The organism is Paracoccus aurantiacus, from assembly GCF_007993065.1.
GTDB classification, from domain to species: Bacteria; Pseudomonadota; Alphaproteobacteria; order Rhodobacterales; family Rhodobacteraceae; genus Paracoccus; species Paracoccus aurantiacus.
This window is the reverse complement of the sequence record NZ_VOPL01000002.1, coordinates 452,024-507,020: the sequence shown is the minus strand read 5'-3', so window position 1 is coordinate 507,020 and position 54,997 is coordinate 452,024. Positions and strand designations below refer to the sequence as shown.

Sequence of the window (54,997 nt, the reverse complement as noted above, 5' to 3'; positions counted from 1 at the left end):
AGCATGTGACCCTTGGCCATCCAGTCGATCGACTGAAGATGCGCAAAGCCGGGCGCGCGCAGCTTGGCACGGTAAGGTTTGTTCGTCCCGTCGCTGACCAGATAGACGCCGAATTCACCTTTCGGTGCCTCGACCGCGGCATAGACCTCGCCGGCGGGCAGCTTGAAGCCCTCGGTATACAGCTTGAAGTGGTGGATCAGGCTTTCCATGTCGGTCTTCATCGCCAGACGCTTGGGCGGCGCGATCTTGCCGCGTGCCAGCACGTCGCCGGGCGTGTTCCGAAGCTTTTCAATGGCCTGCTTCATGATCTTGCAGGATTCCCGCATCTCGGCCATGCGGACCAGATAGCGGTCGTAGCAGTCACCATTCTTGCCGACGGGAATCTGGAAATCATATTCTTCATAGCCGTCATAAGGCTGCGACTTGCGCAGATCCCATGCCATGCCCGACCCGCGCACCATGACGCCGGTATAACCCCAGTCGAGCGCGTCTTCCGGGCTGACGATGCCGATGTCGACAAGGCGCTGCTTCACGATGCGGTTTTCGGTCAGAAGCGTGTTGAGGTCATCGACAAGCGCCGGGAAGGTTTCGCACCAGGCTTCGATATCGTCGATCAGGTCAGGCGGCAGGTCTTCGTGCACGCCGCCCGGCCGGTAATAGGCCATGTGCAGACGCGCGCCAGATGCGCGTTCGCAGAACACCATCAGTTCTTCCCGCGCCTTGAAGCCCCAAAGCGGCGGGGTCAGCGCGCCGATATCCAGCGCCCCGGTGGTGATGCCCAGAAGGTGGTTCAGGATGCGGCCGATTTCGTCGAACAGCACGCGGATGATCTTGGCGCGCGGCGGCGGCTCCACCCCGGCCAGCTTTTCAATCGCCAGACACCAGGCATGTTCCTGATTCTGCGGCGAGGAATAATCCAGCCGGTCGAAATAGGGCAGGTTCTGAAGGTAGGTGCGGCTTTCCATCAACTTCTCGGTGCCACGATGCAACAACCCGATATGCGGGTCGGCACGCTCTACCACTTCCCCGTCAAGTTCCAGAACGAGGCGAAGAACACCATGCGCAGCCGGGTGTTGCGGGCCAAAGTTGATGTTGAAATTGCGGATGTCCTGTTCGCCCGTATGGGCGTCAACAGAACCGTCGTCATACGTATTGACGCGAATATCGCCGTCCATGACTTACCCCCTTGCAGCCGCGCGCCGGGGCGCGTGGCACGGAATTGCAGAACTGCGCAGATGATAGCAGATGCGCGTCATTTGCCCGCCTCCTTCGCCTTCTCGTCGCCGGGCAGCACGTATTTCGCGCCCTCCCACGGGGACAGGAAGTCGAACTGACGATATTCCTGCGTCAGCCTCACCGGCTCGTACACGACACGCTTGAGGGCGTCGTCATAGCGGACCTCGACATAGCCGGTTGTCGGAAAATCCTTGCGCAGCGGGAAGCCGCGAAAGCCGTAATCGGTCAGGATGCGGCGCAGGTCCGGGTGGCCCGAGAACATGATGCCGAACAGATCGAACACCTCACGCTCATACCAGTTGGCACCGGGGAACAGCCCAGTGATCGACGGCACGATCTCATCCTCCCGCACGGCGAACTTGACCCGGATGCGCTGGTTCCTGAACATCGACAGCATTTGATAGACGACATCGAAACGCGCCGGCCGTTCGGGGTGATCGACGGCGGTAATGTCGGTCAGCGTCGAGAACCGGCAATTCGTGTCGGACTGCAGAAACTCGATCAGACGCAGCAGCCCCGAAAGCGAGGCGGTGACGTTCAGTTCATCGAAGGCGATTTCGGTCGCCAGGACATCATCGCCAAAACGAAGCTGAATCAGCTCGGCCAGATCGGCCAGCGAGTCGGTATCGGGATAGACAGCCATGACTTACCTCACCAGCGTGCCGGTGCGGCGGATGCGCCGCTGCAATTGCAGGATGCCGTAAAGAAGCGCCTCGGCCGTGGGCGGACAGCCGGGAACATAGATGTCCACGGGCACGATCCGGTCGCAACCGCGCACGACGGCATATGAATAGTGATAGTAGCCGCCCCCATTTGCGCAGCTTCCCATGCTGATGACATAGCGCGGTTCTGGCATCTGGTCATAGACCTTGCGCAGCGCCGGGGCCATCTTGTTGGTCAAAGTGCCGGCAACGATCATCAGGTCCGACTGGCGCGGAGAGGCGCGCGGCGCCGTGCCGAAACGTTCGATGTCATAGCGCGGCATGGACGCCTGCATCATCTCGATCGCGCAGCAGGCCAGACCGAAGGTCATCCAGTGCAGCGATCCGTTGCGCGCCCAGTTGATGATGTCCTCGGTCGTGGTCAGCAGAAAGCCCTTGTCCTGCAGTTCGTCCGAAAGCTCGCGAACCTGCACGTCACGATCCGGCCCGGCTGTCGTGGCCATCGCCGGAACCGATGCGCCGGGACCAGAGACGTTCGGCCCGACCATCGTGCCATCCGGCTGCAGAACCGACGATTTCGGCTGGATCAGGCCGGACTTCGATTCGTTCGTCACGCCCATTCCAGTGCCCCTTTCTTCCATTCATATGCAAAGCCGACCGTCAGCACGCCCAAGAAGATCATCATGCCCCAGAAGGCCAGATCCGACAGGTTGTGAAAGCTGACCGCCCACGGAAACAGGAAGGCCACTTCAAGATCGAAGATGATGAAAAGAATCGAAACGAGGTAGAATCGCACGTCGAACTTGGCGCGCGCGTCGTCGAACGGCGCGAAGCCGCATTCGTAAGCCGACACTTTTTCCGGGTCGGGATTTCGTATCGCCACCACGGCCGCAGCCGCAATCAGGATCAGGGCGAGCGCCGAGGCCATGGCAATGAACACCAGGATCGGCAGATATTCGGACAGAAGATAGTCCACAGATGAGGCTCCCTTATGCCGCAACCGGGCCCGGTTGCGTTTGGGTTGGGCTACTGCCCCGTTTATCCCCGCCACCAGAGAGGGTCAACTGAGGCTCGTGCAATTCCGGCCGGGCTTTTCGGTTCCACGCGCGCCAGCAGCCTGTCCGGGGGAAGCGGCGCGACAGATAAATATCTGAAAACCCCTGCACAAGTGGAACCAGACTTCACCAGATCGCGTTCAATGCACGTCATCACCGCCCGGAATGCACTGTGATTGCCGGTCGGAAAAGCAAAACTGAAGGGGACTTCCATGGGTCTAATCGTTGCGATTATCGTCGGTGCAATCGCTGGCTGGCTTGCAGGCCAGATTGTCAAAGGTCACGGCCAGGGCGTCCTGGTCAACATCGTTGTCGGGATCGTCGGGGCGCTGATCGCCTCGTTCCTGTTCCCGGCGCTTGGCATGGGTGCCGGTGAAGGCACGAATGTCATCGGCTCGATCATCTACGCCACCATCGGTGCCGTTATCCTGCTGGTGCTGCTGCGCCTGATCAACCGCGCGACCTGATACGGCTGGACCCGACGCCGCCCGGCCTGAAGGCTGCGCGGTCGGCGGGACGGAAATAGCACCAGACCCCTCGCAAGCCGCTTGCGGGGGGTCGTTTTTTTGGACATCCTGACGCCGATGCCCTCGTCCGTTTCAACCTTCGCCCCTTTTCGCCATCCGGCCTTTCGCACGCTGTGGACAGCTACGCTGGTCTCGAATTTCGGGGGATTGGTGCAGGCGGTCAGCGCGGCCTGGCTGATGACGCAGCTGACAACGAACGCGACACTCATCGCGCTCGTTCAGGCGTCGAACACCCTTCCGATCATGCTGTTTGCGCTGGTGTCAGGGGCGCTGTCCGACATCTTCGACCGCCGCCAGATCATGATGGCGGCGATCAGCTTCATGGCTGCGATGTCAGCGCTGCTGGCCTTTGTCGCCTGGACCGGCTCGATCACGCCGTGGTTGCTGCTGGCCTTCACCTTCCTGATCGGGCTTGGACAGGCGCTTTACAATCCGCCGTGGCAGGCCTCGATGGGCGATCTTGTCCCGCGCGACGACCTGCCGCAAGCGGTGACGCTGAACTCTGTCGGGTTCAATCTGATGCGGTCGGTCGGCCCGGCGGCTGGCGGTCTGATCGTGGCGGCCTGGGGCGCTGCGATGGGGTTCATCGTCAATGCCTTCAGCTATGTCCCACTGCTGATCGCCATGTCGCGCTGGAAGCCGGGCTATCCGCCCCGCACCACCGCCCGAGAACCGTTCGTGTCTGCCGTTGGTGCCGGTCTGCGCTATGTCGCGCTGTCGCCGAATCTGGTGCGCGTGCTGACCCGTGCCTGCGCCTTCGGCCTTGCCGCAGCAACGCTGATGGCACTGCTGCCGCTGGTGGCCAAGTCGCATCCGGGCGGCGGATCGCTGCTGTTCGGCATCCTGCTTGGCTGCTTTGGCGCGGGTGCGATCATCGGTGCGCTGACCAATACGCGCATCCGCGCCCGTTTCAGCAACGAGTGGATCGTTCGGCTGGGCATGATTCTGTTTGCCGCGGCAATGACGATCCTCGGGCTCAGCAGCAATGTATGGGTGCAGGCGCTGGCGATCTTTCCCGCCGGCATGGCCTGGGTGATCGTGCTGTCGCTGTTCAACGTGTCCGTCCAGCTGTCCACGCCGCGTTGGGTCGTGGCGCGGGCGCTGGCGCTGTATCAGACCGTCACTTTCGGCGGCATGGCGGCAGGGGCATGGCTGTGGGGATCGGTTGCGCAGGCCTATGGGTTCGAGATGGCGCTGCTTGGCGCCGCCTGTGCGCTGCTGTTCGCCGCCGCGATCGGTTTCTTCCTTCCGATGCCCGAATTCAGCCAGTCCGACCTGTCACCCGCAAATCGCTTCCGCGAGCCGGTGCTGGGTCTGGATCTGCGCGGTCGCTCGGGGCCGATCATGATTATGGTGGATTACCACATCGCCCCCGAGGATACCGAGGAATTCCTGTCGCTGATGGTCAAGCGTCGCGATATCCGCCGCCGCGACGGTGCGCGTTCATGGGTGCTGCTGCGCGATCTGGAAAAGCCCGATCACTGGTCGGAAAGCTATCACATCGCGACCTGGGACGATTACATCCGCCATAACACCCGGCGCACGGTCACCGATTCCTCCGTGACCGAAGCGCTGCACAGGCTGCACCTTGACGACGGCGGCCCGCATGTTCACCGACTGATCGAACGTCATAACGTCGCCTCGCATGCGGATGTGCCGCTGCGCGGAAAGATCGACGTGATGTGAAGCTGCGGCCGCTATTTCGACTGATCGAAAAGCCAGTCCCGCAGACCCTCGATACCATAGGCGATGCGCCATGTATTGACGTGACCCGCCGCCCCTTCGCTGCTTTCGCCTTCCGGGATCACCGTGCCTTTCGCAAACGAGACGAAAAGCACATTGCTGTCTGCGCCAGCTTCCCGCAGCGCTGCCACGTCGGCCGCGAATTCCTGTGGGCTCGCACGTCCGTCCCACTCGGCACGGGTGATGCTGGCACCGTTGTCAGCAAGGACATCCATGATTGCGGTCATCCCCGGATAGGCCTTCGCATCATCCTGAGAGACGATTGCGAAAATATTGTCATCTGCCAGCGGTGCCACGACCGAAGTATCCCATTGCCCCGCAACCAGAAGCGAGGCTGCAAACAGGTCGGGATATTTAATGTTCATCGCAATAGACGTCATGCAGCCACCGGATTGCCCGGTCGTATAAAGCCGGTCCGCGTCAAGGCTGTAGTCGCGCTGCAAGGCCTCGATCAGCCGAACCGTCACATCCGCATAGACAGAGGTCTGTGACGCATCATTGGCCAGAGCGACGGGATATTGCGGGGCAAGCACGAACGAGGGATGTTTTTCCTGATCCTCGGGGCTTGCGAACGCCACGGCGCCCAGGCCCTGTTCCAGCGTGCGCATGGGGTTCGTGCCAGTCACACCTGCGTCATGCATGAACAGCACCAGCGGATAGCGCTGCGCGGGGTCATAATCGGCCGGGATGAACAGGTTATAGTTCAGGATCAGCCCGGTTTCGGGATCAGTGAAGCGGAATTGGCGGAAATCGTCGACGATCAGATTGGTTTGCCGCGTATTGATCAGCGCGGTCTCTGTCGGCGCGATACTGTCGCCGGCAACTGTTGTGACAGGCTGCACCTGCGACACCACGGCCTGCGCCGGCTCGTCGACCCCAGGCGCATAGACGACTGCCGCCGGATCATCGGGCTCAAGCTCCAGCACGACGAACGACCCGTCAGCCCCCTGATCGGCTTTTTCTGCGCGATCATTGGCATAGACCCTTAATATCGTGCGGTCGGCGACAGTGTATAGCGCCGGATCAAGCGCATCATTCGCAACCGGGACGTCGTATTCAAGTATCGCTGCCGTAAGCCGCTGGCTGCGACCGAATACCTCGGTCACAGAGGTCAGCGACGTGATGTGCTCTGTCGAAAAGACGGTCGAATTGACCGCGGGACCGCCCCCTGCGGCGGCACCCGGCGCTTGCGTCTGGGCGAGTGCGGGCTGGGATGCGGCCAGGAGAGCCAGCAGAATGGCTGTTGAGACACTGTTCTTCATCAAAATTCTTCCAATGCTAATCGCGTGAATACCGGATCGCTGGCACGGGCTGGCGCGTATCAGCAGATATTGCGCACGCCGGGAACTCAAGCCCCTGAATTCGCGTATGCCGATCAGTCTGCCGAGCGCAGCTTTCTGCCGCGCCACAGAATGAACAGCCCCGAACAGACAATAAGTGCCGATCCGATCATCATCCCGCCACTGAGCTTTTCGCCGAACAGGAACACGCCGAAGGCGATGCCGAACAGCAGGCGGGAATAGCGGAAAGGCGTGACGGCGGATACTTCGCCCGTGCGCATCGCCTTCATCAGGCAGGCATAGGCGCTGACACCGGCACAGACGGCGCAAACAAGTACCAGCACGGTCCGCGCCTGGGGCAAGACGAATTCTGGGCGATCCCAAAGCGCATAGATGACACCGGCCAGAACGATGCCCAGGAAGCCGTAAAATCCCAGGATTGCGGTCCCAAGCCCCGCGGGTGCCGCCCGGCTGGCAAGGTCGCGCCCCGCAAAGCCGAGCATGCCCAGCACGGCAAGGATCGACAGCGCAGAAAAGCCGTTCGTGCCGGGCTTCAGGATAATCATCACGCCCGCAAGCCCGATCAGGATGGCAAGCCAGCGCCGGATGCCCACCTTCTCGCCAAAAACCAGCGCAGCACCCGCGACGACCACAAGCGGCGTCGCCTGAAGGATCACGGTTGTCGCGGATAACGGTGTCAGTGCAATCGACAGGGTATAGAAAAGCCGGCCGATGATTTCAAAGACCATGCGCACCTGCATCGGGCGCGACAAGACTTCAGGAGACATGAGGCGCTGACCGCTGATGGCTGCCACCAGCGCGAATACGATGGCACCGCCGATGCCGAACAGCAGCAAAACCTCTGCCGTGGGCAAGGCCTGAGCGGCGGATTTGATGAACACATCCTCGACCGCGAATGCGGCCATCGAGGCGACCATCCACAGCCCCCCGATCAGGTTCGCACGCTCGGCCGTGGTGGCGGCGGAGGCGGCGAGCGGACGCGCGTTATCAGGCACCCTCGAACTCGCACAGAATGTGAACCGGCATCCCCATCGCAGCCAGCCGTTTGCCGCCGCCAAGCTCTGGCAGGTCGATGACGAAGGCGCAGCCGATCACTTCTGCCCCCAGCCGTCGGCACAGCTTGATCCCGGCCTCTGCCGTGCCGCCGGTCGCAAGCAGGTCGTCAACAATCAGCACCCGCTCGCCCGGCTGCAGCGAATCGTCATGGATCTCCATCACGGCCTCGCCATATTCAAGTTCGTAGGCTTCCGAGATCACGGTGCCCGGCAATTTCCCCTTCTTGCGGATCGGAACGAAGCCCGTCGAAAGCTGATGTGCGACCGCGCCACCCAGAATGAAGCCCCGCGCTTCCAGCCCCACGACCTTGTCGATGCGCTCGCCCGCATAAGGCGTCAGAAGCTGGTCAATCGCCATCCGGAAGCCGCGCGCATCGGCGAACAGCGTCGTGACATCGCGGAAAATGATTCCCTCATGAGGGAAGTCATAGATGCTGCGGATATAGTCCTTGACGGTCTTTTGCGTCATTCCGGGCGCTCCAGTTCGAAGATGTCGTGAACGGCCGCATAGTCGCGATAGCCCATGCGCGCCAGCCACCCGTCCTTCTGCAGGTCGAACCTTCCGTCCTGAATGCAGTCGTCGCGCAGGTGAACGCCGGTCACAGTCCCGATGACCAGCCAGTTCGCATCGCCCGGCAGTCGCTGCACGCGGGTGGCGCGGCATTCGAGAGATGCGGGAGAGGCGGCGACCCGAGGGCAGTCGATTGTGGTGCAGTCGGCTGCGTCGATTCCCGCGACCTCGAATTCGCTGACGCCGGCGGGCAGCGCCGCGCTCGAGGCGTTCATCTGGTCGATCAGCGCCGCCGAGGCGATGTTGACGCAAAACACCCCGGTTTCCGCGATATGCGCAAGCGTGTCCTTCATGCCGGGTCGGTCAGATTTCGCGGTGGTCGATGCGAACATGACCTGCGGCGGGACATAGGCAATCGCATTGAAGAAGCTGTAAGGGGCAAGGTTGTCGCCGTCCGACCCACGGGTCGAAATCCAGCCCACGGGGCGCGGTGCGATGATCGCATTGAACGGATTATGGGGCAGGCCGTGGCCTGTCTCGGGTCGGTAGAACATCACATCTCCTGTCTGCCGGGCGCATCCTGCCTTTGCCCCGGTCTAGCGTCCACCGGATTCTTGCAACTGCCGGCTGACGTGTTAGCAATCGCGCCGTTGTTGCGCGATGCGGCGGGGAAAAGCGGTGGAACTCTGCGAGGAACGGCCCGAGGACTGGCACGAGGTCGAAACGCTTATGGATCTGTGCTTCGCGCCGGGGCGCACGGCGCTGTCGTCCTATCGCCTGCGCGACGGGGTCGATCCGGTGCGCGAATTGTGCCTGCTGCTGCGTCAGGACGGCGCAATCCGCGCCGCGATCCGGTTCTGGCCGGTGCGCGTCGCAGGCCACGCGGTGCTTCTGCTTGGCCCGATCGCCGTCCACCCGACCGCACAGGGCGAAGGGCTGGGCGCCTGGCTGATGCAGGAAAGTCTGGGAAGGGCGCGCGATCTCGGCTGGGCGCGGGTCATGCTTGTCGGCGACGCGCCCTATTATTCGCGTTTCGGGTTCGAAAAACTGGACGCTGTCGAAATGCCGCCACCGACCAACCCCGACCGGGTGCTGGGGCTGGAACTTCGACCCGGCGCATGGGTTGATATCTCGGGTCCGGTCATGCGCGAAAACGACCTTGAAACCGAGCATGTGCGTGACGAGATCCCGAAGACCGGCAATTGCCGGGAGATCGTGCTGCGAAAGGATGAACCGCATGGCTGAAGCCAAGCAGGTCGTACTGCCCCCGATCACGGACGAATCCGTGCTGAAGGAAATTGACCGCCTCGCCCGTCGCTATGTGGATGCGCGGGGCCTGGGCATGGACATCCTTGACCGCGTCGGCGGGGGTGGCGAGCAGCTGATCCAGCATCTGCCCGACTTTCTGCGCAAGCGCATCGACCGTGCTGTCGCCTCGGCGCTGAACCGGACGTTCCGCATCGCATCGGCATCGCGCGGGGTGATGCGCGACAGGGGGGATTGGTTCAACAGGCTGGGCACCACGGCAGCGGGCGCGATTGGCGGTGCGGCCGGGATCACCGGCGCGCTGATCGAACTTCCGGTTACGGTCACGATCCTGTTGCGCGCCATTCTGGAAATCGCAGACGAACACGGTCTGGATACGCGCGACGACGCGATCCGGGCCGAGGCGCTGCGCATTTTCGCGACGGGCGGCCCTCTGGACGAAGATGACGCAACCGACACCGCGCTTCTGGCTGCCCGTCTGGCAATCAGCGGGCGTACGCTGCAGTCGCTGGTGACGCGCTTTGCGCCCCAGATCGCGGCGCGGCTGCTCACGAAAGTCGGCGCGCAGGCAGTGCCGGTGCTGGGCGCGGTTGCCGGCGCGGGCATCAACTATACGTTCGCGCGCTATTATCAGGAACTCGCGCGCGTCCAGTTCGGCCTGATGCGGCTGTCAAACGAAACGGGCATCCCGCGAGAGGCGCTTGTCGAGCGGCTGCAAACCAGAATCAAGTCGCTGGAACAGGGCAGCGTCCCGGACGCGCGTCCGCGCGCCTGAACAGGGCCGCTCAGCCCGCTGCTTCCTGACCTGCCTCGTCCTCTGTCGCGCGCAATTCAAGCGGCGCGACGGGCATTTCCAGATCGTCCACCCCAAGCGGCCCGGCCGGGCGCGCAAGCCGCGCGCGTGTCACCCAGTGAAGCCGTTCCTGCGCGCGGGTGATCGCAACATAGGTCAGCCGCTTCCACAGCGGAATTCCGGCCTCGCTGCGACCTGACCATGCCGCCGCGGAAATATCGGGCGCGAAGACCTGAACATCGGGCCATTGCGAGCCCTGCGCCTTGTGGATCGTGACCGCGGCACCATGCAGGAAGCTTGCACCCATGCGCGCGGCGAAGGGGATAAAAGGCTCTTCCTCGTCCGGAGTCTCGATCTTCACGATCGACGCGGCCGACAGCCGTGGCTCCTCGGCGCCGATCACATGCAGGCGCGAGAAGCCGGGTTTCTTCCCCGGCCCCAGATAGACCACCTGCGCCCCCTTGATAAGTCCGCGCGCCTCCAGATCTATGCGTTTGTTGCGGTGCTTCAGCGGCAGTTCAAGACCGTCGCAGATCAGCGGCTCGCCCGGCAGAAGCTGATCGCCGGGCGCGCCATATGCGGCGCGGAATGCGGTGATCAGGCGGATGCGGGTGGCATTGCGCCAGACCAGCACAGGGCTGCGCGACATCAGGTCAGATTCGACACGTTCGGCCCAGATCACCCGGTCATCGCGGGCGGCGGCATCGCGGACCATGCGCTCGAACCCGTTGAAATCCAGGCTGTCATCCGCCAGCGCATGGGCCAGATCAAGGATTGGGCTGTCGCCCGCCTGCCGGTGAATACGGCTTAGCATCAGCCGCTGCGGGGCAGCCAGCTTGTCGAACACCATCTCGCCCGATTGCCCGACAGGCGCAAGCTGCGCCGGATCGCCGAACAGGATCAGCACCGGAAAGATCTCTCGAAGGTCGTCGAACTGGCGTTCGTCCAGCATCGAGGATTCGTCAATCAGCCCGATATCCAGCGCGTCCTCGCGCCGCTTCCAACCCTGAATGAAATCAGACCCGCGCAAGCCTGCAGCAGCAAGCGCACCGGGGATCGAGGCATGGATGTCGTAGAACGTCTTCGCCCGGTCAAGGGCCACATCGCCAAGCCCTTCGATCACCGGACGGTCGCCTGCACCGGTCAGCCAGTCCGCGATTTTTTCGTATTCCGGGTCATAGACGGGCGTGTAGAGAATGCGATGGATTGTCGTCGCGGGCACGCCGCGCATGCGCAGCACGAAAGCCGCCTTGTTTGTCGGCGCAAGCACCGCAACCGTCCTGCGATCCTTGCGCTTCTTTCCTTCGTAGTCGCCGCTGATGACATCCACGCCGGCGTCGCGCAGGGCCTTGGTCAACGCAGCGAGGATCATCGTCTTGCCCGACCCGGCCTTTCCGATCACGGCCATTACCCGTCCCTTGCCGGGCTGGGGCGGCATGATTTCTTCTGCCGTCAGATCGACACCTGCGGATTCCAGAACCTCGGACAGGCTGTCCCAGGCTTCGGCCTGATCTGGGGAAAGGACGGGAAGGTTCATGCGCTGTGCCTAGCGCGGGGCGCGCGGGAAGGAAAGGCGCGACGGGCTAGCGGTCGACAAGGCCGATCCGAGCCAGCACGCCATAATGGTCAGAGCCGAGTCGAGGCCGGCGTTCAAGCAGCACCTTCGCGTCGTTGGGGGCAAGCACATGGTCGATCGGCAGCGGATAGCCCTTCACGAACAGCGTCGGACGGATCGGCCCCGCGATCCTGGTATCCGTCGCGCGTGCGATACGGCCCGGCGCGCCCGCCCAAGGCACCATGTTGAAGTCACCGCCCAGGATCAGCGGCCGCGCCATCCCGGCCAGTTCGCCCATCGCGCCGTTCACCTGTGTCTCCTGACCGAAGGGATAGGGCCAGTGCAGATGTATCGCGACCGCCGTAAATGCCCCCGCCGGGTGCTGGACCCGCGCTGCGGTGAAGCCCGCACCTTCGGCGCAATATTCATCCGACAACGGATAGGCCGACAGGATCGCCACCCTGCCGACGCTATGGGCTGGGCAAAGGATCTGATAGGGGTGGCTGTCCCGCATGGCCTCGGCAATCGGAAGGTTCGCGGTGCTGAGTTCCTCCAGCAGGATTACATCCGCACCCGATGCACGGAAATCTGCAATCAGCGCGGTCGGGTCGCCGCGATTGAACAGCAGGTTCTTCTGATAGACGGTGACGACCGCATCGACCGCGGCGGCCGGACGCATCATCCACAGGATCGGCACCAGCGTCACCAGCGCGACGGCCAGCAGCCCCGCCCGCCACCAGCGCCGGAAGGCAAAAGCCAGCATCAGAAGCGCCAGCGCCATCGCCGGGCGGAACACCGCAAGCGAATCACCAAGCGGATGGAAGCGCCCAAGATAGCTGCCCACGAGCGGGGCGAGCATGACGAGGGCCAGAATCTGCAAAATGACGCGCATCTTCATTCTTGGATGGACGACCCGCTTATCCGTGCCACGCAGCCACGGTTTTCAGGGTCGAGAAGCCGTAAAGCGCCTCAAACCCCTTTTCGCGGCCATGACCGGATTTGCCGATCCCGCCAAAGGGCAGTTCGACCCCGCCGCCTGCGCCGTAATTGTTCAGGAACACCTGCCCTGCACTCAGCTTGCGCGACAGGCGCAGCCCGCGCGGGCCGTCCTGCGTCCACGCAGCGGCGACAAGCCCGTATTCGGTGCCATTGGCGATTGCCACGGCGTGATCCTCGTCATCGAAGGGAATGACGACCTGAACCGGCCCGAATATCTCCTCCTGCGCAAGGCGATGATCGCCTGTCGCGCCGGTCAGCAGATGCGGGGCAACATAATGGCCGCCTTCGGGCAGATTCGCGGCAAGCTGACCGGTCGCGGCAATGTCCAGGCCGTCAGACTGCGCCAGATAGCCCTCGACGATCTGTTTCTGCCTGGCAGAGATCAGCGGGCCGACCTCCAGATCGTCAAGCGCCGGACCAACCCGCAGGGCGCGATATGCCCGTGCCATACGCTCGACCACTTCGTCATGTCGGGACCGTTCAACCAAGATGCGTGATGCGGCCGAACATGTCTGCCCCGCATTCTGCACGCCGGCATTGACCAGAAACGGCAAGGCGCGCTCCAGATCGGCATCCGCAAAGACAAGCTGGGGCGACTTACCGCCCAGTTCCAGCGTCACCGGCACGGCATTCGCCGCCGCCGCCTGCTGGATCAGCGCCCCCACCCCGACCGAGCCGGTAAAGCTGACATGGTGAACGCCCGGATGGCGCGAAAGGGCGGCGCCCGCCTCCTCGCCCAGTCCGGTGACGAGGTTCAACGCCCCTTCGGGCAGTCCCGCTTCGGTCGCGATCCGCGCGAAGGCCAGCGCGGTAAGGCTCGCCTCCTCGGCAGGCTTCAGGACGGCTGCATTGCCCATCGCCAGCGCCGCCCCGACCGACCGACCGATAATCTGCATCGGGTAATTCCACGGCACGATATGTCCGGTCACGCCGTGGGGTTCGCGCAGCGTCCAGACGGTGTAGCCGTCCAGATAGGGGATCGTATCGCCCATGATCTTGTCGGCAGCACCGCCGTAAAATTCCAGATAGCGCGCCAGCGCCAGCGCATCCGCGCGCGCCTGCTTCAGCGGCTTGCCGACATCGAGGCTTTCCAGCCGGGCCAGTTCCTCGGCCCGGTCGGCCACCGCCTGACCGATCCGAGAGAGGATGCGCCCCCGCTCTGCCGCTGTCATGCGGCCCCATTCGCCGGCGCGTGCCGACGCGGCCGCCGCCACGGCGGCGTCGATATCGGCCGCAGTTCCGCGCGCGATTTCGGCGATTTCTGCGCCGTCCGAGGGATTTTCCACCGCAAGCGAATCTCGGCAGCGTTGCCACCGTCCGCCGATCAGAATTTCACCCGGCTCGAACCAGAGATCTTTCACGACATCCTCCATTCTTCGGGAATTTCCGGCATCGCCGCCATCAGCCGCTGGGTCGTCGGGTGCTGGGGCTTGTCCATGACGGACATTGTCGGGCCTTCTTCGACAATGCTACCCTTGTCCATGACCAGCACCCGGTCCGTGACGCCGCGAACGACGCCCAGATCGTGGCTAATGAACAGATAAGCCATGCCATGCGTCCGGCGCAGTTCGGCCAGCAGGTCAAGCACCTGCGCACGGACACGGACATCCAGCGCGCTGACGGCCTCGTCCAGCACGATCAGGCGCGGGCGGATAATCAGCGCGCGGGCGATCGCCAGTCGCTGACGCTGGCCACCGGAAAATTCGTGGACATACCGCCCTGCGGCGGATGGCTCGATCCCGACCTCTGCCAGCGCCTGTGCGATGCGCTGACGCCAGTCGCGCGGCCGCCCGGTCAGATGAAAGGGTTCCGCAATCAGCCGGTCAACACGCCAGCGCGGATCGAAGCTGCCGAACGGGTCCTGAAAGACGACCTGCACCTTGGCGCGCAGGTCGGCAGGCATCGCAGCGCCTGCTGTCACCGCCTGACCGTCCAGCCGGATCTCGCCGCCCTGAAGCGGATCAAGGCCCAGTATCGCGCGGGTGAGTGTCGATTTGCCACACCCGCTTTCGCCAACAAGGCCGACAGATTCGCCGTCCTGAATGTCAAGGCTGACCCCGTCGACCGCGCGCAGTACCGGATGCGGCGCGAAGGCAGAGGGGCGCGGCAGGACATATTCGCGCACCGCCTCGCGAACCGACAGGATCGGTGTGTCATCCGCCGCGACCGGCACCCGCGCAGGCGCGTGGCGCGACGCCGCAAACAGCGCCCGCGTGTAAGGATGGCTCTGGGTGCGAAACAGGGTTTCTGTCGCGCCTTCCTCGACCACCTCACCATCTTTCATCACCGCAACATGGTCGGCGATGCCGGCGACCACGGCAAGATCGTGGGTAATCAGCAACAGCGACATGCCTTCGCTGGCGACCAGATCGCGCAGCAGATCAAGGATCTGCGCCTGCGTTGTCACATCCAGCGCGGTCGTCGGCTCATCCGCGATCAGCAGATCGGGGGCTTCGGCAATGGCAAGCGCAATGGCCACCCGCTGACGCTGCCCGCCAGACAGTTCGTGCGGATAGAGGCTGAGCGGAAAACGGGGCTCTGGCAGCCCCACACGATCAAGTCGCTCTCGCGCGCGGATCAGCGCTTGATCCTTCGACATGTCGTGATGAATCCTCAGCACCTCGGCAACCTGATCGCCGATATTCATCAGCGGGTTCAGCGCGGTCATGGGTTCCTGGAAAATCATCCCGATGCGGTTGCCACGGATGCGGCACATGGCGGCTTCCGGCAGATCCAGCAGGTTCTGGCCGTCAAGCAGCACCTGCCCACCCGGCACCGCGCCATGCGGCAAAAGCCCCATGATCGCAAGCGCGGTCATCGACTTGCCCGATCCGCTTTCACCGACCAGCCCGGTGATCCGCGCCGGCTCAAGCCGCAGATCGACGTCGCGCAGCACCGCGCGACCGTTGATCGTCACGGAAAGATCGCGCGTTTCGATCATGTGCGCATCACTTTCAGCCGGGGGTCGAGCGCGTCGCGCAAGCCGTCGCCCAGCAGGTTAAGCCCCAGCACCGTCAGGAAGATGCAAAGCCCGGGGATGACAGCCACATGCGGGGCGAGCGTCACGAATGTCTGCGCCTCGGCCAGCATCCGGCCCCAGCTTGGGGTCGGCGACTGCGCACCAAGTCCGACATAGCTGAGCCCTGCCTCAGCCAGAATGCCAAGGCTGAACTGGATGGTGCCCTGCACGATCAGAAGGTTCGCGATATGCGGCAGGACATGCTCGACACTGATCCGGGCGCGGTTCTTGCCCGCGACCCGCGCGGCGCGGATGTAATCAAGCGTCCATATCGGCATCGCGCCCCCGCGCGTCACGCGGGCGAAAACGGGGATATTGAAAATGCCGATGGCGATGATCGCGTTAACCGCGCTCGGCCCGAAAGCGGCGGTAATCAGGATCGCGATAACCAGCGAGGGGAAGGCGAAGATCAGGTCATTGCCGCGCATGATGACCTCGTCCACCCAACCGCCCCGGTTAGCGGCAGCAATCAGGCCAAGCGGCACGCCGAACCCCATCCCGATGCCGACGGCGACAAGCGCCACCGCGATTGAGGTGCGCGCGCCGACCATCACCAGCGACAGGATATCGCGGCCATATTGATCGGTGCCGAACCAATGCCCGGCGGAAGGTGGCTGTAGCTTGTTGGGCACATCCGTCCCCAGGATGTCATAAGGAATCCACACGAACGAGACAGCCGCCGCCACTATCGCAAGCCCTGCAAGAATCGCGCCAAGAATGAGCGTCCATTTCATCTTGCGCGCAGCCTCGGGTCCACGGCAGCATAGGCCAGATCGACAATGAAGGTCACAAGGATCACTGCCGCGACCAGCACCAGCACCGCCGATTGCACGACGATCAGGTCGCGCTGCGTGATCGCCTGAAAGATCAGCCGCCCGAGGCCCGGCAGGTAAAATACGTTCTCGATAATGATCGCGCCGGCCAGCAGGAACGAAAACTGCATGCCCATGATGGTCAGAACCGGGATCAGCGCGTTGCGCAACGCGTGGCGGCGCAGGGTCTGGCCTCTGGTCAGGCCCTTGGCGCGGGCGGTCCGGATATAGTCCTGATCCAGCGTGTCGATCAGCGCGGATCGCAGGACGCGTGACAGGATCGCCGCTTGTGGAAGCGCCAGCGCTACGGCGGGCAGAAGCAGCGAACGCAGCGCCGCGACAGGCTGGTCCCACCCCGCAAAGCCGCCGGCAGGCAGCCAGCGCAGGTTGACCGCGAACAGCAGGACCAGCAGCATCGCGAACCAGAAATTCGGCAGCGCGATCCCGATCTGCGTCATGCCCATCACTGTGGTATCGGCCACCCTGCCCCGGCGCGACGCGGCAAACAATCCCACGGGAAACGCAATCAGAACCGCCAGCGCAAGCGCCATGACCGCAAGCGGCAACGAGACCTGCATCCGATCCAGGATCATGCCTGTCACCGGCGTTTTATAGGTGAAGCTGTTGCCAAGATCACCGCTCAGCACAGCGCCCAGCCAATGCGCATAGCGGATGGGCAGCGGCTGATCCAACCCGAGCTGCGCGCGCAATGCGGCCAGAGTGTCGGGCTGTGCTCCGGTCCCCAGCATGAACGTCGCGGGATCACCGGGCACCATCTCGACCAGAAGGAAAATCACCACCGATGCCACAGCAAGGCTGAGCACGAGCGAGGCGATCCGGCGGGCGATATAGCGCAGCATGGCCGGAGGCTAGGGCCGCCAGCAGGTGCGGGCAAGCCCCATCACGCCAATACCGCGCCGGGGTTCATGATCCCCAGGGGGTCAAGCGCCGCCTTGATCGCGCGCATCGCCTGAAGGCGTGCCGGATCGCCCCAGCGTTCCAGATCGGCGACCTTCAGACGCCCGACGCCATGTTCCGCAGAGAACGACCCCCCGCGCGCCACGACCATTTCATGCACGGACGCCTGTATGCGCTTGCGGATATCGTCATACTCTGCGCGATCACGGCCTTTGGCCGGGAACACGTTGTAATGAAGATTGCCGTCACCCAGATGGCCAAAACAGTTGATCCGCATGTTTCCCATGTCGGCCAGCATGGCGCCCGCATCCTCGATGAAGCCGGGAACCTCTGAAAGCGGCAGCGAAATGTCGTGGCTGGAAATCGCGCCGATCAGGCGGTTGGCTTCCGGAATTTCCTCTCGCAGTCGCCAGAAGTCCGCAGCCTGCTGACCCGATTGCGCGATCAGGCCATCAAGCGCCAGCCCGGCCTCGGCGGCCGCTTCGAACAGGGCCTCCAGTGCGGTATCGGGTTCCAGCCCACGGGGCAGCCCGATCTCGATCAGCACCATCCAGTCGGGTGCGCTGTCGAATGGCTGGCGCAGGTCGGGCATCTTTTCCATCTGAAAGCGCGGGCCCTGCCCCGAGATCAGCTCGAACGCCGTGACACAATCGCCAAGCTGCCGTCCCGCCAGCGACAGCAGATCCAGCGCAGCCGCGGGGTCCGGCACGACGATCAGCGCCACACCATTCGCCGCAGGCGGCGGCACAAGACGCAGGCTGGCCGCCGTGATGATCCCAAGGCTGCCTTCCGCGCCGATCAGCAGGTCGCGAAGATCATAGCCGGTATTGTCCTTCCGAAGCCGCTTCAGGTCATGCATGATGCTGCCATCGGGCAAAACCGCCTCGATGCCCAGACACAGGGCGCGCGCGGTTCCATAGCGCAGCGCGTTCACCCCACCGGCATTGGTCGAAAGCACGCCGCCGATCTGCGCGCTGCCCTGCGAGGCGAGCGAAAGCGGGAACAGCCGATCTGAATCTTTCGCCGCATCCCGCGCGCTTTGCAGGGTCACGCCGGCCTCGGCAATCATGACATTTTCCTGCGGATAAACATCGCGCACGGCATGCATCCGTTCCAGCGACAGAAGGAGCGGCAGGGGGCCGTCCTGCATGATCTGCCCGCCGACCAGTCCGGTGCCGCCGCCAAGGGGAACGATGCCTATCCGCGCCGCCGCGCAGGCACGGACCACGGCGGCGACCTCCTCGACATTGTGGGGGGCGGCCAGCAGCCCGGCATGGCCATGATAACGGCCACGGGGTTCTTCCAGATGGCGCGGCTCGATTTCGCGCAGCACGCCCGGCGGCATGGCCTCTGCCAGATCCGGACCAGCGGGGTTCAGTGCCATGCCATCTGTCATCTGCCTATCCCGCATCCGTTCTGCCGCGCCTGTCATGGCGCAGGTTGGCATAGAGCACATGCGTGCGCCACCGTCCGTTGATCTGCAGATAGCTTTGGGCCACGCCCTCATACTTGAAGCCCGCGCGTTCCAGCACACCGCGCGAGGCAGCGTTATCGGGCAGGCAGGCGGCTTCGATCCGCGACAGGTCCAGCGTCGTGAAGGCGTGCCGCGTGACCGCGCCAATCGCCTCTGTCATATAGCCCTGACGAGCATAGGGCGCGCCGATCCAGTAACCGATTGTGGCCATTTGCGCCGGGCCGCGCCGGATATTGTCGATGGTAATCGCGCCAAGCAAAAGCCCGTCCACGTTTCGTTCCAGAAACAGCGGGACAGCACTGGTATTGCGACTTGCACGATGCGCCCAATAGACGCGGTTCGTGAATGCCTTGCGCGAAAGGTGGTCGGCGGCCCAAGTCGGCTCCCACGGGGTCAGGAACTCGCGGCTGTCGCGGCGCAGAGAGGTCCAGGCATTGAAATCCGAATGCTCCGGCAGGCGCAGCACCATCCGTTCGCTTTCCAGCCGGATCGGACGGCGCCGCCCGAACATCAGGCGGCAAGCCTTTCGCTGAGCCTCTCCAGCTCTGGTGCGCCGCCGACCGGACCATAAAGCGCCATGGCCGGATGCCGCGCAATCAGCCGCGCGGCGTAGTCGGCAATATCGCGTCGCGTTACTGCGTCGATCCGCGCCGCACTTTCAGCCGGATCGGGCACGCGGCCCCAGATTGCAAGCGAGCGTGCAATCCGTTCCGCCTGACCGGAACTGCTTTCAAGCCCCATCAGCAGACCCGCCTTGAGCTGTGCTTTCGCACGCGCGATCTCGGCATCTGTCATGCCATCAACCGAGCGCTTCAGCTCATCCACGGTAAGTGTCGCAAGTTCGGCAATGTCTTCGGCGGCGGTTCCGGCATAAATCGTCATCATGCCGGTATCGTCGTGGAAACCCGATTGCGCGAAGATGGTATAGCAAAGGCCCCGCTCCTCGCGGATCTTCTGGAACAGGCGCGAGGACATGCCGCCGCCCATCGCAGTGGTCCAGATCTGCGCGGCGTGATATTCCGGCGACATATAACCCGGCCCCTCGAAGGCGAGCGTAAAATGCGCCTGTTCGAGGTCTTTGACACGCCGCACCTCGGCCCCATGCCAGCGCGCGGCATCGCGAGCCGGTGCGTGGCGATTGGTCAGGTGGCCAAATATGCCTTCTGCCTGCCGCACGATAGCGTCGTGATCGACAGCCCCGGCAGCGGCGAGAATGATCTGCCCCGGTCCGTAATGTTCGGTGACAAAACCCGACAGGTCGCCCCGCCCGAAAATCGACACCTTTTCGGCCGGGCCAAGGATTGTGCGCCCGAAGGGCTGGTCAGGATAAGCGGCCTCTTGCAGCCAGTCGAATATGATGTCGTCGGGCGTATCCAGCGATTGACCGATTTCCTGCAAAATCACACCGCGTTCGACCTCGATCTCGCGCTGATCGAAGGCCGGATTCAGCACGATGTCAGAGATTACATCAAGCGCCAGTGCGGTGTCGGCTTCCAGAACGCGCGCGTAATAGGCAGTCGTATCGCGCGAGGTATAGGCGTTGATATAGCCGCCGACATCCTCGATCTCCTCGGCGATTTGCAGGGCCGACCGGCGCGCGGTGCCCTTGAAGGCCATATGTTCCAGGAAATGGGCAATGCCGTTCTGTTCGGCACGCTCGTCCCGGCCGCCGGCGCTGACCCACAGGCCAAGCGTCGCGGAATGAAGTCCCGGCATCCGCCGCGTAACGATGCGCAGCCCGTTCGGCAGCGCGGTGATATTCAGATCGCTCAAGCCATTCTCCGTTCAAGGATCAGCGATTTAAGCGCCTCGACATCGTTTTCAACCCGCGTCTGGCGTTCGGCTTTGTCGAAAAGGCCCTGCATATGCGGGGGAAGGTCGGGGCGGATGCCTATGGCGGTTTCCACCGCATCCGGGAATTTCGCCGGATGCGCGGTCGCCAGCGTGATCATCGGCACGCCGTCGCGGAGCTTTTCCCGCGCGACCTTCACACCGACGGCGGAATGCGGGCACAGGATTTCGCCGGTTTCGTCACGAATGGTGCGGATCATGTCCAGCGTTTCGGTTTCCGACGCGCGACCTGACATGAAATCTTCCTGCAACGCCTGCAATGCCCCCTGAGAGATGCTGAACCCGCCCGCCTTCAGTTCAGCCATGATCTGGCGGATCGCTGCCGGGTCGCTGTCATAGGCCCAGAAAAGCGCACGTTCGAAATTGCTGCTGACCTGAATATCCATCGAGGGAGAAATCGACGGCTCGACCTCTCCGACCCGGTATTCGCCGCTTGTCAGTGCACGGTGCAGAATGTCGTTCTGGTTCGTTGCGACGACAAGCTGACCGATCGGCAGGCCCATGCGCTTGGCCACGAGGCCTGCGAGAATATCGCCGAAATTCCCTGTCGGCACGGTGAAATCCACCACCCGCCCCGGCGCGCCAAGACTGACGGCGGCGGTGAAATAATAGACGACCTGCGCCAGCACCCGCGCCCAGTTGATGCTGTTGACGCCCGCAAGCCCGACCTGATCGCGAAAGTCGTGGTCGTTGAACAGATCCTTCAGCCGCGCCTGACAATCGTCAAAATGACCATCGAGCGCCAGCGCATGAACGTTCGCATCGTCAGGCGTCGTCATCTGGCGGCGCTGAACTTCGCTGACGCGGCCATGCGGGAACAGGATGAAGACATCGACATTATCGAGCCCGCGAAACGCCTCGATCGCGGCGGAACCGGTGTCACCCGATGTCGCACCGACAATCGTAATCCGCTGCCCCGATCGTTTCAGCGCGATCTGGAACAGCTGACCGATCAGCTGCATCGCAAAGTCCTTGAAGGCGAGTGTCGGGCCGTGAAACAGCTCCAGCAGGTGATGACCCGGCGCAAGCTGGCGCAGCGGTGCGCGGGCGACATGTCCGAAATCGGCATATGCCGCATCCAGTGCTTTCGTCAGTTCGTCGTCGGAAAAGCTCTCGCCCAGAAACGGCTTGATGATACGCAATGCTGCCTCGCCATAGGGCAGGCTTTCCAGCGCCGCGATCTCGCCGGTGCTGAATTGCGGGATAGTCTCGGGCAGATACAGGCCGCCGTCACGGGCCAGTCCGGTCAGCATCGCCTGTTCGAAGTTCAGCACCGGGGCTTCGCCCCGCGTCGAGATATACCGCATCGCCTGTCCCTAATATGTCCGGCGCCTGATACGCCAGATGAACCACGCTGTCATCCCTGCGCAAGTGGCCGCGAACAAGAACCATTGCACGGCATAGGACAAGTGGCTGTTCGGTATCCCCTCAATGGTAACGGGAATGGGGTCCACGCCCTGCGCATCGCCCTGAACCTCTGCCGCGACGACCAGCACAGGCTCGGTCCCCAGCGACTTTGCCATTGCTGGCACATCGCGGGCGAACCAGATCCCGGCCTTCAGGTCGGGTTCCGGTGTCGCGCTGCCCTTGTCCTGCGGCCAGTGCAGGTTGCCCGCGACGGTCAGGTCAGTCGGTGGGCGGGCACTGCGGCGATAATCCTGTTCGATGAAACCGCGGTCCAGCAAAATGCGGCGGCCGTCATCTGTCGCGAAACCGGATATGACATTATAGCCGCCGCCGCGTTCCTTGGTGCCCGAGAGAACAAGGATTTCCTGCCCAGTGGTGCGCCCCGAAAGGATGACCGGAAGATATTTCATCGACGGATCGATCTGATCCGGCAGAGGCACGGGTGCCGCGTCGATGCCTGCCTGTATCTCGGCCAGTTGCGCCTCTTTCCAGTCAAGCCGGCGCAATTGCCACATGCCAAGGCTGACGAGAATCGCGGTCGTGACGATCCCGAAGATCAGCGGCGGTATGATGGATCGGCGGGCGGTCATGGCAATTCCGTTTTCGTTCGCGCCTTGCGATAGCGCGGCGCGTCGCCGGCTCCAAGGGGCGCGCGATCATTTGCCTATCATCGCCACCAAAAGAAAACGGCGCAGCATTGCCGCGCCGTCGCTTCTTTTCCGGGCAAGGGCAGTGATCAGCGACCCCAGATGTAGATGGCGAAGAACAGGAACAGCCACACGACGTCAACGAAGTGCCAGTACCAGGCAGCGGCCTCGAACCCGATATGCTGCTTGTCGTCCATCTGGCCGCGCATCAAGCGCACCATGCAGACGAACAGGAAGATCGTGCCGATGATGACATGGAAGCCGTGAAAGCCGGTCGCCATGAAGAACACACCGCCATAGACGGTGTCGGACAGCCCGAACGCGGCGTGGCTGTATTCATAGGCCTGAAGGATCGTGAAGCAGACGCCCAGAACAACCGCGACGGCAAGGCCGTTGATCGTGGTCTTGCGGTCATTTTCGTGGACAAGCGCGTGGTGCGCCCATGTCACCGCGACACCCGACAGAAGCAGGATCAGCGTGTTGATAAGCGGCAGGTGCCACGGATCGAAGGTCTGAATGCCCTCGGGCGGCCAGACACCATCCTTGATCGGGCTGTCCGGTCCCATCGGGTAAAGCGCGTTCTTGAAGAAAGCCCAGAACCAGGCGACGAAGAACATAACTTCGGACATGATGAACAGGATCACGCCATAGCGCAGCCCGATCTGCACGACCTTGGTGTGATCGCCGGTTTCACCTTCATGGACGACATCGGCCCACCAGCCGAACATGCAATACAGCACCCCGACCAGACCGATCAGGTTCATCCAGGGTCCGCCGCCTTTCATCCACATGACCGCGCCGCTCAGCATCACGAAGACCGAGATCGCCGTCAGTAGCGGCCAGAGCGAGGGCGGCAGGATGTGGTAGTCGTGATTCTTTGCATGCGCCATTGGCTGTCCCCGCATTCTTGTCAGTTCATTCTGATCTCGCCCGTTTGCGGCGTCAACGCAGACTGGCTGTCCGCGGCCGATGCCGTTTCGGGCGTATCATATTGGTGAAAGGTATAGCTCAGCGTGATGTCGCGCACCTTGTAAGCGTCGCGGTCTGTCACGATGTCCGGGTCGACTTCGAAGGTGACAGGCATCTCGACCCGCTCACCGGGTTGAAGCGTCTGTTCCGTGAAGCAGAAGCAGTCGATCTTGTAAAAGAAAGAGCCTGCGATCTCTGGCGCGACATTATAGCTCGCGCGGCCGGTGATGACGTGATCGGAGTTGTTGATGGCCTCGTAATACGCCATGCCGGTCTGCCCGATCTTCATCTTCATCTCGCGCTGCATCGGACGGAAGGTCCAGGGCAGGTTGCTGTCGGTGTTCGAATCGAAGCGGATGGTGATTTCCTCATCCAGCACCCGCTGTCCTGCGGCGTCCTTAGCAGTGGTCACCTGCGTCGTCCCGCCATAGCCGGTGACCGCGCAGAACCAGTTATAGAATGGCACCGCGGCCCATGCGAGCGCGCCCATGACCAGAACCACCCCGACCAGAGAGACGAGGACGCGCTGGTTCCTGTCCTTCGGCAGCAGGCTCATGGTTCGGTCCTCGCGCCCTGTTCGGCGGCAGGCGTGCCCGGTGCTGCAACAGGATCGCGGCTTGGACTGATCTCGACGCCCTCTTCGCGCGGCAGAAGTGCCGGGCGCGCCTGATGGTCAAAACCTTCCAGCGCGGCGCCTTCGCCGTTCTGAACCTTCACGACCGTCAGGCCGAAAATCAGCGCGACAAAGGCCAGCAGCACAACCAGCAGCCCGACATTGCGCGACCGGCGGCGTCCGTGAAGTTCGTGTTCTGTGCGAAGCGCCATCATACGCCCACCCAGTGCTGGATCAGCAGCGCCGCGAAATGCGCGAACAGATAGTAAAGCGACAGCTTGAAGAAGCTTTTCTCGGCCTTGTGGCCATCGCCATAGCTCTGTTCGTCGGTGCGGCGCATGACCTGCCATCCGCGCCAGATGAACAGCGCGTTCAGGACCACCGCGGCGGTCAGGTAAATCGGCCCCCCGACCGAGGTCAGGCCCAGCCAGATCGCGAAGGGCGCGAGGACAAGCGTATAGGCGAAGATATGGCGCCGCGTGACCTGACGACCATGCGTCACCGTCAGCATCGGCACCCCGGCATTGTGATAATCTTCCTTCATGAACAGCGCCAGCGCCCAGAAATGGGGCGGGGTCCAGAAGAAGATCAGTGCGAACATCAGAAGCGACTCGATCGAGATACCGCCGGTCGCGCAGGCCCAGCCGATCATGGGCGGAAACGCCCCGGCCGCGCCGCCGATCACGATATTCTGCGGTGTCGAGCGCTTCAGCCACATCGTGTAGATGACAGCATAGAAGAAGATCGTGAATGCCAGAAAGCCGGCCGCGAACCAATTTGCCGACAGCCCCAGCATCATGACCGAGATGCCCGAAAGCGCCAGGCCAAGGCCAAGCGCTTCGCCCCCGGTCACGCGTCCCGACGGGATTGGCCGGCCCTTGGTGCGCCGCATAACCGCGTCGATATCTGCGTCATACCACATGTTCAGCGCCCCGGACGCCCCGCCGCCAATGGCGATGAACAGGACCGAGCAAAACGCGACCAGCGGGTGCAGATGCACCGGCGCGACGATCAGGCCGACAAAGGCGGTAAACACCACCAGCGACATGACGCGCGGCTTCAGCAGGGCGACATAATCGCCAAACTGCGCCTCGCCGGGGGTTTCATATGTGGTTGTATCGGCCACGGGCGGTTACTTTGCTGCCATCTGGATGGGCTTGGCGTTTTCCAGATCGGCCGCAGCGAATTCGACCTTCGCGCCTTCCAGCCATGCGGCATATCTCTCGGGCGAGACGGCCTTCACGACAATCGGCATATAGGCGTGATTGATCCCGCAAAGTTCCGAGCACTGGCCGAAATACACGCCTTCCTGCGTGGCGGTGAAGGCAAGCTGCGCAATGCGGCCAGGTACGGCGTCCTGCTTCACCGCGAAGGCCGGAATGGTCCAGGAATGGATCACGTCGGTTGCCGTGAACTGCATCAGCACTTCCTGCCCGACCGGCACCACGACCGGGTTGTCGGCGGCCAGCAGATATTCGTCAGGGGTATAGCCGTTGGCCTCCAGATCTTCCTTCGCCAGCATCAGCGCATCGAAGGCGAGCCCTTCATTCGGATATTCATAGGACCAGTACCACTGATGCCCGATTGCTTTGATGACCACGGCAGGGTTCTGCGGAATGGCAAGCTGGCGGAACAGAATCGGCAGCGAAAAGACGCCGATTGCGATCAGGATCAGGATCGGGACTAGCGTCCAGGTGATCTCGATCGGGGTATTGTGGCTGAACCGGGCCGGTGTCGGGTTGGCGCGGCGGTTATAGCGCAGGATGCACCACAGCAGCAGACCGCAGACGAAAATCGTTACAACGGTGATGATGACAAGCACATAGTGATCCAGCCATTGCTGATCCACCGCCTCGGGGCTGGAAGCAGGCTGGAAGCTGATGCCGCGCGGATGCGGCTTTCCGATGACAGGCAAATCGCCCAGCACATCGCCGGCTGCCTCCTGCGCGCGGGCTACGCCTGCCGACAGCAGCAGCGCCGCCCCCATCCCTGCCGCAAACATGCGGCGCATCATCGCTGGAGCCACCATCCGAGTATCCCTTGCCTATGTCGGCAGCAGACCGCGCCGAAGCCGCGCACCGCTGCCACCCTTCCGAGTCAAACTTTTTCTGTTTACAACCATAAAACCCGTCTTGCGACAAGTCACCACGGTATCGGGTGGCACGCCTGAACATTGAAGCAACAGCATAGTCCCGGACCGCCCATGACAAACGACCCCTTTCGCCCTTTCGAAACCAGTCTGGACAAGGACGCCGCACTGGCCGTCCTGCGCGATGCCACGAACGGCGCCGATGACGGAGAGATTTTCGCCGAGCGCTCGCATGCCGAAACCCTTGTGTTCGACGATAACCGCCTTCGCGGCTCCAGCTATACGGCGAGTCAGGGTTTCGGGCTGCGCGCTGTCGCGGGCGAGGTAACGGGATATGCCCATTCGACCGAACTGACACTTACATCACTGCGTCGTGCGGCCGAGACTGTGCGCCTCGCGCTTGGCAATGGCGGGCGAGAGCTGGCCTTGCCGCCAACGGGTCCGGTCACGCAGCTTTACGCGCCCGTCGATCCGGCGGAAGGCATCGGCATCGCGCAGCGCATCGACCTTCTGCGCGAAATCGACGCCTATGCGCGCGCGAAGGACCCGCGCGTCGTTCAGGTCAGCGCCTCGATGTCGACCAGCCTGCAAGAGGTCGCGATTCTGCGTCCCGAAGGCGGGCTGGTAACCGATATCCGGCCCATGGCGCGGCTGAATGTCGCGGTCATCGTCGAAGATAACGCCCGGCGCGAAAGCGGCGGCGCAGGCGGCGGCGGGCGCATTCCGCTTGTCAGCCTTATCGAGCCCGCGCATTGGAAGGCGCAGGTCGATGAGGCGTTGCGCATCGCGCTGGTGAACCTTCGCGCCGAACCTGCGCCCGCGGGTGTCATGGACATCGTGCTCGGCCCCGGCTGGCCCGGAATTCTGCTGCACGAGGCCGTCGGTCACGGGCTGGAGGGGGATTTCAACCGAAAGGGCCACTCGGCATTTGCCGGCCTGATGGGTCAGCGCGTCGCTGCACCCGGCGTCACGGTAATCGACGACGGCACGATACCCGATCGTCGCGGCTCGATCAGCGTGGACGACGAAGGAACGCCGCCGGGCCGCAATGTGCTGATCGACGACGGGATTCTGGTCGGCTACCTTCAGGACCGTCAGAACGCGCGCCTGATGGGGGTGGAACCGACCGGAAACGGCCGCCGGGAAAGCTATGCCCATGCCCCGATGCCGCGCATGACGAATACCTTCATGCTGGGTGGGGATGTCGCACCCGACGCGATGGTCGCGGATCTGAAGGACGGTATCTATGCCGTCGGCTTCGGCGGCGGGCAGGTCGATATCACCAACGGAAAGTTCGTTTTTTCCTGCACGGAAGCCTACCGGGTCAGGAACGGCGTCATTCAGACGCCGATTCGCGGCGCGACCCTGATCGGCGACGGCGCGACCGCGCTTCAACAGATCAGGGCCATCGGCAACGACATGGCGCTTGATCCGGGCATGGGCACCTGTGGCAAGCAGGGGCAATGGGTTCCGGTGGGTGTCGGGTTGCCGACGCTGATGATCGGGGGCCTGACGGTCGGCGGCTCTGCCTCGCGCTGAGGCCTGCGCCCCGATCCTGGGACACGCAGATGACGGCGCATGAGTCAATCGCGCAGAAGTTGCAGGGCTCGCCGAAAAATCTCTTGCCCGCCGTTTCCGCTAACCAATTCTTAACCATTCCTCAGCGATAACAGCTTCGAATGAGGCGGAGAGGTCGATGAGGTTGCTGTCGTTCAACACCCCCCACACCCCACTCACCGCGAAGGATGACGATCTCAGCTTTCTCCGCCTCATTCGCTCTCGCCGGGTCGGACATGCGACATTTCATCGCATGATCGCCGAACATGGCGGTGTCGCTGCCGCACTGGACGCGCTTCCCGAAATCGCGCGACAGGCCGGCGTGAAGGATTACACAACCTGCACGGAAGCCGCGGCCTTTGCCGAACTGAAAGCGGGCCGCAAGGCGAATGCGCGTCTCGTTCGATGCGACCAGCACGAATACCCGGCATTGCTGAGACAGATTTCCGACGCGCCGCCCGTCATCTGGGTCAAGGGCAACCTGTCGGCGCTGAACCGGCCCATGATTGCGGTCATCGGGGCGCGCAACGCGTCCTCGCTGGGGTTGCGCATGGCACGCGGCATGGCAGGTGCGCTTTCCGAGATGGGGATTGGCATCGTCGCGGGCCTTGCACGGGGCATCGACACCGCAGCGCATGAGGCCAGCCTGAAGGCCGGAACCGTCGCGGTCATGGCGGGCGGCATAGACCAGATCTATCCGGCAGAGAACAGCGCACTGGCGGCAATGCTATGCGATCGTGGCTGCCTGCTGTCCGAACAGCCGCCGGGCCTTTCACCCGTGGCGCGCCATTTTCCGCTACGCAACCGCATCATTTCTGGCCTGTCGCATGGCGTCGTCGTGGTCGAGGCAGCGGTCAAATCCGGCAGCCTGATCACCGCGCGCGACGCGCTCGATCAGGGTCGAGAGGTGATGGCCGTGCCCGGCCACCCCGTCGATGGCCGCGCCGGTGGCTGCAACCAGCTTCTGCGCGACGGTGCGACGCTGGTGCGCAATGCAGAAGACGTGCTGCTGGCCCTGCCGCAGCTTCAGCAGGCTGTCGCAACGGGGGAAGGAACCCTCAGGAATTTTGCAGATGATGCGTTTCCGGCTGTCGCCCCCGGCAGGCCAAGCGCGAATATCACGGCGGCTGCGCAGGGCGATCTGCCCCTGCCGCATCGCGGGGCGAGCGTCGCGCAGGTCGATGCGCAGGTTCTTTCGCACCTGTCCCCTTCCCCAACCGAGGAAAATGCGCTTATCCGCGATACCGGGCTAAGCGCCGCAAATCTCGCCCCGGTGCTTTTGCGGCTTGAACTGTCGGGAAAACTGACGCGTCTGGCCGGCGGGCGTATCGCGCTTCTGTAACAGCCGCCTTCCCTGCCCCCTATTCGCGTGACGGCCGGTGACGCTTCGTCCCTTTTTCAGGGGATGCCTTTGCACAGCAACTAAAGCCGCCCGTTGACACGCCCGCCAACCGCCCCCATGTTCCCGGCCCTGATACGCCATGAGGTCCCGCATGCCAGTCGTCGTTGTCGAATCGCCGGCCAAAGCCAAGACGATCAACAAATATCTGGGCGACGATTACACCGTTCTCGCATCTTTCGGGCATGTCCGCGACCTGCCCCCGAAGGACGGATCGGTCGATCCCGACGCCGATTTCGACATGAAATGGGAAGTCGCGAGCGATTCGCGAAAGCACCTGAAGGCGATCCGCGATGCCTTGGCCAGCGATGACGCGCTGATCCTTGCGACCGACCCCGACCGCGAGGGCGAAGCGATTTCGTGGCACCTGCTGGAAGCCTTGGCCCCGGCGCTGAAGAAGGGCAAGCCGGTCAGCCGCGTCACCTTCAACGCGATCACCAAGAACGCCGTGACCGAGGCGATGGCCAACCCGCGAGAGATCGACCGCGATCTGGTCGACGCCTATCTTGCGCGGCGTGCGCTGGATTATCTGGTCGGCTTCAACCTGTCGCCGGTTCTGTGGCGCAAGCTGCCCGGCGCGAAATCGGCGGGCCGGGTGCAATCGGTGACGCTGCGCCTGATCGTCGAACGCGAGATGGAGATCGAGGCCTTCAAGCCACGCGAATACTGGTCGGTCCATGCGCGACTGGCCACACCATCGGGCGATGAATATGACGCCACGCTGGTCAGCCTTGCCGGCGACAAGCTGGAACGCTTCGACATCCCGACCGCCGAAAAGGCGCGGCTGGCGCTTTCGGCCATTGATGCGCGCGATCTGACGGTCAGCAGCGTCACCTCGAAGCCCGCAAGCCGCAATCCGTGGCCCCCTTTCATGACCTCGACCCTGCAGCAGGAGGCCAGCCGCAAGCTGGGCCTCGGCGCGCGGGCCTGCATGTCAACGGCGCAGCGCCTGTATGAAGCCGGGCTGATCACCTATATGCGGACCGACGGAATCGACATGGCGCCCGAGGCTGTGATGTCCGCGCGCGATGCGATCAAGGCGAAATTCGGCGCGAACTACCTGCCGAAATCGCCCCGCATGTACAAGAACAAGGCCAAGAACGCACAAGAAGCGCATGAATGTATCCGCCCCACGGATATGTCCTTGTCGCCCGACAAGCTGCGGATTTCGGAAAAGGATCAGCGCGCGCTTTACGACCTGATCTGGAAACGCACCATCGCCAGCCAGATGGAAGCCGCCCGGATGGAGCGCACGACAGTCGAAATCGGCAGCCAGGATGGGCAGGTCGGTTTGCGCGCGACCGGGCAGGTCATGGTCTTTGACGGCTTTCTGGCGGTCTACGATCAGGGCCGTGACGATGACGAGGATGAGGACGGAAACCGCCTGCCCGTGATCCGGGAAGGCGAGCCCGCGAAGAAGATCGCCGCCTTCGCCGCCGAGGACGGCGTGCTGGTCGACGACCACAGGACAGCGGCCGCGCGCCAGCATTTCACCCAGCCTCCGCCCCGCTATACCGAGGCGACTCTGGTCAAGCGCATGGAGGAATTGGGCATTGGCCGGCCGTCGACCTATGCCAGTATCGTGACGACCATTCAGGATCGCGATTATGTCAGGAAGGACAAGAACCGCCTGATTCCAGAAGACAAGGGGCGGCTCGTCACGGCGTTCCTGGTCAAATATTTCCCGCGCTATGTCTCGTATGATTTCACCGCGAATATGGAGACAGAACTGGACGACATCAGTTCCGGCAATCGCGCATACCGCGAGGTTCTGCGGCGTTTCTGGCGCGACTTTACCGAGGCGCTCAGCGGGACCTCCGACCTTCGCATCGGCGAGGTGCTGGAAGCCATCGACGACGCGCTTGCGCCGCACCTTTACCCTCCGCGCGAGGATGGTGGCGATCCGCGTGAATGCCCGCTGTGTCATCAGGGCCGCCTGAACCTGAAAACCGCCCGGTCCGGCGGCGCCTTTATCGGATGTTCGCGGTATCCGGAATGCCGTTTCACCCGCCCGCTTTCCGCCCCCGATGGCGATGAGGCGGTGGGCGACCGCGTGCTGGGCGACGACGACGGACAGGCGATCAGCCTGAAAAACGGCCGCTTCGGACCTTATGTCCAGCGGGGCGAGGCAACCGACGATATACCGAAACCGCCCCGCGCCAGCATCCCGAAGGGCTGGGACGCGAATTCTGTCGATCTTGAGCAGGCACTTAAACTGCTGGCCCTTCCGCGCGCGATCGGCAACCACCCCGAGGATGGCGAACTGGTCGAGGCCGGGATTGGCCGCTATGGCCCCTACGTCAAGCATGGCAAGAAATACGCCAACCTGCCCGATGTGGACGAGGTTTTCACCATCGGCATGAACCGCGCGGTGGAGGTTCTGGCTGCGAAACCGACACGCGGACGTGCCGCCGCGGCCGCGCCCCTGAAAGAGCTGGGCGACCACCCGGATGGCGGCGCGATCTCTGTGATGAATGGCCGTTATGGGCCTTACGTCAAATGGGAAAAGGTCAATGCGACGCTGCCGCGTGATCTGGAACCTGCCGACGTGACGCTTGAAAAGGCGCTGGAACTGATCGCAGCGAAAGCCGCCAAATCCCCGAAGAAGGGTGCGAAAAAGGCTGCCGCGAAACCTGCTGCGAAAAAGGCGAGTGCCAAGAAAGCGACCGCGAAGAAGCCTGCTGCGAAAAAGACCACCGCCAAAAAGACCGCGAAAAAGGACACGCCGGAATAGGACAGGCGACGCAGTTGCGCCATAACCTCTCTGCGCAAGCTGAGCTTTTCGCGTCTTCGGGCGCGGGCTATTATGGCGGTGTCTGCTTATCGGGGTCCGAATGATCCGCGTCCGCGTCACGAAAACCGTCGGCTCTACCCCGCGCGAGGTGGGGGCAGAGATGATCGTGACGACCGGCACCACCACCGGCACGATTGGCGGCGGCAGGCTGGAACTCGACGCGATCGCGAAGGCACGTGAGATGATCGCCTCGGGCGCGGAGCGGGCCGAGATGCTGGTCACGCTCGGTCCCGAAAGCGGGCAGTGCTGTGGCGGACGGGTTCAGCTTGCGCTTGACCGCCTGCCCGCATCCGACACGCCCGAACAGCCGCAGGTGATGATCTTCGGGGCTGGTCATGTCGGGCGGGCGCTGGCGCAAATCCTGTCTGCCCTGCCCTTCGACGTGATCCTGATCGACAGCCGACCAGAAGAACTGAACCGATCAACCCTGACAGAAAACCGTCTGACGCCGCTTCCCGAAACCGAAATTCGCGCCGCACGGCCCGGCGCGGCCTTCGTCATCCTGACCCATGACCACGGGCTTGATTTTCTGCTCGCCGCCGAAGCTCTGAAACGCGGCGACGCTGCCTATGTCGGTTTGATTGGCAGCGCCACCAAACGTGCCCGCTTCCTGCGCGAGGCGCGCGCGGCAGGTATCGACGCCTCAGCCCTGACCTGCCCCATCGGCGCGGGCTTTTCTGCCGACAAGCGGCCAGAGATCATTGCTGCCTTTACCGCAGCAGAGATCGCCGGAAAGCTGACTGCTACCGCTACCGCCGATTGACACGGCGTCACCCCCTTGCGACAAAACCGCAACCATTCCGGAGGAAGTGATGAAGAAAGTCTATCCCGACGCGGATGCGGCGCTTGACGGCCTGCTGTTTGACGGCATGCATATCGCCGCAGGTGGCTTCGGCCTGTGCGGCATTCCCGAACTGCTGATCGACGCGCTTGTGAAAAGCGGCGTGAAGGACCTGACCATCGCCAGCAACAACTGCGGCGTTGACGGGTTCGGGCTTGGCAAGCTGCTGGACACCAAGCAGATCAAGAAGATGCAGTCGTCCTATGTCGGCGAGAATGCCGAATTCATGCGCCAGTATCTGAGCGGAGAGCTGGAGCTGGAATTCAACCCGCAGGGCACGCTGGCCGAACGCATGCGCGCGGGCGGTGCGGGCATCCCCGGCTTCTATACCAAGACCGGCGTCGGCACCGTGATTGCGGACGGCAAGGAAGTGAAGCAATTCAATGGCGAGGATTATATCCTTGAAGAAGGCATCTTCGCCGACCTGTCCATCGTCAAGGCGTGGAAGGCCGACGACACCGGCAACCTGATCTTCCGCAAGACCGCCCGCAACTTCAACCCGCCCGCCGCCATGTGCGGCAAGGTCTGCGTGGCCGAGGTCGAGGAGATCGTCCCGCGCGGCAGCATCGACCCCGACCTGATCCACCTGCCGGGTATCTATGTCCACCGGGTCATTCAGGGCGAACACGAAAAGCGCATCGAACAGCGCACCACCCGCAAGCGTGAGGAGGCCTGAGATGCCCTGGGACCGCAATCAAATGGCCGCCCGCGCGGCGCAGGAACTTGAAGACGGCATGTATGTGAACCTCGGCATCGGAATCCCGACGCTGGTGGCGAACTATGTCGGCGACAAGGACATCACGCTGCAATCGGAAAACGGGATGCTGGGCATGGGCCCCTTCCCGTTCGAGGGCGAGGAAGACCCTGACCTGATCAATGCCGGCAAGCAGACGATCACCGAACTGTCGCGCACGTCCTATTTCGACAGCGCCACCAGCTTCGGCATGATCCGCGGCGGCAAGATCGCGGCGGCGATCCTTGGTGCGATGGAGGTGGCCGAAAACGGCGATCTGGCGAACTGGATGATCCCGGGCAAGCTGGTCAAGGGTATGGGCGGCGCGATGGATCTGGTCGCAGGCGTGGGCCGTGTGGTCGTGGTCATGGACCACACCAACAAGCACGGCGAATCGAAGGTGCTGAAGGAATGCACCCTGCCGTTGACCGGGCGAGGTGTCGTGGACCGCATAATCACCAATCTGGGCGTGCTGGACGTGGTCGATGGCGGGCTGAAGATTGTCGAGCTTGCCGATGGCGTGACCGAGGAAGAATTCCGCGCCGCGACCGAGGCAACGCTGGTCTGATCGGGCATTCTAGTGCGAAAAAGGGGCCGTGCGGCCCCTTTTTTCATGGCGAATGCACCGCGTGACGGAATTGTAATGATCGGCCAGCCGGCCTAATAGGGCTGTTGCAACGAATGCTGATCTGATGCGCAACCCATTAAAACTGCTGGAACATCTGAACATCCGCGCGCTTGGTCCGGTGGCGTCGGTCCCGGCTGCCGAGGCGTTGCGGGCAAGTCTTGGCGCGTTCGTGGGGCTGACGGTGACGGCGGTTGTGGCCTTCGTCGTCTCGCCCGACCGCTGGCTTGCGCTGTATCTGATAGCGCCCTTCGGGGCGACGGCGGTCCTGGTATTTGCTGCGCCGAACAGCCCGCTTGCCCAGCCTTGGCCGGCGATTGTCGGTAATACCGCCTCGGCGCTGACGGCGATCCTGCTGTGCCGGGTGCTTCCCGATCCACTGATCAGCGTGCCGTTGGCGGTGGGGCTCGCCATCGCTGTCATGGCGGCCCTGCGCGCCACCCATCCGCCCGGCGGCGCGGTCGCCATGACCGTAGCGCTTGGCGCCGACCGCATCTTGCCTTCTGGCTTCGGCTTTGCGCTGCTGCCCGTCGCCGCCGGCACGATCATCCTTGTGGCGACTGCTGCCATCTATGCCCAGTTGACCGGCAGGCGCTATCCACTGCGTCAGTTCGGCGAGGTGAACCCGCAAGGCACCCACGACCCCGCACCCGTCGAACGTCTGGGACTGACCGAGGACGAACTGACCGAAATCCTGTCGCGCTATCGCCAGTCGCTGAACCTTGGGGTCGAAGATCTGGCCCGCCTGATCGGCGCGGCCGAGATGCAGGCGGCAAGCCACATGGCGGGCCCGCAGACCGCACAGGCGATCATGTCGCGCGATCTGGTCACGGTCGCCCCCGATACGGACATTGAGGAAATCGCCGCGCTGTTCCTGCGCCACGGCTTCACGTCGCTGCCGGTGGTGGACGCGGACGGTCGCTTTTTGGGCGTGATCTTCCAACTGCAGATCATTGCTGCGGCATTTCCCGGTCACGAGTTGACGGCAGGCCACCCACCGCCTCTGGCGGTGTCCGGGGCGGCGAGAGCCGCGGACATCATGGACCCGAGCCCGCCAAGCGCAGGCCCAGAGACGCCGCTGGCAGCGCTGCTGCCGCAACTGGCGGGCAGCGTTGATGCGGTGCCCATCCTCGATGCCGGGCGAATTGTGGGGGTAGTGACGCAGACCGACCTTATCGCGGCGCTGGCGCGGGAAAGCCTGCGCGGCGACTGATCTAGGCCGTGCCTTTTTCTGTGACGATCAGATCCAACGCCACATCATGCGGCTGCGGATAGATCGTGCGCAGACCCGCCGCCGCAAGCCCGATCCCGATGGCATAGGGACGAGGTGTCATTGACGCCAGAGTCCGGTCGTAAAAGCCGCCGCCATAGCCCATCCGAAAGCGCGCGCGGTCCCAGCCGACAAGCGGGGCAAGCACGATCTGCGGTGCCAGCACCTGATCGGTCGCGGGTTCAGGGATGTTCCAGCGCCCGGCGCGCATCGGCGCATCGGGTGACCAGGGCCGAAAGACCAGCGGTGCATCGGGCGCTGTCACCACCGGCAGGGCAACCCTGATCCCGTGGCTCGCCTGCCGCGCCATCCAGTCGCGCAGATCGACCTCTGCCCGGATCGGCCAGTAGGCCGCCACGACCATGCCTTCTGCGCCCCCGAAACGATCCTTCAGAACCCTGTCCAGATGCACCGCAACCGCGGCATCCATATCGGCCCTTTGGGCATTCGTCAGAACCTCGCGTTCAGCCAGCAGCCGCGCCCGTTCGGCCTTGCGCCAGCGCGCGGCGTCCCGCGCCGCAGCCTCGTCCACGGCGAGCGGGTCGAAATAGTCAGGCGCGACCTCTCCTGCCATGCAGGCAGGCGAGGCAAAGTCGCGCGGTGGGTTCTCGTCTGGCATGGTCCGGCTTGAGGCTGCTATCATTCGCTGCAATGCTGCGCCTTCACGGCAATATTTGGCAAGGGGGCAGCATGGCTGACGTGATCCGCAACGGTGACGATTTCACGGTCGAGGCGAAGGTCATCGCTGACGGGCTGGACCTGCCCGAACATGCCATTGCACGAGGCATGTCCAACGGCGCGATCACCACCCGCTTCGAGCGCGGAGAGGGCGAGGACGAAGGCCGGTTCCGGCTGTCCTTCTTCCATCGCGAAAGGGTGCTGCGGCTGACCGTGGATGCAAGCGGCAATATCCTCAGCCGGGCACGGTTTGACCGCAAGAAGGGGTGATACGCGCTTAGCGGGACCCGAACGAGAAAGGCCCGCCAGTCCGGCGGGCCTTCTTTAATCAATGGAGTCGTCAGGTCACGCCATGCGCGAAGCGACGTTTTCCCAGTTCACCAGCTTGTTCAGGAAATTTTCCAGATATTTCGGCCGCGCGTTGCGGAAGTCGATGTAATAGGAATGTTCCCACACATCACAGCCAAGCAGCGCGGTCTGGCCGTTTACCAGCGGGTTCACGCCGTTCTCGGTCTTGGTGATTTCCAGGCTGCCATCCTTGTTCTGGACAAGCCATGCCCAGCCCGAGCCGAACTGACCGGCACCGGCCTCGGAAAACTTCTTCTTGAATTCATCGACCGAGCCGAAGCTGTCGACAATCGCCTTTTCAAGCTTTTCAGGCATCGCCCCGGGGTTCGGACCCATCATTTCCCAGAACTGGCTGTGGTTCCAGTGCTGGCTCGCATTGTTGAAGATGCCGTTCTGCGCGACCGCGCCCTTTTCATAGGTGCCGGTGACGATGTCTTCCAGCGACTTGCCTTCCCATTCGGTCCCGGCGACCAGCTCGTTCAGCTTGTCGACATAGGCCTTGTGGTGCTTGTCGTGGTGAAATTCCAGCGTCTCCTTCGACATGCCGCCATCGGCGAGCGCGTCATGGGCATAAGGAAGATCGGGAAGCGTGAAGGCCATGGGTTCATTCCTTTCTCTGGGGCAGGCCCGGTGCCTGCCCGGCTATGGTCACCCAAGAAACGCGGGCCTTGCGGCGCAAGTTCCGCGCGGGTTCCGGGGCAGGCTTAACACACGGCCTGCAAAAGAAAAAAGCCCCGAAGCGCGGCTTCGGGGCTTTCCTTCAGCTTCGGCTGGCGATCAGTTCGCCGGCGCCGGGGCATCCGCTGCCGGGGCATCGGCCGCAGGTGCGTCAGCGGCAGGGGCGTCAGCAGCCGGGGCCGGGTTTTCGACGGTGACAACAGCGTCGCCACCGGCATCGCCGTCCGCGACCGGCGCATCGCCGCCGCTCATCAGCCAGAAAATGACGATGACGGCCACAACCAGCGCGCCAACGATGAAATACAGGTTGTTGTTGCTGCTACGGACTTCGTTTGCCATGGAAAATCTTCTCCGAGTTGGGTGTCGTGTGACGTGGACAATGCTTAGACTGGTATATTGATCCGCATTATTGATCAATCTGCGACATTGTGGTGCATGAAAGCCACGCATCGCGTCGGCTCAGCGGGGTTTTGCCGGCCGCACAAACGGCCTATCTAGAGCGCATCGAAAAGGAGCGCCGATGTTCTGGCTGTTCGCCTCTGCCCTGACCTTGCTTGTCGCCACCGCGATCCTGTGGCCGTTTCTGCACGGAGCCATGAAAGATGCCGAGCCTGCGGCGGCCTATGACCTGCGCGTTTACCGCGATCAGCTTGCAGAGGTCGATCGCGACCTGTCGCGTGGCATCATCGAACCCGCCGAGGCCGAACGCCTTCGCACCGAGATCGGGCGGAAGGTGCTTGATGCTGACAAAGCCGTCGCGCGCAGCGCGCTGCGACCGGGCGCGGCGGGAAAACACACCGCCTTTGCCGTCCTGACCCTGCTGGCGCTGATCGCCGCGGGGGCTGCGCTTTATCTGTACGCGGGATCGCCGGGCATTCCCGATATGCCGCTTTCCAGCCGTATTGAGTCGGCCGAGGCGCGCTATGCTTCGCGTCCCAGTCAGGCAGAGGCCGTGGCGCGGGTGAGCGAGCTTGCCCCAACGGAACGTCCGCTGCCCGATCAACAGTATCAGGATCTGATGCGGCAGCTGCGCGACGCAGTCAGCGAGCGCCCGGACGATCCGCAGGGGCTGTCGCTGCTGGCCCGGAACGAGGCGCGTCTGGGAAATCTGGCCGAAGCGCAGGCGGCGCAGACGCATCTGATCGAAGTCTTGGGCGACAAGGCTGCGGGTGAGGAACATGCGTTCCTTGCCGGCATCATGACAGAGGCTGCGGGCGGGCTGATAACGCCAGAGGCAGAGGCAGAGATCGCGCGCGCGCTTCGTCTTGATCCGCAAAATCCGCAGGCGCGCTATATGACAGGGCTGTTGCAGGCCCAGAACGGTCGGCCCGACCGCGCCTTTCCCGTCTGGGCATCGCTTCTGGCCGACAGCCCACCCGATTCCCCCTGGGCCGTCGCGATCCGAAAGGTGATCGGCGAAATTGCGTGGCTGGCGGGCCGACCCGATTATACGCCACCTGCCGCGCGCCTGCCCGACGAAGGCCCGCCCATGCCGGGTCCCGATGCCGACACCATGGCCGCCGCCGCCGAAATGTCACCGGATGAGCAGAACGAGCTCGTTCGCGGTATGGTCAGTCAGCTTGAGGCGCGTCTGGGCACCGAGGGCGGCACGCCCGAGGAATGGGCGCGGCTGATCTCCTCTCTTGGCGTGTTGGGCGAGACAGATCACGCGCGCGAAATCTATTCTGAGGCGCAGCAGCATTTCGCCGACGCGCCCGAGGCCATGTCGGCAATAGCCGATGCGGCACGCAAGGCCGGGGTCGCCGAATGATACATGAAGATGTCGCCGATTTTGCCGCTGCCCTTCCCCGCGCTGGCGCAATCGCGGGCCTCGACCTCGGGACGAAGACCATCGGGGTGGCGGTCAGCGACGGGCTTCGGCAGGTGGCATCGCCCATCACAGTCATCCGTCGAGAGAAATTCACGAAGGATGCCGAGGCCCTGCTGAAAATCACAAGCGAGCGTGGCCTGGCCGGCATCGTGCTGGGACTGCCGCGCAACATGGACGGCAGCGAAGGCCCCCGCGCCCAATCCACCCGCGCCTTCGCCCGCAACCTGTCGCGCCTGACCGAACTGCCCATCACGTTCTGGGACGAGCGCCTGTCAACAGTCGCCGCCGAACGCGCGTTGCTGGAGGCGGATACCTCACGCAAACGTCGAGCGGAGGTCATAGATCAGGTGGCGGCGGGCTACATTCTGCAGGGGGCGCTGGATCGGTTGCGGTTTTTGGGGTGAGCAGAGGGCAGCGCCCCGCGTCCGCACGGTTACTTCTTGGGCAATAATGGCAGCGTAGATTCCATGTTGACCGGTGCTGCTGCCCGCCCGAAGGTCTGCTTGGCTTCTAGATGAGTTTGACTTTTGAAGGCATCTGGATAGGTTCGAGCGACCAGAAACAGGTTAGGTCGGTGCGGTTGGCCCGGCCCCCGCGAGAGCGGGTCCTTTCGCGCATCGACGGTTCGGTGGTTGCGTCCCATGGTCCAAGCGTCCGCGCATGTCGCGTGGGCGAGTTGAAAGGACACGGATATGCAACAGCAAGTCGCCGTTATAACGCTCGGAACTTCTGATCTTGAAAGGTCGAAGTCTTTTTACCGTGAGGGATTTGGCTGGACGCCAGTTTTCGAGAATGAAGAAATTGCATTCTATCAGATGAACGGCTTCGTCTTCGGCACCTGGCTCAAAGCTTCGCTCGAAGACGACACACAGGCAAAAAGCATGGCCGCTCCGGGTGCCTTTACACTCGCGCATAACGTTCAAGAGGAGAGCGACGTGAAGCCAGTCATTGAAAGGCTCGTTTTCCACGGCGCTTCGCTTCTTCGCGAGGCCGATGCTCCGCCGCAAGGCGGGCTACGAGGATACATTTCGGACCCGGACGGCCATATTTGGGAGATTGCCTGGAACCCCGACTGGCCAATGGACGAGAAGGGACACGTGACGTTCGCTTCGTAACTGGTAGCGGGTCTGATCGCGTGAAATACACTCACGATCAGACCCGGACGCTTTCGACGTGGACCTTCGAAAACCCCAAAAAGGTGTCCGCTTCGTCCCGCAAACCTGCGGAACGAAGCTCACCCCCTGAAATGGTCATAGATCTTCTGGGCCAGCCCCTCGCTGATGCCATCGACCGCCATCAGATCCGCCACGGCTGCCCCACTGACCGCCTTCGCAGACCCGAAATGCGCCAGCAGCGCGCGTTTGCGCGACGTACCGACACCGGCAATCTCGTCCAGCGGGGTCGCGGACACGGCCTTGGCCCGCTTGGCACGATGGGTGCCGATGGCCCAACGATGGGCCTCGTCCCGCAGGCGCTGGATGAAGTAAAGGACTGGGTCATTCATGCGCAGCGCGAAGGGGCGCTGACCGAAGCGGTGGAATTCTTCCTTGCCGTGGTCGCGGTCCTGTCCCTTGGCGACGCCGATCATGGGGATGTCCTCGACGCCCAGCTCGGCCATGATCTCGTGGACGGCGCTGACTTGTCCCGCGCCCCCGTCGATCAGCAGCAGGTCGGGCCATGCTTCGCTTTCCCTGTCAGGGTCTTCTTTCAAAAGGCGGGTGAAGCGGCGGGTCAGGACCTCTTTCATCATGCCGAAATCGTCGCCGGGGGTGATTTCGGTCCCCTTGATATTGAACTTGCGATACTGGCTTTTGACCCAGCCTTCCGGGCCGGCCACGACCATGCCGCCGACAGCGCTGGTGCCCATGATGTGGCTGTTGTCATAAACCTCGATCCGGCGCGGGGGACCGGGAAGGTTGAAAGCATCGGCCAGCCCTTCCAGCAGGCGCAACTGGGTGGCGCTTTCGGACATGCGGCGCGCCAGACTTTCGCGGGCGTTGCGCAGCGCGTTTTCCACCATCTCGGCCTTCTCGCCACGTTGGGGAACGCCCAGCACAACCTTGCGCCCGGCCTTTTCGGACAGTGCGTCGCGCATCAGGTCCATATCCTCGACCCCATGCGACAGCAGCACCATGCGCGGAGGCACCTTGTTGTCGTAAAACTGCATCAGGAAAGCCTGCATCACCTCATCAGGCGATTCCGCGCCGCCCAGCCGAGGGTAGAAGTCGCGGTTCCCCCAGCTTTGATTGCCGCGGATGAAAAAGACCTGTACGCAGGCCTGCCCGCCATCCATGTGCAGCGCCACGATATCCGCCTCTGCAATTCCGCGCGGGTTGATCGCTTGCACCGATTGCACCGCCGTCAGCGCCTTGATCCGGTCGCGCAGCGCGGCGGCACGTTCATATTCCATCGCCTCTGACGCAGCCGTCATATCCGCCGCCAGATCGGCCTGAATCTTGGTCGAGCGGCCTTTCAGAAAAAGTTCTGCATCATTCACCAGCGCGTTATAGTCCGCCTCGTCGATCTTGCCGACGCAGGGAGCACTGCAGCGCTTGATCTGGTACAGAAGGCACGGCCGCGTCCGGCTTTCGAACACCGCATCGGTGCAGTTGCGCAGCAGGAATACGCGCTGCAACTGGTTCAGCGTCCGGTTGACCGCGCCCGCGCCCGCGAAGGGGCCGTAATAGTCGCCCTTTTCGGATTTCGCACCGCGATGCTTCTTGATCTGCGGGAAGGCGTGGCTTTTCGCGACAAGGATATTCGGGAAGCTTTTGTCATCACGCAGCAGCACGTTATAGCGCGGCTTAAGCTGCTTTATGAGGTTCTGTTCCAGCAGCAGCGCCTCGGTCTCGGTGCGCGTGGTCAGGAACATCATCGAATGCGTTTCGCGGATCATCCGCGCGATGCGGCCGGTATGGCCCTGCCCGCGCGCATAGCTCGACACCCGCGCCTTCAGGTTTCGTGCCTTGCCGACATACAGAACGTCGCCCTTTTCACCCAGCATGCGGTAAACGCCGGGCGAACTGTCGAGCGTCTTGAGGTAGTCGGCGATAAGCGCCTGGCCGACCATTTTTGGCGGGGATTCGGTCATGTCACTACAGATGGGTGATTCTGGGGGGCGGCTGCAAGTTCCGAGACGTGAAGGCAAGCGAAATACTGTCCACGAAATCTGTGGATAACTCTGTGGGTGAGATACGGCGCCGGGCCGTTTCGCTTACAAATCATGTAATTTCGCAGAGTTGCTTAATTATTAGGCAATACATCAGTGCATTGATTTCTAACAATATTTTACCTGATCCCGACAAGGGCCTGAAAAACAAGACGGATTTTTTACGAAACCGTTACCTTCTGCGGCAAGGTGGACAAAATGCGGCAGCGCGGCGTGAGAGAGGCAGTTTTGCCCTGCCGCCAGCACCCATCACCACGTGAGATGCTGCCCTCCGTCAACGCAGATAAGCTGTCCAGTCACCGCTTTTGCGTTCAGCAGATATAACAATGCCTGGGCGATATCGTCAGGGTCGGCACCGCGCCCAAGAATGGTCGACGCACGCTCTTGCGCGAACTGCGCCGGGGATTGAGCAGCGCCTTGCAGCGTCGGTCCCGGGCCGATCGCGTTCACGCGGATCGCCGGGGCAAGGGCCTGTGCCAGCATCCGCGTCATTTCCCAAAGACCGGACTTGGCGATGGAATAGGTCAGATACTCCGGTGCGGGCTTCAGAACGCGCTGATCGACCATGTTTACGATCAGTCCGCTGGCAAGGGGCTCTGCGCCGGAAGACCCGACCGCGCCGATCTGCGCCGCGAACGCTTGCGACAGAATGAAGGGCGCACGCAGGTTCGATCCGAGGTTTTGATCCCAACTCAGCCGCGAGGCGCTGCCAACATCGTCATATTCAAAGATCGAAGCGTTATTGACCAGCACCGAAAGCGGCCCCATGCGTCGCGCCGCATCCGGCAGCAGACGCTCGGTCGCGTCCAGATCAAGCAGATCGGCACAGAAGACTTCGGCGTTGACGCCAAGGCGCCGTGCCGCGGTTGCCGTTTCCTCTGCCTCTGCTCTCGACCGGTTGCAGTGGATCGCGATATCCAGCCCCTCGGCCGCAAGCGCCAGCGCCATTGCCCGGCCAAGACGACGCGCGGCCCCGGTGACGAGCGCGACGCTCATGCCAGAAGCCAGACCGTATAAGCCATGTAAACGGCCAATAGTGCCGCGCCTGCGATCCTGCCGATGGCGATATGGCGCAGCAGGAACGGTCCCAGCAGAAGCGTCGTCGCCAGCATGAACCACAAGTCAAAGCGCAGCATCTCGACCGGGACGTCCAGCGGGCCAAAGAACGCGGTCACGCCCATGATCGCGAGAATATTGAAAAGATTCGAGCCGATCACGTTCCCAAGCGCCATATCGGCCCGCCCGCGCAGCGCCGACGCGACTGAGGCCGCAAGCTCTGGCAACGAGGTTCCGATGGCAACCAGCGTCAGACCGATCACCGCATCGCTGATCCCGAAGCCGCGCGCAATATCGCTTGCGCCGGTCACAAGAATTTTCGCACCTATCGGCAATGCGACAAGGCCGATCGCCAGCCAGATCGCAATACTGGCTGGCGCTGCATGGTCATCGTGAAGCTCTGGCGTGTCGCTGACGCCTTGGCGGGCGCGGCTGACTTGCAGGAACAGTGTTACGGCGAGGGCGGTCAGAAGGATCATGCCGTGCCACCAGATCAGCGGGCCGGCGAAGCACAGAAGGATCAGCAGGACCGATGCGAGCACAGCGTAGATCCAGCTCGTCTTCAGTTCGTTATCATGGCTCAGCACGGGGGCGATGACCGCTGTCGCGCCAAGGATGACCAGAACATTCGCGATATTCGAGCCGACGACATTGCCAAGCGCGATGCCGGGCTGTCCACCCAGCGCCGCAGCAACCGAAACGATCAGCTCTGGTGCCGAGGTACCGAAGGCCAGAACAGTCAGGCCGACAATCACCGGCGCAATGCCAAGCCGAAGCGCCAGTGCGACCGCGCCACGCACAAGAAAGTCGCCACCGACGACCAGAAGGGCCAGACCGGCGAGGATTAACAGAATATCAACGATCACGGCGCGGCCACCCCAACAGCTTGGCAAGGAATCGCCGGAAGCCCGGCCCGGAAAACAGAGCAAGCGCGATGAACGCCAGCAGGATGACCAGCACGCCCTTTATCACGACCCGAACCTTTGGAACGCTGCTCGCTCATCGACCGCGGCGAGAATATCGTCCGCCGCGTCTCCGGCAGAAATGCCGAAACGGCGCAGGAATGGTGTCCGGGTGCCAAAGCTTTGAAAGCGGATGTCGTCACCGAACAGGCTTCGCATTTTCGGGGCAAGATGAGCGATCCCGTCGATCAGGCCAAGTTCGTGCGCGCGACCGGCCAACCAGAACTCGCCCGTGAAGGTTTCTTCGGCCCCTGACAGCTTCTGGCCGCGACGCGTTTCAACCTGCGCGATGAAGATGCGGTGCATGTCGTCCAGCAGCTTTTGCAGGCGTGCGACATCCTCGGGCTTTTCCGGACGGAACATGTCCAGTTGCGACTTCGAGCGCCCCGCCGTGTGGACGCGCCGCTCGATCCCGTGGCGCGCGATGAAATCCTGAAGACCGAAACTGCCTGAAATGACGCCGATCGAGCCGACGACCGAACATTCGTCAGCCCAGATATGATCGGCGGCAGAGGCCAGCCAGTATCCGCCCGATGCGGCGACATCCTCGACAAAGGCGTGAACCGGAATGTCATGCTTCTCGGCCAGCCTGCGGATGCGAGAGGCGATCAGCGAGGACTGCACGGGCGAACCACCCGGAGAGTTGATCGCCAGCGCGACCGCTTTCGGTTTGCCCTTGGTGAACGCCTTTTCCAGCGCAGGCGCCAACGAGGCATCATTAAGCCCGCCGGTGCCACCGCGGCCGGAAATTCCAATAGCGCCTTGCAGGCGAACGACGCTGACGCGCGGAGCGCGGTTCAGAAACGGTATTTTCATGCGCATGAGATAGGCGCAGCACCGGCGGTGGGCAAGCGTGGCGCGTTGCAATCGGACAGAATGCGCATCATATAAGTGGCCGAACCGATGCGGGGGAATGGATGACCTATCTCGATTTCGAAAAGCCGCTTGCCGATATTGAAGGCAAGGCCGAGGAATTGCGCGCCATGGGCCAGAAAGGCGAAGGCGTCGATGTCGAGAAGGAAGCCGCAGCGCTGGATAAGAAGGCGGGCGCGCTGCTGAAGGATATTTACGGCACGCTCGACCCCTGGCGGAAGACTCAGGTCGCCCGCCACCCGGAGCGCCCGCATTGCAGCGACTATATCAGCGCGTTGTTCACTGAATACACACCTCTGGCGGGGGACCGCGCCTTTGGCGACGATCATGCCGTCATGGGCGGTCTAGCTCGCTTCAACGACGCGCCTTGCGTGGTGATCGGCCATGAAAAAGGCAACGATACGAAGTCGCGGATCGAGCATAATTTCGGCATGGCCCGACCCGAAGGTTATCGCAAGGCGATCCGGCTGATGGATATGGCGGACCGGTTCAATTTGCCTGTGGTGACATTGGTCGACACGCCCGGCGCATATCCCGGCAAGGGCGCCGAAGAGCGCGGGCAGAGCGAGGCCATTGCGCGATCAACCGAAAAATGCCTTCAGATCGGCGTGCCGCTGGTGTCGGTCATCATAGGTGAAGGCGGCTCGGGCGGCGCGGTGGCTTTCGCGACCGCCAACCGCATCATCATGCTGGAGCACTCGATCTATTCGGTGATTTCGCCGGAAGGCTGTGCCTCGATCCTTTGGAAGGATGCCGAGAAGATGCGCGAGGCCGCCGAGGCGCTGCGCCTGACTGCGCAGGATCTGAAAAAGCTTGGCGTGATCGATTCGATTGTGACCGAACCGCTGGGAGGTGCCCAACGTGACCCGAAGGCCGCGATGGATGCTGTTGGCAAGCAGATCGCCGCCTCGCTGAAAGAGCTCTCGGGGCTGAAGCGCGCCGAGCTTGTAAAGGACCGCAGGCAGAAATTCCTGGATATGGGCAAGAAGGGCCTCGGCTGAAAAGTCGTAAAGCATGCTCCAAGGCCGTCGCATTCGCGGCGGCCTTTTCTTTTGCCGACACCCGCTTGACTCACCCATCACCATCGGGTTATGGATTATTCATAACCAAATGGTGATAAGTAATGCCGTCATCAGCCGATGCCATTTTCAAAGCCCTGAGCGATCCGACACGGCGGGCAATATTCGAACGACTTTGCCGTGAAGGCCCTGCCCCTGTCAGCCGTTTAACCGAAGGCGCAGGGATCTCGCAGCCTGCGGTTTCCAAACATCTGGCCATTCTGAAGCGCGCGGATCTGGTTGCAGGTCGCGAACAGGGTCGGATGACACAATACTCCGCCCGCCCGGACGCATTGGCTGTGCTGGCTGACTGGACGGTCGAGATGCAACATTTCTGGAATGCGCGCCTCGACCGCCTCGATGACTTGCTGAAAAGGATGGATCAATGACCGATAAACGCAACGCCGAGGCGGATGGCTCGGAAACCCGCAGCGTCGTGATCGAACGAAGCTATCCCTATCCGCCTGACCGCTTGTGGCGCGCGCTGACCCGGCCGGAGCTGCTGTCGGAATGGCTTATGCAGACCGACTTCACAGATGCGCCCGGCGGGCAGTTCCGTTTCACCGCAGACTGGGGCGGCGTGGATTGCACTTTGCTGACATTCGAACCGCAGCACCGGCTGAGCTATAGCTGGGGCGACGGGACGCTGGACACGATTGTGACATGGACGCTGACGCCCACCGCCGCGGGCACCGATCTGCGAATGGAACAATCCGGCTTCCGCACGGACCAGCCACGTTACTATGGCGGTGCGAAGGCTGGCTGGCCGCAGTTCTTCGATAACCTTGAAACACTGCTCGGCACCGGAAGGGATCTCTGACATGTCCCGCCTGATCCGCCAGTTTCATCGCTGGGTTTCAATCTTCTTCACGCTGACGGTTCTTGGCAACTTCGCCGCCATGGCTGTCGGCACAGTTCCGCAATGGCTGACCTACCTGCCCCTGCTGCCTCTGTTCCTGTTGTTGTTCTCGGGGCTGTATCTGTTCACCCTGCCCTATTTCGGCAAGCGGCGCGCAGGATGAAAACACCTTTCGATCCGCAGGTGCTGCTTGACCGGGCACTGATGGCAAACCTTGCGACGCTGGCAGAAGACGGCGCGCCTTGCAACGCGCCGGTCTGGTATCTTTGGGAGGACGGCGCGCTGTGGATGCTGGGGCATGAGGGCGCGAGCAGCGTCAGGCGGCTTGGCCGGGACGGGCGCTGTGCGGTCGAGATCGTGGATTTCGACAGTTCCGCCGGCATTCTGCTGCATTGTGGATTGCGCGGAACCGCGACGATCGAACCCAATGACGTCCCGCTGTTCCATCGGTTGCTACGCAAATATCTTGGCCCCGAGGACGGCTGGAACGACTGGTTCATCGACAATATCGCGGCAATCGAATCCCCGACAAGTCGGATGATACGTCTGGTCCCCGCTTCCGTCTTCACCAACAACGTCTCGTTCTTCCGCACCGGCCCGGAACTCGCCTTTCCATAGCCGAAGAGCGCCTTGCCACGATGACAAATCCAAATGCGCGGCGCCGCCTTGCCAAGCTGGGCTTCGCCGACTAGATAGGCGCGTCCGCAATTGAAAGGCCCGAGCCTTGGAAAACGTCGTCCTGACCGTCCACCTGATTCTTGCCCTGCTGCTGATCGGAATCGTGCTTCTGCAACGCTCCGAAGGCGGTGGGCTCGGCATGGGCGGTGGTGGCGGCGGCGGCGTCATGACCGGCCGGCAGGCTGCCAATGCGCTGTCTCGTCTGACCTGGATTCTCGCGGCCGGGTTTCTCGTGACCTCGATCACGCTGACCGTCATCGCTGCGCGCAACGTATCCGGCGCGTCGGTGCTTGACCAACTTGGCGTCGGCCAACCCGTCGAAAGCAGCGATGAGGCCCCGGCACTTCCGACCTATACGCCGCCGCCCGGCGTCGGTGCCCCGGTCGCCCCGCCTGCACCCGAGACTGCGCCCGCAGCGGCGACTGATGCTGCACCGGCAGAGGCCGCCACGACCACCCCACCCGCGGCTGAAGCGCCCGCCGAAACCGGCACAGCGGGCAGCACGGTCGAGCCTGCGGCACCGGCCCCGGCGACTGCTGCACCCGAGGCGTCGGTTCCGGCGACACCTCCGGCTGCCGACGCGCCTGCGACCCCGCCTGCGGCGAACTGAACTCAATAACTTGGGGGCGCGGGTTTCGCGCCCACGACAACTTGCGGTCCGCGTTGCGGCCACGGGATAATTCGGTTATATGTTTCCTCCCGTGAACGGCGCTATTCGCGACCGCGTAAATGACTGATTCGGAATCACGGGGGCCCCTTGGCGCGTTACATCTTCATCACCGGCGGCGTGGTTTCTTCTTTGGGCAAGGGCCTTGCATCGGCGGCCCTTGGCGCGCTGCTGCAGGCACGCGGATTCACCGTGCGCCTGCGCAAGCTGGACCCCTATCTGAATGTCGATCCCGGCACCATGTCGCCCTTCGAACATGGCGAAGTATTCGTGACCGATGACGGTGCGGAAACCGATCTGGATCTTGGTCACTACGAACGCTTCACCGGCGTCCATGCCCGCAAGACGGATTCGATCTCGTCCGGGCGGATCTATTCCAACGTGCTGGAGAAAGAGCGTCGCGGCGAATATCTTGGCAAGACCATTCAAGTCATTCCCCATGTGACCAATGAAATCAAAGATTTCCTTGCCATTGGCGATGACGAGGTCGATTTCATGCTGTGCGAGATCGGCGGGACAGTTGGTGATATCGAGGGCCTGCCCTTCTTCGAGGCCATCCGCCAGTTCACCCATGAACGCCCGCGCGGCGAATGCATTCTGATGCACCTGACCCTGCTGCCCTATCTCGCGGCCTCGGGCGAATTGAAGACCAAGCCTACACAGCACAGCGTCAAGGAATTGCAATCCATCGGCCTTGCCCCCGATGTGCTGGTCTGCCGATCCGAACATCCCATCCCGGAAAAGGAACGCGCCAAGATCGCGCTGTTCTGTAACGTGCGCCCCGATGCCGTCATTCCGGCCTATGACCTGAAATCCATCTATGAAGCCCCGCTCGCCTATCACCGGGCGGGCCTCGATCAGGCGGTGCTGAACGCCTTCCAGATCAGCCCGGCGCCGCGACCGGACCTCAGCCGCTGGGAGGAGGTCATGGACCGTCTGACCAATACCGACGGCACCGTGAAGATCGCGATCGTCGGCAAATATACCCAGCTTGAAGATGCCTATAAGTCCATTGCCGAGGCGCTGACCCATGGCGGCATGGCCAACCGGGTCCGCGTCAAGTCCGACTGGATCGCGGCCGAGGATATCGAAGCCGAGGGCGGGCAGCACCTGTTGGACGGCTATCACGGCATCATCGTGCCCGGCGGGTTCGGCGAACGCGGAACCGAGGGCATGATTACCGCCGCGAAATATGCCCGCGAAAAGAACGTCCCCTATCTGGGCATCTGCCTTGGCATGCAGATGGCCGTGATCGAGGCTGCCCGCAATCTGGCTGGCATCGAAGATGCCGGGTCCGAGGAATTCGATCACGAGGCCGGCAAGGAACGCTTCACCCCCATCGTCTATCACCTGAAGGAATGGGTGCAGGGCAATTACACCGTTCAGCGCAAGCTTTCGGACGACAAGGGCGGCACGATGCGTCTCGGCGCCTATACCGCCGTGCTTAAGCCCGGATCGCGCATCTCGGAGACCTATGACGGCGCGGTGGAGATCGAGGACCGTCACCGCCACCGTTACGAGGTGGACAGCACCTATATTCCCAGCCTTGAAGAAGCGGGGCTGTCCTTCTCGGGCATGTCGCCCGACGGCAAGCTGCCCGAGGCGGTCGAATATCCGGACCATCGCTGGTTCATCGGCGTGCAGGCACATCCCGAGCTGAAGTCGAAGCCCTTCGACCCCGCACCGCTGTTCGACGGCTTCGTCGAAGCTGCAAAAGAAGGCGCGAGACTGGTCTGACGCGTCCTCGCCGCGCGGACGATGTTCCGTGCGGCGCCGAGCGCGTTTCAAGAACGACAAGCGGGAACAGATTCGCTTGGTCGGGATCGCAACGCAGGCCGATTCTCGGCGGGCTTGACGACCCTCTCCTCTGACGTAGCCGTGATGATCTGAGGCGCGGGCGCCTACCGACATCGAAGATGCTTTCGGTGCCCGAGCCTATAAGTCAACTGCAACGGTGCCGTGCAGCATCTCTTGGGGCAACGTCTGCACATTCCGAGAATGTTCCTTGCCCCGACCCCACTCTCCGGATGTTGAAATCGACGCTGAAGAGCCGCCAACGCTCACCGGCGACAATGCAAAACGCCCGATTGGGTCAGAAATCTGACAGAAAGCCAGAAATACCTGACAGCCGATAAAAGGGGAAATGGCGGACCCGGAGCGATTCGAACGCCCGACCCCCAGATTCGTAGTCTGGTGCTCTATCCAGCTGAGCTACGGGTCCACTGTAGGCCGGCTAAGTAGTTTGCGGCGCAGGTGGATGCAACCCCAAAAATATCAGAAAAGTCACTCGACGTCGAAATTCTCGATCAAGGCGCCGCGCGGCAGGATGACGCGAAATTCGGTGCCGCTTTCATCGCTGCGCAACAGCTCCAGCTTGCCGCCGTGACCGCGCACGAGGTCGGCCGCGATGGCAAGGCCAAGGCCGCTTCCGCCCTTGCGCGTGGTTCCGGTGAAGGGCTGGAAAAGATAATCCCGCGCCTTCTGCGGCAGGCCGGGACCGCTATCGCCGACGCGGATGATCCAGTCCTGATCGGTCTCGGTGGCGGCAATCTCGATGGTGCCGGAATTGCCGCTGGTTTCTATCGCCTGTCGCGCGTTGCGGATCAGGTTGGACAGCACGCGGTGCAACTGGTCACGGTCAGCCCTGATGACGAGATTCGAGCTTATGTCGACCACGAAATCGACCGTGCCGATCGCGTCACCACCTTCTGACAGCAGAGTCTCGGCCTCGGTAATCTCATCGACCAATCCGCGCAGATCGAAGCGCGAAAGCGTCGGTGCAGGTTCTTCCGCCTTGCCGAAAGCGAGCGTCGTTTCGCAAAGATTGACGGCCCGCGTGATCGAGTTGACCAGTTTCGGCGCGGCCTTTCTGACGGCAGGATCATCGCTGTCCTCCAGTCGGTCGGCGAAAATTTGGCTCGTCGTCAGGATGTTGCGCAGATCGTGACTGATCTTCGCCACGGCCTGGCCAAGCCCGGCAAGACGCTCTTTCTGCTTCAGCGCCTGCGTCAGGGTGGCCTGCATGGACGCAAGTGCCGTCTCGGCTTCGCGGACCTCGACGATCCGGGCGTCAGGCGTAATGATCAGGCGCGTATCCTCTGGCGAGGCGGAATAGCTGGCCATGTGGCTGATGACGCGCCGGATCGGCTTGAGGATCAATCGCTGCGCGGCCAGGTTCAGCACCGCCGCGGTCAGCAGGATCAGAACAGCAGAGGTAATCAGCACGCGCAGGCCAAACTCGCTCATCGCGGCGCGCAACGGCGCGGTCGAGAGCGTGATCTCGATCAGCTGGCCGGCATGATTGACCGGCGCGCCGATGACGCGGATAACCTCGTCCTTGCGGTCCAGAAGCTGGCGGACGCTCGCGATGCCATTGCGGAACAGAGAGCTTTCCCGCAGGTCATATGTCGCCGCGATCGGCCCCGGAAGCGGCGAAGACAGCACCAGCTGTCGTACGTCGTCGCGGCGCAGCACAACGTTATAGACGCCGGCATTTGCCAGAAGCTCCGATTCGAGATCCGCGGTGATATTCTCATCCTCGGGCGCAGCCAGCAAAGCGAGCGAGGCGATCTGCGCCTTTTCCAACCGGGTTTGCAGATAGTCCATCCGGAAGTTCGACACGGCCGGTACAAGCACGAACAGCTCTGCCAGCGCGACGAATAACAGCGTCAGCGCGGCGAATCGGCCAGTCAGGGTGTCGATCGACATCGTCTGCGGATCTCATTACTGTGGTGGCGAACGGCCAGCCAGCGCAACACCTAGCGATGGAGAGGGACAAATTCAAATGATTGTGCTCGACTTCGCGCAGATCTGCCGGTTTTCCTTCTTCGGTGGTTAAAGCGGCGTTGACTCGGCCTGCTGCTTCACTTATTGCGCAGGCTTCGAAATAACCGACGCGGTCGCGTGGGACGGATATCGGTGTCCGTCGATCCAGACCTTCCGCGCCCGAGATTGGAGAGAGAAGATGTCGAAGCGCACGTTCCAGCCGTCGAACCTGGTTCGCACCCGCCGCCACGGCTTTCGCGCACGCATGGCCACCAAGGCCGGCCGCCAGGTGCTGAACCGCCGTCGCGCCAAGGGCCGCAAGCGCCTGTCGGCCTGATCCGGCAGGCCGCGCGCCGGATAAGGCGCGCCAATCAGGACATTACGATGCCGTCGCATCCCTCTCCTCGCGCTGACGTCAGCCAGTCGGAGAGTGTTGTGGCGGCTGTGGTCGTCCCGGATCAGCCTGAAGCTGCATCCGACATTGCCACGCTGCGAAGGCGGGCGGATTTTCTGAAGGCCGCGAAGGCGCGCCGTGCGGGGACGTCTGGGTTCCTGTTGCAGGCCCGACATCGCGACACAGGTGAAATCGCCGAAGCTGCGGTGCGCATCGGCTATACATGCTCGAAAAAGATCGGGAACGCCGTCGCACGCAATCGCGCCAAGCGACGCTTGCGGGCGCTGGCGCGCGAGGTGCTTCCAGATTGCGCCAGGCCGGGATGGGACTATGTGCTCGTCGGCCGCCCCGCAGAGACAGTTTCACGCCCCTTCGCCGAGATGAGGGACGACCTGCACAAGGCGCTGGATCGCGTACATGCCAGCGGGTCACGGAAATGAGCCCGCTTGCGCATATTGTGGCACTGCCTGTCCGCGCCTATCGGCTGCTTCTCAGCCCATGGATCGGGCATGGCTGCCGCTTCCAGCCGACCTGTTCGGCCTATGCGCTTGAGGCGCTGGAAATGCACGGCGCGCTGCGTGGCGGATGGTTGACGACGCGCAGGATTTGCCGGTGCCATCCCTGGGGCGGCGACGGCTATGACCCTGTTCCGCCAGCTCGGCAAAAACACGACGGATAGGGCGCATTACGACGTCCATGAAAGGCCACGCCATGAACGAACATGCCGGGATCGACGAAAGCGCCGAAGCAGACGGCGAAATACATGCTTTATTCCGTGGCGCGCCCTCGACCACGGCATTCCGAAAGCTTCGCAAACGCCTGGTGCGCGACACCCGCGCCGCAATCGAGGATTTCGGCATGGTTCGCCCCGGTGATCGCTGGCTGGTCTGTCTGTCGGGGGGCAAGGACAGCTATACTCTGCTGGCGATCCTGCATGAACTGCAATGGCGCGGCCTGCTGCCAGTCGACCTGCTGGCCTGCAACCTCGATCAGGGGCAGCCCGGTTTTCCCGCGACTGTTCTGCCGGAATTCCTGTCGGATCGCGGCGTCACGCACCGGATTGAATACCAGGACACCTATTCGATCGTCACCGAAAAGATCGCGCCGGGTGGCACGATGTGCAGCCTGTGTTCGCGGCTGCGGCGGGGAAACCTGTACCGCATCGCGCGCGAGGAAGGTTGTTCTGCAATCGTCCTGGGCCATCACCGCGACGACATGCTTGAGACGTTTTTCATGAATTTGTTCCACGGCGGGCGGCTTGCAACCATGCCGGCGAAGCTTGTGAACGAGGACGGCGACCTGCTGGTGCTGCGCCCGCTTGCTTACATCGCCGAGGCAGACTGCGAAAAATTCGCGCGCGACATGAACTATCCGATCATTCCCTGCGATCTCTGCGGGTCGCAGGAAGGGTTGCAGCGCGCGCAGGTCAAGCGCCTGCTGGACGACTGGGAAGCCCGCAGCCCCGGTCGCCGTCAGGTGATGTTCCGCGCACTGATGAATACCCGGCCGTCGCATCTCGCCGATCCCGCATTGTTCGATTTTGCCGGTCTATGGCCGCAGAAAGATAAAAATGCGGGCGAAAAAACTGACGAAAATGTCCCTGATCTGCGCGCGCGTTAACCCTTTGTGAACCACTTCGGTCTAATGTTTGATTCCAATGGGACGGAATCGGGAACGGAGTGCGCTTTTGGGGTTTCTTTCAAAGATCTTTGCCTCGCTGCGTGCAGGTGGGCACTCCGATCCACCCCGGAAGCCTTTGGCAACTGCCGAATCTCGGCCCAAAACGCGCCCGCTGCCGGGACCTCGCTTCCGCGTGCAGCTTTGCTGTCATACCGGCGCCGCCGTCTCTGTTCAGGCTTTTGCGCCGGGCTATCTTGTCAATGATACGGACGGGTTGCTGCGGCTCGGGCTACAACAGCTCAAGGCCTGGGATGCCGCGGGCCTTCATGTCCCCCAATTGGCCATAGAACTGCCGACGACGATTTCGCGCCACAAGATCATGGCAGACCCCCTGATCTGGGAGATCGACCGCCAGAGCGTGGCCACGAACCGGCTGATTTTCTGCGCCGGCTCTGACGCCGGAAGAATGGACGAGCAGGCAGGGCTCGCATTGCTCGCGCAGCACGGATGCAGCCTGGAGATCAGCAGCACCGATCCCGCAGACCTGCGCGCGCTTCGTGACATGCGCATCGTCGGCGCGCGCCTGAGGATCGCCGAGGCCGAGCTTCGGAACTGCGACAGGGACGCAAACAGCAGCGCG

The 54,997-nt window shown here is 62.8% G+C and carries 59 protein-coding genes and 1 tRNA gene (2 of these 60 cut by a window edge); 27 read left to right on the top strand and 33 right to left on the bottom strand.

The genetic code is table 11. The annotated features are described in order from the left end of the window. From FQV27_RS07965 to FQV27_RS07950, 4 genes are all read right to left on the bottom strand, one after another. Window positions 1-1,175: the 5' portion of an NADH-quinone oxidoreductase subunit D gene (locus tag FQV27_RS07965; protein WP_147097313.1), read on the bottom strand. It extends 61 nt beyond the left edge of the window; only the first 1,175 of its 1,236 coding nucleotides appear in the window; it begins with the start codon at window positions 1,173-1,175; the stop codon falls past the left edge of the window. Window positions 1,176-1,252: 77 nt separating this feature from the next. Beyond that, window positions 1,253-1,879 carry an NADH-quinone oxidoreductase subunit C gene (locus tag FQV27_RS07960; RefSeq protein WP_147097312.1) on the bottom strand — a complete coding sequence of 209 codons (627 nt, stop codon included), beginning with the start codon at window positions 1,877-1,879 and terminating at the stop codon, window positions 1,253-1,255. A gap of 3 nt (window positions 1,880-1,882) precedes the next feature. Then, window positions 1,883-2,401: a NuoB/complex I 20 kDa subunit family protein gene (locus FQV27_RS07955; RefSeq protein WP_147097429.1), complete on the bottom strand. Its 519-nt coding sequence runs from the start codon at window positions 2,399-2,401 to the stop codon at window positions 1,883-1,885. 107 nt (window positions 2,402-2,508) lie between these two features. Then, window positions 2,509-2,874: an NADH-quinone oxidoreductase subunit A gene (locus FQV27_RS07950; RefSeq protein ID WP_147097311.1), complete on the bottom strand. Its 366-nt coding sequence runs from the start codon at window positions 2,872-2,874 to the stop codon at window positions 2,509-2,511. Window positions 2,875-3,165: 291 nt separating this feature from the next. Here FQV27_RS07950 and FQV27_RS07945 point away from each other — a divergent pair, with 291 nt between their 5' ends. After that, a complete protein-coding gene (locus FQV27_RS07945; RefSeq protein ID WP_147097310.1) occupies window positions 3,166-3,420 on the top strand; it encodes a GlsB/YeaQ/YmgE family stress response membrane protein in 255 nt (84 codons plus the stop codon). Between the two features lie 117 nt (window positions 3,421-3,537). Further along, window positions 3,538-5,166, top strand: coding sequence for an MFS transporter (locus FQV27_RS07940; RefSeq protein ID WP_147097427.1), 1,629 nt, complete (start codon window positions 3,538-3,540; stop codon window positions 5,164-5,166). A gap of 11 nt (window positions 5,167-5,177) precedes the next feature. On the opposite strand, the gene FQV27_RS07935 is transcribed toward FQV27_RS07940, so the two are convergent. The 4 genes from FQV27_RS07935 to FQV27_RS07920 form a co-directional block, all read right to left on the bottom strand. Beyond that, the gene (locus tag FQV27_RS07935; protein WP_147097309.1) at window positions 5,178-6,485 is read right to left on the bottom strand and encodes a prolyl oligopeptidase family serine peptidase; all 1,308 of its coding nucleotides are present in this window, start codon (window positions 6,483-6,485) and stop codon (window positions 5,178-5,180) included. A 113-nt stretch (window positions 6,486-6,598) separates the two neighbouring features. Then, entirely contained in the window at window positions 6,599-7,441 is an 843-nt protein-coding gene (locus FQV27_RS07930; protein ID WP_147097426.1) for a DMT family transporter, read from the bottom strand. Window positions 7,442-7,511: 70 nt separating this feature from the next. Then, window positions 7,512-8,048: an adenine phosphoribosyltransferase gene (locus tag FQV27_RS07925; protein WP_147097308.1), complete on the bottom strand. Its 537-nt coding sequence runs from the start codon at window positions 8,046-8,048 to the stop codon at window positions 7,512-7,514. Then, complete coding sequence (locus FQV27_RS07920) at window positions 8,045-8,644, bottom strand: flavin reductase family protein (RefSeq protein WP_147097307.1); 600 nt, start codon at window positions 8,642-8,644, stop codon at window positions 8,045-8,047. The genes FQV27_RS07925 and FQV27_RS07920 overlap by 4 nt, the downstream gene beginning before the upstream one ends. A 106-nt stretch (window positions 8,645-8,750) precedes the next feature. On the opposite strand from FQV27_RS07920, the gene FQV27_RS07915 reads away from it, so the two are divergent. Further along, window positions 8,751-9,335, top strand: a complete 585-nt coding sequence (locus tag FQV27_RS07915; protein WP_147097306.1) for a GNAT family N-acetyltransferase — start codon at window positions 8,751-8,753, stop codon at window positions 9,333-9,335. Next, window positions 9,328-10,131 (top strand): EcsC family protein, encoded by an 804-nt coding sequence (locus FQV27_RS07910; RefSeq protein WP_246133035.1) that lies wholly within the window; start codon window positions 9,328-9,330, stop codon window positions 10,129-10,131. The genes FQV27_RS07915 and FQV27_RS07910 overlap by 8 nt, the downstream gene beginning before the upstream one ends. 10 nt (window positions 10,132-10,141) lie before the next feature. Here the strand turns inward: FQV27_RS07910 and FQV27_RS07905 are convergent, their stop codons facing one another. From FQV27_RS07905 to coxB, 16 genes are all read right to left on the bottom strand, one after another. Beyond that, window positions 10,142-11,686, bottom strand: coding sequence for an ATP-dependent DNA helicase (locus FQV27_RS07905; RefSeq protein WP_147097304.1), 1,545 nt, complete (start codon window positions 11,684-11,686; stop codon window positions 10,142-10,144). Between the two features lie 46 nt (window positions 11,687-11,732). Next, window positions 11,733-12,596, bottom strand: coding sequence for an endonuclease/exonuclease/phosphatase family protein (locus FQV27_RS07900; RefSeq protein ID WP_147097303.1), 864 nt, complete (start codon window positions 12,594-12,596; stop codon window positions 11,733-11,735). A 25-nt stretch (window positions 12,597-12,621) separates the two neighbouring features. Beyond that, window positions 12,622-14,076, bottom strand: coding sequence for an aldehyde dehydrogenase family protein (locus FQV27_RS07895; protein WP_147097302.1), 1,455 nt, complete (start codon window positions 14,074-14,076; stop codon window positions 12,622-12,624). Further along, the gene (locus FQV27_RS07890) at window positions 14,061-15,644 is read right to left on the bottom strand and encodes an ABC transporter ATP-binding protein (RefSeq protein WP_147097301.1); all 1,584 of its coding nucleotides are present in this window, start codon (window positions 15,642-15,644) and stop codon (window positions 14,061-14,063) included. The genes FQV27_RS07895 and FQV27_RS07890 overlap by 16 nt, the downstream gene beginning before the upstream one ends. Continuing rightward, window positions 15,641-16,456: an ABC transporter permease gene (locus FQV27_RS07885; protein ID WP_147097300.1), complete on the bottom strand. Its 816-nt coding sequence runs from the start codon at window positions 16,454-16,456 to the stop codon at window positions 15,641-15,643. Before FQV27_RS07885 ends, FQV27_RS07890 begins: the two co-directional genes overlap by 4 nt. Then, window positions 16,453-17,394 (bottom strand): ABC transporter permease, encoded by a 942-nt coding sequence (locus tag FQV27_RS07880; RefSeq protein WP_147097299.1) that lies wholly within the window; start codon window positions 17,392-17,394, stop codon window positions 16,453-16,455. Before FQV27_RS07880 ends, FQV27_RS07885 begins: the two co-directional genes overlap by 4 nt. Window positions 17,395-17,435: 41 nt before the next feature. Next, window positions 17,436-18,848: an FAD-binding oxidoreductase gene (locus tag FQV27_RS07875; protein ID WP_246133034.1), complete on the bottom strand. Its 1,413-nt coding sequence runs from the start codon at window positions 18,846-18,848 to the stop codon at window positions 17,436-17,438. Between the two features lie 4 nt (window positions 18,849-18,852). Then, a complete protein-coding gene (locus FQV27_RS07870; protein ID WP_147097298.1) occupies window positions 18,853-19,437 on the bottom strand; it encodes a GNAT family N-acetyltransferase in 585 nt (194 codons plus the stop codon). Next, window positions 19,437-20,699 (bottom strand): M16 family metallopeptidase, encoded by a 1,263-nt coding sequence (locus tag FQV27_RS07865; protein WP_147097297.1) that lies wholly within the window; start codon window positions 20,697-20,699, stop codon window positions 19,437-19,439. Before FQV27_RS07865 ends, FQV27_RS07870 begins: the two co-directional genes overlap by 1 nt. Further along, window positions 20,696-22,084 (bottom strand): threonine synthase, encoded by a 1,389-nt coding sequence (gene thrC, locus FQV27_RS07860; RefSeq protein WP_147097296.1) that lies wholly within the window; start codon window positions 22,082-22,084, stop codon window positions 20,696-20,698. The genes FQV27_RS07865 and thrC overlap by 4 nt, the downstream gene beginning before the upstream one ends. A 9-nt stretch (window positions 22,085-22,093) precedes the next feature. Beyond that, on the bottom strand, window positions 22,094-22,774 hold the full coding sequence (locus FQV27_RS07855) for an SURF1 family protein (protein ID WP_147097295.1): 681 nt from the start codon (window positions 22,772-22,774) through the stop codon (window positions 22,094-22,096). Between the two features lie 146 nt (window positions 22,775-22,920). Next, window positions 22,921-23,721 (bottom strand): cytochrome c oxidase subunit 3, encoded by an 801-nt coding sequence (locus FQV27_RS07850; RefSeq protein ID WP_147097294.1) that lies wholly within the window; start codon window positions 23,719-23,721, stop codon window positions 22,921-22,923. A 20-nt stretch (window positions 23,722-23,741) separates the two neighbouring features. Continuing rightward, on the bottom strand, window positions 23,742-24,356 hold the full coding sequence (locus tag FQV27_RS07845; RefSeq protein WP_147097293.1) for a cytochrome c oxidase assembly protein: 615 nt from the start codon (window positions 24,354-24,356) through the stop codon (window positions 23,742-23,744). Beyond that, complete coding sequence (locus FQV27_RS07840) at window positions 24,353-24,625, bottom strand: hypothetical protein (protein ID WP_147097292.1); 273 nt, start codon at window positions 24,623-24,625, stop codon at window positions 24,353-24,355. The genes FQV27_RS07845 and FQV27_RS07840 overlap by 4 nt, the downstream gene beginning before the upstream one ends. Continuing rightward, window positions 24,625-25,539 carry a heme o synthase gene (gene cyoE, locus FQV27_RS07835; protein ID WP_147097291.1) on the bottom strand — a complete coding sequence of 305 codons (915 nt, stop codon included), beginning with the start codon at window positions 25,537-25,539 and terminating at the stop codon, window positions 24,625-24,627. The genes FQV27_RS07840 and cyoE overlap by 1 nt, the downstream gene beginning before the upstream one ends. Window positions 25,540-25,545: 6 nt before the next feature. Next, on the bottom strand, window positions 25,546-26,442 hold the full coding sequence (coxB, locus tag FQV27_RS07830; RefSeq protein WP_147097290.1) for a cytochrome c oxidase subunit II: 897 nt from the start codon (window positions 26,440-26,442) through the stop codon (window positions 25,546-25,548). 174 nt (window positions 26,443-26,616) lie between these two features. On the opposite strand from coxB, the gene tldD reads away from it, so the two are divergent. From tldD to FQV27_RS07795, 7 genes are all read left to right on the top strand, one after another. Further along, complete coding sequence (tldD, locus tag FQV27_RS07825) at window positions 26,617-28,041, top strand: metalloprotease TldD (protein WP_147097289.1); 1,425 nt, start codon at window positions 26,617-26,619, stop codon at window positions 28,039-28,041. Window positions 28,042-28,198: 157 nt separating this feature from the next. Continuing rightward, window positions 28,199-29,401, top strand: coding sequence for a DNA-processing protein DprA (gene dprA / locus FQV27_RS07820; RefSeq protein WP_147097288.1), 1,203 nt, complete (start codon window positions 28,199-28,201; stop codon window positions 29,399-29,401). A 151-nt stretch (window positions 29,402-29,552) separates the two neighbouring features. Further along, window positions 29,553-32,192 (top strand): type I DNA topoisomerase, encoded by a 2,640-nt coding sequence (gene topA / locus FQV27_RS07815; protein WP_147097287.1) that lies wholly within the window; start codon window positions 29,553-29,555, stop codon window positions 32,190-32,192. 100 nt (window positions 32,193-32,292) lie between these two features. After that, entirely contained in the window at window positions 32,293-33,015 is a 723-nt protein-coding gene (gene xdhC / locus FQV27_RS07810; RefSeq protein WP_147097286.1) for a xanthine dehydrogenase accessory protein XdhC, read from the top strand. 49 nt (window positions 33,016-33,064) lie between these two features. Further along, window positions 33,065-33,769, top strand: coding sequence for a CoA transferase subunit A (locus FQV27_RS07805; RefSeq protein ID WP_147097285.1), 705 nt, complete (start codon window positions 33,065-33,067; stop codon window positions 33,767-33,769). Between the two features lies 1 nt (window position 33,770). Further along, complete coding sequence (locus FQV27_RS07800; RefSeq protein ID WP_147097284.1) at window positions 33,771-34,394, top strand: 3-oxoacid CoA-transferase subunit B; 624 nt, start codon at window positions 33,771-33,773, stop codon at window positions 34,392-34,394. A gap of 124 nt (window positions 34,395-34,518) precedes the next feature. Next, window positions 34,519-35,664 carry an HPP family protein gene (locus tag FQV27_RS07795; RefSeq protein ID WP_147097283.1) on the top strand — a complete coding sequence of 382 codons (1,146 nt, stop codon included), beginning with the start codon at window positions 34,519-34,521 and terminating at the stop codon, window positions 35,662-35,664. 1 nt (window position 35,665) lies between these two features. Here the strand turns inward: FQV27_RS07795 and FQV27_RS07790 are convergent, their stop codons facing one another. Beyond that, window positions 35,666-36,340: a 5-formyltetrahydrofolate cyclo-ligase gene (locus FQV27_RS07790; protein ID WP_246133033.1), complete on the bottom strand. Its 675-nt coding sequence runs from the start codon at window positions 36,338-36,340 to the stop codon at window positions 35,666-35,668. Between the two features lie 71 nt (window positions 36,341-36,411). Between FQV27_RS07790 and FQV27_RS07785 the strand changes: the two genes are divergently transcribed. Further along, on the top strand, window positions 36,412-36,669 hold the full coding sequence (locus FQV27_RS07785) for a DUF6522 family protein (protein WP_147097282.1): 258 nt from the start codon (window positions 36,412-36,414) through the stop codon (window positions 36,667-36,669). Window positions 36,670-36,744: 75 nt separating this feature from the next. On the opposite strand, the gene FQV27_RS07780 is transcribed toward FQV27_RS07785, so the two are convergent. Then, window positions 36,745-37,347, bottom strand: coding sequence for a superoxide dismutase (locus FQV27_RS07780; protein ID WP_147097281.1), 603 nt, complete (start codon window positions 37,345-37,347; stop codon window positions 36,745-36,747). A gap of 177 nt (window positions 37,348-37,524) precedes the next feature. After that, entirely contained in the window at window positions 37,525-37,764 is a 240-nt protein-coding gene (locus FQV27_RS18845) for a hypothetical protein (RefSeq protein ID WP_186827253.1), read from the bottom strand. A 181-nt stretch (window positions 37,765-37,945) separates the two neighbouring features. On the opposite strand from FQV27_RS18845, the gene ccmI reads away from it, so the two are divergent. The 3 genes from ccmI to FQV27_RS07760 all read left to right on the top strand — a co-directional run bounded on the left by ccmI (window position 37,946) and on the right by FQV27_RS07760 (window position 40,371). Further along, the gene (gene ccmI / locus FQV27_RS07770; protein ID WP_147097280.1) at window positions 37,946-39,196 is read left to right on the top strand and encodes a c-type cytochrome biogenesis protein CcmI; all 1,251 of its coding nucleotides are present in this window, start codon (window positions 37,946-37,948) and stop codon (window positions 39,194-39,196) included. Beyond that, window positions 39,193-39,660 carry a Holliday junction resolvase RuvX gene (gene ruvX / locus FQV27_RS07765; protein WP_147097279.1) on the top strand — a complete coding sequence of 156 codons (468 nt, stop codon included), beginning with the start codon at window positions 39,193-39,195 and terminating at the stop codon, window positions 39,658-39,660. The genes ccmI and ruvX overlap by 4 nt, the downstream gene beginning before the upstream one ends. 288 nt (window positions 39,661-39,948) lie before the next feature. Continuing rightward, complete coding sequence (locus FQV27_RS07760) at window positions 39,949-40,371, top strand: VOC family protein (protein WP_147097278.1); 423 nt, start codon at window positions 39,949-39,951, stop codon at window positions 40,369-40,371. A 119-nt stretch (window positions 40,372-40,490) separates the two neighbouring features. Here FQV27_RS07760 and uvrC read toward each other — a convergent pair whose 3' ends face one another. From uvrC to FQV27_RS07740, 4 genes are all read right to left on the bottom strand, one after another. Next, window positions 40,491-42,347, bottom strand: a complete 1,857-nt coding sequence (uvrC, locus tag FQV27_RS07755) for an excinuclease ABC subunit UvrC (protein ID WP_147097277.1) — start codon at window positions 42,345-42,347, stop codon at window positions 40,491-40,493. A 327-nt stretch (window positions 42,348-42,674) separates the two neighbouring features. Next, window positions 42,675-43,421: an SDR family oxidoreductase gene (locus tag FQV27_RS07750; RefSeq protein WP_147097276.1), complete on the bottom strand. Its 747-nt coding sequence runs from the start codon at window positions 43,419-43,421 to the stop codon at window positions 42,675-42,677. After that, window positions 43,418-44,347 (bottom strand): calcium/sodium antiporter, encoded by a 930-nt coding sequence (locus FQV27_RS07745; RefSeq protein WP_342779879.1) that lies wholly within the window; start codon window positions 44,345-44,347, stop codon window positions 43,418-43,420. Before FQV27_RS07745 ends, FQV27_RS07750 begins: the two co-directional genes overlap by 4 nt. A gap of 102 nt (window positions 44,348-44,449) precedes the next feature. After that, window positions 44,450-45,265 (bottom strand): S49 family peptidase, encoded by an 816-nt coding sequence (locus tag FQV27_RS07740; protein WP_147097275.1) that lies wholly within the window; start codon window positions 45,263-45,265, stop codon window positions 44,450-44,452. A 95-nt stretch (window positions 45,266-45,360) separates the two neighbouring features. On the opposite strand from FQV27_RS07740, the gene FQV27_RS07735 reads away from it, so the two are divergent. The 7 genes from FQV27_RS07735 (at window position 45,361) to FQV27_RS07705 (ending at window position 50,315) form a co-directional block, all read left to right on the top strand. Next, window positions 45,361-46,317, top strand: coding sequence for an acetyl-CoA carboxylase carboxyltransferase subunit alpha (locus FQV27_RS07735; protein WP_147097274.1), 957 nt, complete (start codon window positions 45,361-45,363; stop codon window positions 46,315-46,317). A 122-nt stretch (window positions 46,318-46,439) separates the two neighbouring features. After that, the gene (locus tag FQV27_RS19270) at window positions 46,440-46,763 is read left to right on the top strand and encodes an ArsR/SmtB family transcription factor (protein WP_147097273.1); all 324 of its coding nucleotides are present in this window, start codon (window positions 46,440-46,442) and stop codon (window positions 46,761-46,763) included. Then, window positions 46,760-47,194 carry an SRPBCC family protein gene (locus FQV27_RS07725; RefSeq protein ID WP_147097272.1) on the top strand — a complete coding sequence of 145 codons (435 nt, stop codon included), beginning with the start codon at window positions 46,760-46,762 and terminating at the stop codon, window positions 47,192-47,194. The genes FQV27_RS19270 and FQV27_RS07725 overlap by 4 nt, the downstream gene beginning before the upstream one ends. Before the next feature lies 1 nt (window position 47,195). Then, window positions 47,196-47,396 carry a hypothetical protein gene (locus tag FQV27_RS07720; RefSeq protein WP_147097271.1) on the top strand — a complete coding sequence of 67 codons (201 nt, stop codon included), beginning with the start codon at window positions 47,196-47,198 and terminating at the stop codon, window positions 47,394-47,396. Further along, window positions 47,393-47,851: a pyridoxamine 5'-phosphate oxidase family protein gene (locus FQV27_RS07715; protein ID WP_147097270.1), complete on the top strand. Its 459-nt coding sequence runs from the start codon at window positions 47,393-47,395 to the stop codon at window positions 47,849-47,851. Before FQV27_RS07720 ends, FQV27_RS07715 begins: the two co-directional genes overlap by 4 nt. A gap of 106 nt (window positions 47,852-47,957) precedes the next feature. Then, a complete protein-coding gene (secG, locus tag FQV27_RS07710) occupies window positions 47,958-48,521 on the top strand; it encodes a preprotein translocase subunit SecG (protein ID WP_147097269.1) in 564 nt (187 codons plus the stop codon). Window positions 48,522-48,668: 147 nt separating this feature from the next. Further along, window positions 48,669-50,315 carry a CTP synthase gene (locus tag FQV27_RS07705; RefSeq protein ID WP_147097268.1) on the top strand — a complete coding sequence of 549 codons (1,647 nt, stop codon included), beginning with the start codon at window positions 48,669-48,671 and terminating at the stop codon, window positions 50,313-50,315. A 407-nt stretch (window positions 50,316-50,722) separates the two neighbouring features. On the opposite strand, the gene FQV27_RS07700 is transcribed toward FQV27_RS07705, so the two are convergent. Further along, window positions 50,723-50,799: transfer RNA gene (locus FQV27_RS07700), tRNA-Arg, on the bottom strand. A 62-nt stretch (window positions 50,800-50,861) separates the two neighbouring features. Continuing rightward, window positions 50,862-52,286, bottom strand: a complete 1,425-nt coding sequence (locus FQV27_RS07695) for a sensor histidine kinase (protein ID WP_147097267.1) — start codon at window positions 52,284-52,286, stop codon at window positions 50,862-50,864. A gap of 256 nt (window positions 52,287-52,542) precedes the next feature. Here FQV27_RS07695 and rpmH point away from each other — a divergent pair, with 256 nt between their 5' ends. The 5 genes in view from rpmH to FQV27_RS19265 are tightly spaced (at most 47 nt apart) and all read left to right on the top strand, a layout consistent with a single transcriptional unit that may run on beyond the window. Further along, on the top strand, window positions 52,543-52,680 hold the full coding sequence (gene rpmH, locus FQV27_RS07690) for a 50S ribosomal protein L34 (protein ID WP_147097266.1): 138 nt from the start codon (window positions 52,543-52,545) through the stop codon (window positions 52,678-52,680). 47 nt (window positions 52,681-52,727) lie between these two features. Beyond that, window positions 52,728-53,177, top strand: coding sequence for a ribonuclease P protein component (rnpA, locus tag FQV27_RS07685; protein ID WP_147097265.1), 450 nt, complete (start codon window positions 52,728-52,730; stop codon window positions 53,175-53,177). Further along, window positions 53,174-53,416: a membrane protein insertion efficiency factor YidD gene (gene yidD, locus FQV27_RS07680; RefSeq protein WP_222611675.1), complete on the top strand. Its 243-nt coding sequence runs from the start codon at window positions 53,174-53,176 to the stop codon at window positions 53,414-53,416. The genes rnpA and yidD overlap by 4 nt, the downstream gene beginning before the upstream one ends. A gap of 32 nt (window positions 53,417-53,448) precedes the next feature. Further along, on the top strand, window positions 53,449-54,357 hold the full coding sequence (gene ttcA, locus FQV27_RS07675; protein WP_147097263.1) for a tRNA 2-thiocytidine(32) synthetase TtcA: 909 nt from the start codon (window positions 53,449-53,451) through the stop codon (window positions 54,355-54,357). A 37-nt stretch (window positions 54,358-54,394) separates the two neighbouring features. Further along, window positions 54,395-54,997 carry the 5' portion of an EAL domain-containing protein gene (locus FQV27_RS19265; RefSeq protein ID WP_147097262.1) on the top strand. The gene runs 225 nt beyond the window's last position, so only the first 603 of its 828 coding nucleotides appear in the window; the start codon lies at window positions 54,395-54,397; the stop codon falls past the right edge of the window.

Excerpts from the sequence above, each read along its gene's own strand:
- FQV27_RS07695 (WP_147097267.1), bottom strand. The coding sequence starts at position 52,286 with ATGTCGATCGACACCCTGACTGGCCGATTCGCCGCGCTGACGCTGTTA.
- FQV27_RS07840 (WP_147097292.1), bottom strand. The coding sequence starts at position 24,625 with ATGGCGCTTCGCACAGAACACGAACTTCACGGACGCCGCCGGTCGCGC.
- FQV27_RS07740 (WP_147097275.1), bottom strand. The coding sequence starts at position 45,265 with ATGCGCATGAAAATACCGTTTCTGAACCGCGCTCCGCGCGTCAGCGTC.
- FQV27_RS07930 (WP_147097426.1), bottom strand. The coding sequence starts at position 7,441 with ATGGTCGCCTCGATGGCCGCATTCGCGGTCGAGGATGTGTTCATCAAA.
- FQV27_RS07900 (WP_147097303.1), bottom strand. The coding sequence starts at position 12,596 with ATGCGCGTCATTTTGCAGATTCTGGCCCTCGTCATGCTCGCCCCGCTC.
- ccmI (WP_147097280.1), top strand. The coding sequence starts at position 37,946 with ATGTTCTGGCTGTTCGCCTCTGCCCTGACCTTGCTTGTCGCCACCGCG.
- FQV27_RS07845 (WP_147097293.1), bottom strand. The coding sequence starts at position 24,356 with ATGAGCCTGCTGCCGAAGGACAGGAACCAGCGCGTCCTCGTCTCTCTG.
- FQV27_RS07735 (WP_147097274.1), top strand. The coding sequence starts at position 45,361 with ATGACCTATCTCGATTTCGAAAAGCCGCTTGCCGATATTGAAGGCAAG.
- uvrC (WP_147097277.1), bottom strand. The coding sequence starts at position 42,347 with ATGACCGAATCCCCGCCAAAAATGGTCGGCCAGGCGCTTATCGCCGAC.
- FQV27_RS07935 (WP_147097309.1), bottom strand. The coding sequence starts at position 6,485 with ATGAAGAACAGTGTCTCAACAGCCATTCTGCTGGCTCTCCTGGCCGCA.
- FQV27_RS07760 (WP_147097278.1), top strand. The coding sequence starts at position 39,949 with ATGCAACAGCAAGTCGCCGTTATAACGCTCGGAACTTCTGATCTTGAA.
- FQV27_RS07790 (WP_246133033.1), bottom strand. The coding sequence starts at position 36,340 with ATGCCAGACGAGAACCCACCGCGCGACTTTGCCTCGCCTGCCTGCATG.
- FQV27_RS19270 (WP_147097273.1), top strand. The coding sequence starts at position 46,440 with ATGCCGTCATCAGCCGATGCCATTTTCAAAGCCCTGAGCGATCCGACA.
- FQV27_RS18845 (WP_186827253.1), bottom strand. The coding sequence starts at position 37,764 with ATGGCAAACGAAGTCCGTAGCAGCAACAACAACCTGTATTTCATCGTT.
- FQV27_RS07720 (WP_147097271.1), top strand. The coding sequence starts at position 47,196 with ATGTCCCGCCTGATCCGCCAGTTTCATCGCTGGGTTTCAATCTTCTTC.
- yidD (WP_222611675.1), top strand. The coding sequence starts at position 53,174 with ATGAGCCCGCTTGCGCATATTGTGGCACTGCCTGTCCGCGCCTATCGG.
- FQV27_RS07905 (WP_147097304.1), bottom strand. The coding sequence starts at position 11,686 with ATGAACCTTCCCGTCCTTTCCCCAGATCAGGCCGAAGCCTGGGACAGC.
- FQV27_RS07915 (WP_147097306.1), top strand. The coding sequence starts at position 8,751 with ATGCGGCGGGGAAAAGCGGTGGAACTCTGCGAGGAACGGCCCGAGGAC.
- rpmH (WP_147097266.1), top strand. The coding sequence starts at position 52,543 with ATGTCGAAGCGCACGTTCCAGCCGTCGAACCTGGTTCGCACCCGCCGC.
- FQV27_RS07925 (WP_147097308.1), bottom strand. The coding sequence starts at position 8,048 with ATGACGCAAAAGACCGTCAAGGACTATATCCGCAGCATCTATGACTTC.
- FQV27_RS07780 (WP_147097281.1), bottom strand. The coding sequence starts at position 37,347 with ATGGCCTTCACGCTTCCCGATCTTCCTTATGCCCATGACGCGCTCGCC.
- FQV27_RS07725 (WP_147097272.1), top strand. The coding sequence starts at position 46,760 with ATGACCGATAAACGCAACGCCGAGGCGGATGGCTCGGAAACCCGCAGC.
- FQV27_RS07895 (WP_147097302.1), bottom strand. The coding sequence starts at position 14,076 with ATGGAGGATGTCGTGAAAGATCTCTGGTTCGAGCCGGGTGAAATTCTG.
- ttcA (WP_147097263.1), top strand. The coding sequence starts at position 53,449 with ATGAACGAACATGCCGGGATCGACGAAAGCGCCGAAGCAGACGGCGAA.
- FQV27_RS07920 (WP_147097307.1), bottom strand. The coding sequence starts at position 8,644 with ATGTTCTACCGACCCGAGACAGGCCACGGCCTGCCCCATAATCCGTTC.
- FQV27_RS07750 (WP_147097276.1), bottom strand. The coding sequence starts at position 43,421 with ATGAGCGTCGCGCTCGTCACCGGGGCCGCGCGTCGTCTTGGCCGGGCA.
- FQV27_RS07940 (WP_147097427.1), top strand. The coding sequence starts at position 3,538 with ATGCCCTCGTCCGTTTCAACCTTCGCCCCTTTTCGCCATCCGGCCTTT.
- FQV27_RS07850 (WP_147097294.1), bottom strand. The coding sequence starts at position 23,721 with ATGGCGCATGCAAAGAATCACGACTACCACATCCTGCCGCCCTCGCTC.
- FQV27_RS07955 (WP_147097429.1), bottom strand. The coding sequence starts at position 2,401 with ATGGCCACGACAGCCGGGCCGGATCGTGACGTGCAGGTTCGCGAGCTT.
- FQV27_RS07870 (WP_147097298.1), bottom strand. The coding sequence starts at position 19,437 with ATGTTCGGGCGGCGCCGTCCGATCCGGCTGGAAAGCGAACGGATGGTG.
- tldD (WP_147097289.1), top strand. The coding sequence starts at position 26,617 with ATGACAAACGACCCCTTTCGCCCTTTCGAAACCAGTCTGGACAAGGAC.
- FQV27_RS07795 (WP_147097283.1), top strand. The coding sequence starts at position 34,519 with ATGCGCAACCCATTAAAACTGCTGGAACATCTGAACATCCGCGCGCTT.
- dprA (WP_147097288.1), top strand. The coding sequence starts at position 28,199 with ATGAGGTTGCTGTCGTTCAACACCCCCCACACCCCACTCACCGCGAAG.
- FQV27_RS07880 (WP_147097299.1), bottom strand. The coding sequence starts at position 17,394 with ATGCTGCGCTATATCGCCCGCCGGATCGCCTCGCTCGTGCTCAGCCTT.
- FQV27_RS07945 (WP_147097310.1), top strand. The coding sequence starts at position 3,166 with ATGGGTCTAATCGTTGCGATTATCGTCGGTGCAATCGCTGGCTGGCTT.
- xdhC (WP_147097286.1), top strand. The coding sequence starts at position 32,293 with ATGATCCGCGTCCGCGTCACGAAAACCGTCGGCTCTACCCCGCGCGAG.
- thrC (WP_147097296.1), bottom strand. The coding sequence starts at position 22,084 with ATGCGGTATATCTCGACGCGGGGCGAAGCCCCGGTGCTGAACTTCGAA.
- topA (WP_147097287.1), top strand. The coding sequence starts at position 29,553 with ATGCCAGTCGTCGTTGTCGAATCGCCGGCCAAAGCCAAGACGATCAAC.
- coxB (WP_147097290.1), bottom strand. The coding sequence starts at position 26,442 with ATGGTGGCTCCAGCGATGATGCGCCGCATGTTTGCGGCAGGGATGGGG.
- rnpA (WP_147097265.1), top strand. The coding sequence starts at position 52,728 with ATGCCGTCGCATCCCTCTCCTCGCGCTGACGTCAGCCAGTCGGAGAGT.
- FQV27_RS07855 (WP_147097295.1), bottom strand. The coding sequence starts at position 22,774 with ATGACCGCCCGCCGATCCATCATACCGCCGCTGATCTTCGGGATCGTC.
- FQV27_RS07960 (WP_147097312.1), bottom strand. The coding sequence starts at position 1,879 with ATGGCTGTCTATCCCGATACCGACTCGCTGGCCGATCTGGCCGAGCTG.
- ruvX (WP_147097279.1), top strand. The coding sequence starts at position 39,193 with ATGATACATGAAGATGTCGCCGATTTTGCCGCTGCCCTTCCCCGCGCT.
- FQV27_RS07805 (WP_147097285.1), top strand. The coding sequence starts at position 33,065 with ATGAAGAAAGTCTATCCCGACGCGGATGCGGCGCTTGACGGCCTGCTG.
- FQV27_RS07890 (WP_147097301.1), bottom strand. The coding sequence starts at position 15,644 with ATGATCGAAACGCGCGATCTTTCCGTGACGATCAACGGTCGCGCGGTG.
- FQV27_RS07785 (WP_147097282.1), top strand. The coding sequence starts at position 36,412 with ATGGCTGACGTGATCCGCAACGGTGACGATTTCACGGTCGAGGCGAAG.
- FQV27_RS07875 (WP_246133034.1), bottom strand. The coding sequence starts at position 18,848 with ATGACAGATGGCATGGCACTGAACCCCGCTGGTCCGGATCTGGCAGAG.
- FQV27_RS07885 (WP_147097300.1), bottom strand. The coding sequence starts at position 16,456 with ATGAAATGGACGCTCATTCTTGGCGCGATTCTTGCAGGGCTTGCGATA.
- FQV27_RS07910 (WP_246133035.1), top strand. The coding sequence starts at position 9,328 with ATGGCTGAAGCCAAGCAGGTCGTACTGCCCCCGATCACGGACGAATCC.
- FQV27_RS07715 (WP_147097270.1), top strand. The coding sequence starts at position 47,393 with ATGAAAACACCTTTCGATCCGCAGGTGCTGCTTGACCGGGCACTGATG.
- FQV27_RS07800 (WP_147097284.1), top strand. The coding sequence starts at position 33,771 with ATGCCCTGGGACCGCAATCAAATGGCCGCCCGCGCGGCGCAGGAACTT.